Annotated in this window: 51 protein-coding genes, 1 tRNA gene and 1 pseudogene (2 of these 53 only partly in view); 17 read left to right on the top strand and 36 right to left on the bottom strand. The window is 55.4% G+C overall.

The genetic code is table 11. The annotated features are described in order from the left end of the window. The 4 genes from tmcB to DRET_RS05135 all read left to right on the top strand — a co-directional run. Positions 1 to 117, top strand: partial view of an electron transfer complex ferredoxin TmcB gene (gene tmcB / locus DRET_RS05150; protein ID WP_015751467.1) — the end only. It extends 1,239 nt beyond the left edge of the window; only the last 117 of its 1,356 coding nucleotides appear in the window; the start codon falls outside the window, past its left edge; the stop codon is at positions 115 to 117. Between the two features lie 19 nt (positions 118 to 136). Continuing rightward, positions 137 to 517 carry an acidic tetraheme cytochrome c3 TmcA gene (tmcA, locus tag DRET_RS05145; protein ID WP_015751466.1) on the top strand — a complete coding sequence of 127 codons (381 nt, stop codon included), beginning with the start codon at positions 137 to 139 and terminating at the stop codon, positions 515 to 517. Positions 518 to 916: 399 nt separating this feature from the next. Next, positions 917 to 2,278: an NfeD family protein gene (locus DRET_RS05140; RefSeq protein ID WP_015751464.1), complete on the top strand. Its 1,362-nt coding sequence runs from the start codon at positions 917 to 919 to the stop codon at positions 2,276 to 2,278. Continuing rightward, positions 2,271 to 3,095, top strand: coding sequence for a slipin family protein (locus DRET_RS05135; RefSeq protein WP_015751463.1), 825 nt, complete (start codon positions 2,271 to 2,273; stop codon positions 3,093 to 3,095). The genes DRET_RS05140 and DRET_RS05135 overlap by 8 nt, the downstream gene beginning before the upstream one ends. A gap of 118 nt (positions 3,096 to 3,213) precedes the next feature. On the opposite strand, the gene DRET_RS05130 is transcribed toward DRET_RS05135, so the two are convergent. After that, positions 3,214 to 3,861: an HAD family hydrolase gene (locus DRET_RS05130; RefSeq protein ID WP_015751462.1), complete on the bottom strand. Its 648-nt coding sequence runs from the start codon at positions 3,859 to 3,861 to the stop codon at positions 3,214 to 3,216. A 126-nt stretch (positions 3,862 to 3,987) separates the two neighbouring features. Here DRET_RS05130 and DRET_RS05125 point away from each other — a divergent pair, with 126 nt between their 5' ends. Next, positions 3,988 to 5,049, top strand: coding sequence for a lipid A deacylase LpxR family protein (locus tag DRET_RS05125; protein WP_015751461.1), 1,062 nt, complete (start codon positions 3,988 to 3,990; stop codon positions 5,047 to 5,049). A 180-nt stretch (positions 5,050 to 5,229) separates the two neighbouring features. Here DRET_RS05125 and DRET_RS05120 read toward each other — a convergent pair whose 3' ends face one another. After that, positions 5,230 to 6,270, bottom strand: a complete 1,041-nt coding sequence (locus DRET_RS05120) for a cation diffusion facilitator family transporter (protein ID WP_015751460.1) — start codon at positions 6,268 to 6,270, stop codon at positions 5,230 to 5,232. Between the two features lie 453 nt (positions 6,271 to 6,723). On the opposite strand from DRET_RS05120, the gene DRET_RS05115 reads away from it, so the two are divergent. After that, complete coding sequence (locus DRET_RS05115; protein WP_015751459.1) at positions 6,724 to 7,545, top strand: class I SAM-dependent methyltransferase; 822 nt, start codon at positions 6,724 to 6,726, stop codon at positions 7,543 to 7,545. A gap of 232 nt (positions 7,546 to 7,777) precedes the next feature. Here DRET_RS05115 and DRET_RS05110 read toward each other — a convergent pair whose 3' ends face one another. The 3 genes from DRET_RS05110 to DRET_RS05105 form a co-directional block, all read right to left on the bottom strand. Next, a complete protein-coding gene (locus DRET_RS05110; RefSeq protein ID WP_015751458.1) occupies positions 7,778 to 9,685 on the bottom strand; it encodes an HD domain-containing phosphohydrolase in 1,908 nt (635 codons plus the stop codon). A 182-nt stretch (positions 9,686 to 9,867) separates the two neighbouring features. Then, entirely contained in the window at positions 9,868 to 11,841 is a 1,974-nt protein-coding gene (locus DRET_RS13650; RefSeq protein WP_015751457.1) for a PilZ domain-containing protein, read from the bottom strand. Between the two features lie 165 nt (positions 11,842 to 12,006). Then, on the bottom strand, positions 12,007 to 13,599 hold the full coding sequence (locus DRET_RS05105; RefSeq protein ID WP_041281914.1) for a hypothetical protein: 1,593 nt from the start codon (positions 13,597 to 13,599) through the stop codon (positions 12,007 to 12,009). Positions 13,600 to 14,252: 653 nt separating this feature from the next. Between DRET_RS05105 and istA the strand changes: the two genes are divergently transcribed. Next, positions 14,253 to 15,752 carry an IS21 family transposase gene (istA, locus tag DRET_RS05100; protein WP_015751455.1) on the top strand — a complete coding sequence of 500 codons (1,500 nt, stop codon included), beginning with the start codon at positions 14,253 to 14,255 and terminating at the stop codon, positions 15,750 to 15,752. Beyond that, positions 15,749 to 16,507, top strand: coding sequence for an IS21-like element helper ATPase IstB (gene istB / locus DRET_RS05095; protein WP_015751454.1), 759 nt, complete (start codon positions 15,749 to 15,751; stop codon positions 16,505 to 16,507). The genes istA and istB overlap by 4 nt, the downstream gene beginning before the upstream one ends. Before the next feature lie 393 nt (positions 16,508 to 16,900). Here the strand turns inward: istB and panB are convergent, their stop codons facing one another. From panB to DRET_RS05075, 4 genes are read right to left on the bottom strand one after another with little or no spacing between them, the layout of a single operon-like run. Further along, entirely contained in the window at positions 16,901 to 17,752 is an 852-nt protein-coding gene (gene panB, locus DRET_RS05090; protein ID WP_015751453.1) for a 3-methyl-2-oxobutanoate hydroxymethyltransferase, read from the bottom strand. Continuing rightward, on the bottom strand, positions 17,737 to 18,117 hold the full coding sequence (gene panD, locus DRET_RS05085) for an aspartate 1-decarboxylase (RefSeq protein ID WP_015751452.1): 381 nt from the start codon (positions 18,115 to 18,117) through the stop codon (positions 17,737 to 17,739). Before panD ends, panB begins: the two co-directional genes overlap by 16 nt. A gap of 2 nt (positions 18,118 to 18,119) precedes the next feature. After that, a complete protein-coding gene (gene panC, locus DRET_RS05080; protein WP_015751451.1) occupies positions 18,120 to 18,968 on the bottom strand; it encodes a pantoate--beta-alanine ligase in 849 nt (282 codons plus the stop codon). A gap of 3 nt (positions 18,969 to 18,971) precedes the next feature. Continuing rightward, positions 18,972 to 20,882 (bottom strand): ATP-binding cassette domain-containing protein, encoded by a 1,911-nt coding sequence (locus DRET_RS05075; protein ID WP_015751450.1) that lies wholly within the window; start codon positions 20,880 to 20,882, stop codon positions 18,972 to 18,974. A 650-nt stretch (positions 20,883 to 21,532) separates the two neighbouring features. On the opposite strand from DRET_RS05075, the gene DRET_RS05070 reads away from it, so the two are divergent. Continuing rightward, positions 21,533 to 23,710, top strand: a complete 2,178-nt coding sequence (locus DRET_RS05070) for a PEP/pyruvate-binding domain-containing protein (protein WP_015751449.1) — start codon at positions 21,533 to 21,535, stop codon at positions 23,708 to 23,710. 149 nt (positions 23,711 to 23,859) lie between these two features. Here the strand turns inward: DRET_RS05070 and DRET_RS05065 are convergent, their stop codons facing one another. The 4 genes from DRET_RS05065 to mqnC form a co-directional block, all read right to left on the bottom strand. Beyond that, the gene (locus tag DRET_RS05065) at positions 23,860 to 25,569 is read right to left on the bottom strand and encodes a methyl-accepting chemotaxis protein (RefSeq protein ID WP_015751448.1); all 1,710 of its coding nucleotides are present in this window, start codon (positions 25,567 to 25,569) and stop codon (positions 23,860 to 23,862) included. Positions 25,570 to 26,456: 887 nt separating this feature from the next. Beyond that, positions 26,457 to 26,532: transfer RNA gene (locus tag DRET_RS05060), tRNA-Lys, on the bottom strand. A gap of 117 nt (positions 26,533 to 26,649) precedes the next feature. Then, on the bottom strand, positions 26,650 to 27,876 hold the full coding sequence (locus DRET_RS05055) for a M24 family metallopeptidase (protein ID WP_015751447.1): 1,227 nt from the start codon (positions 27,874 to 27,876) through the stop codon (positions 26,650 to 26,652). 72 nt (positions 27,877 to 27,948) lie between these two features. Then, entirely contained in the window at positions 27,949 to 28,998 is a 1,050-nt protein-coding gene (mqnC, locus tag DRET_RS05050) for a cyclic dehypoxanthinyl futalosine synthase (RefSeq protein WP_041281913.1), read from the bottom strand. 493 nt (positions 28,999 to 29,491) lie between these two features. On the opposite strand from mqnC, the gene DRET_RS05045 reads away from it, so the two are divergent. Continuing rightward, the gene (locus DRET_RS05045) at positions 29,492 to 29,962 is read left to right on the top strand and encodes a YkgJ family cysteine cluster protein (protein WP_015751445.1); all 471 of its coding nucleotides are present in this window, start codon (positions 29,492 to 29,494) and stop codon (positions 29,960 to 29,962) included. A 31-nt stretch (positions 29,963 to 29,993) separates the two neighbouring features. Here the strand turns inward: DRET_RS05045 and DRET_RS05040 are convergent, their stop codons facing one another. Next, positions 29,994 to 30,443, bottom strand: coding sequence for a metal-dependent hydrolase (locus DRET_RS05040; RefSeq protein WP_015751444.1), 450 nt, complete (start codon positions 30,441 to 30,443; stop codon positions 29,994 to 29,996). 92 nt (positions 30,444 to 30,535) lie between these two features. On the opposite strand from DRET_RS05040, the gene DRET_RS05035 reads away from it, so the two are divergent. After that, entirely contained in the window at positions 30,536 to 30,919 is a 384-nt protein-coding gene (locus DRET_RS05035) for a helix-turn-helix domain-containing protein (RefSeq protein WP_012813890.1), read from the top strand. Beyond that, positions 30,916 to 31,809 carry an IS3 family transposase gene (locus tag DRET_RS05030; protein ID WP_012813891.1) on the top strand — a complete coding sequence of 298 codons (894 nt, stop codon included), beginning with the start codon at positions 30,916 to 30,918 and terminating at the stop codon, positions 31,807 to 31,809. Before DRET_RS05035 ends, DRET_RS05030 begins: the two co-directional genes overlap by 4 nt. A gap of 168 nt (positions 31,810 to 31,977) precedes the next feature. On the opposite strand, the gene DRET_RS05025 is transcribed toward DRET_RS05030, so the two are convergent. The 5 genes from DRET_RS05025 to coaE form a co-directional block, all read right to left on the bottom strand. Then, positions 31,978 to 33,204, bottom strand: a complete 1,227-nt coding sequence (locus DRET_RS05025) for an ISL3 family transposase (RefSeq protein ID WP_015751006.1) — start codon at positions 33,202 to 33,204, stop codon at positions 31,978 to 31,980. A gap of 309 nt (positions 33,205 to 33,513) precedes the next feature. Next, entirely contained in the window at positions 33,514 to 34,686 is a 1,173-nt protein-coding gene (locus tag DRET_RS05020; protein ID WP_015751443.1) for a SufB/SufD family protein, read from the bottom strand. 19 nt (positions 34,687 to 34,705) lie between these two features. Continuing rightward, entirely contained in the window at positions 34,706 to 35,464 is a 759-nt protein-coding gene (locus DRET_RS05015) for an ABC transporter ATP-binding protein (protein WP_015751442.1), read from the bottom strand. Positions 35,465 to 35,634: 170 nt separating this feature from the next. After that, the gene (locus DRET_RS05010) at positions 35,635 to 36,378 is read right to left on the bottom strand and encodes a rhomboid family intramembrane serine protease (protein WP_015751441.1); all 744 of its coding nucleotides are present in this window, start codon (positions 36,376 to 36,378) and stop codon (positions 35,635 to 35,637) included. 242 nt (positions 36,379 to 36,620) lie between these two features. After that, entirely contained in the window at positions 36,621 to 38,264 is a 1,644-nt protein-coding gene (gene coaE / locus DRET_RS05005) for a dephospho-CoA kinase (protein WP_015751440.1), read from the bottom strand. Between the two features lie 93 nt (positions 38,265 to 38,357). On the opposite strand from coaE, the gene upp reads away from it, so the two are divergent. Then, positions 38,358 to 38,984, top strand: coding sequence for a uracil phosphoribosyltransferase (gene upp / locus DRET_RS05000; protein WP_015751439.1), 627 nt, complete (start codon positions 38,358 to 38,360; stop codon positions 38,982 to 38,984). A gap of 121 nt (positions 38,985 to 39,105) precedes the next feature. Continuing rightward, on the top strand, positions 39,106 to 40,341 hold the full coding sequence (locus DRET_RS04995; protein WP_015751438.1) for a uracil-xanthine permease family protein: 1,236 nt from the start codon (positions 39,106 to 39,108) through the stop codon (positions 40,339 to 40,341). A gap of 219 nt (positions 40,342 to 40,560) precedes the next feature. Here the strand turns inward: DRET_RS04995 and DRET_RS04990 are convergent, their stop codons facing one another. The 16 genes and pseudogenes from DRET_RS04990 to DRET_RS04920 all read right to left on the bottom strand — a co-directional run bounded on the left by DRET_RS04990 (position 40,561) and on the right by DRET_RS04920 (position 54,258). After that, positions 40,561 to 40,758 carry a heavy-metal-associated domain-containing protein gene (locus DRET_RS04990; RefSeq protein ID WP_015751437.1) on the bottom strand — a complete coding sequence of 66 codons (198 nt, stop codon included), beginning with the start codon at positions 40,756 to 40,758 and terminating at the stop codon, positions 40,561 to 40,563. A 108-nt stretch (positions 40,759 to 40,866) separates the two neighbouring features. Further along, on the bottom strand, positions 40,867 to 41,598 hold the full coding sequence (hisA, locus tag DRET_RS04985) for a 1-(5-phosphoribosyl)-5-[(5-phosphoribosylamino)methylideneamino]imidazole-4-carboxamide isomerase (protein WP_015751436.1): 732 nt from the start codon (positions 41,596 to 41,598) through the stop codon (positions 40,867 to 40,869). Then, on the bottom strand, positions 41,595 to 42,230 hold the full coding sequence (locus DRET_RS04980) for a hypothetical protein (protein WP_015751435.1): 636 nt from the start codon (positions 42,228 to 42,230) through the stop codon (positions 41,595 to 41,597). The genes hisA and DRET_RS04980 overlap by 4 nt, the downstream gene beginning before the upstream one ends. Positions 42,231 to 42,241: 11 nt before the next feature. Continuing rightward, positions 42,242 to 42,823, bottom strand: coding sequence for an imidazoleglycerol-phosphate dehydratase HisB (gene hisB / locus DRET_RS04975; protein WP_015751434.1), 582 nt, complete (start codon positions 42,821 to 42,823; stop codon positions 42,242 to 42,244). Next, positions 42,804 to 43,778, bottom strand: coding sequence for a twin-arginine translocase subunit TatC (gene tatC, locus DRET_RS04970; protein WP_015751433.1), 975 nt, complete (start codon positions 43,776 to 43,778; stop codon positions 42,804 to 42,806). Before tatC ends, hisB begins: the two co-directional genes overlap by 20 nt. Next, entirely contained in the window at positions 43,775 to 44,197 is a 423-nt protein-coding gene (gene tatB, locus DRET_RS04965; RefSeq protein WP_015751432.1) for a Sec-independent protein translocase protein TatB, read from the bottom strand. Before tatB ends, tatC begins: the two co-directional genes overlap by 4 nt. A 340-nt stretch (positions 44,198 to 44,537) precedes the next feature. Next, positions 44,538 to 46,085 (bottom strand): glutamine-hydrolyzing GMP synthase, encoded by a 1,548-nt coding sequence (gene guaA, locus DRET_RS04960; protein WP_015751431.1) that lies wholly within the window; start codon positions 46,083 to 46,085, stop codon positions 44,538 to 44,540. Positions 46,086 to 46,184: 99 nt separating this feature from the next. Then, positions 46,185 to 47,642, bottom strand: a complete 1,458-nt coding sequence (gene guaB, locus DRET_RS04955) for an IMP dehydrogenase (RefSeq protein ID WP_015751430.1) — start codon at positions 47,640 to 47,642, stop codon at positions 46,185 to 46,187. A 10-nt stretch (positions 47,643 to 47,652) separates the two neighbouring features. After that, on the bottom strand, positions 47,653 to 48,216 hold the full coding sequence (locus tag DRET_RS04950; RefSeq protein WP_015751429.1) for a tetratricopeptide repeat protein: 564 nt from the start codon (positions 48,214 to 48,216) through the stop codon (positions 47,653 to 47,655). Then, positions 48,206 to 48,358 carry a CcmD family protein gene (locus DRET_RS13335; protein WP_015751428.1) on the bottom strand — a complete coding sequence of 51 codons (153 nt, stop codon included), beginning with the start codon at positions 48,356 to 48,358 and terminating at the stop codon, positions 48,206 to 48,208. Before DRET_RS13335 ends, DRET_RS04950 begins: the two co-directional genes overlap by 11 nt. A 177-nt stretch (positions 48,359 to 48,535) precedes the next feature. Beyond that, positions 48,536 to 49,240, bottom strand: coding sequence for a cytochrome c biogenesis protein (locus DRET_RS04945; RefSeq protein ID WP_015751427.1), 705 nt, complete (start codon positions 49,238 to 49,240; stop codon positions 48,536 to 48,538). A 26-nt stretch (positions 49,241 to 49,266) separates the two neighbouring features. Next, the gene (locus DRET_RS04940) at positions 49,267 to 49,941 is read right to left on the bottom strand and encodes a heme exporter protein CcmB (protein WP_015751426.1); all 675 of its coding nucleotides are present in this window, start codon (positions 49,939 to 49,941) and stop codon (positions 49,267 to 49,269) included. After that, a pseudogene (locus DRET_RS04935) lies at positions 49,934 to 50,524 on the bottom strand (ABC transporter ATP-binding protein); the annotation flags it as partial. The pseudogene DRET_RS04935 and the gene DRET_RS04940, both read right to left, overlap by 8 nt. A 68-nt stretch (positions 50,525 to 50,592) precedes the next feature. Next, positions 50,593 to 52,494, bottom strand: a complete 1,902-nt coding sequence (locus tag DRET_RS04930; protein ID WP_015751424.1) for a heme lyase CcmF/NrfE family subunit — start codon at positions 52,492 to 52,494, stop codon at positions 50,593 to 50,595. Between the two features lie 264 nt (positions 52,495 to 52,758). Then, positions 52,759 to 53,175 carry a cytochrome c maturation protein CcmE gene (locus DRET_RS04925; RefSeq protein ID WP_015751423.1) on the bottom strand — a complete coding sequence of 139 codons (417 nt, stop codon included), beginning with the start codon at positions 53,173 to 53,175 and terminating at the stop codon, positions 52,759 to 52,761. A 33-nt stretch (positions 53,176 to 53,208) separates the two neighbouring features. Then, positions 53,209 to 54,258, bottom strand: a complete 1,050-nt coding sequence (locus tag DRET_RS04920) for a hemolysin family protein (RefSeq protein ID WP_015751422.1) — start codon at positions 54,256 to 54,258, stop codon at positions 53,209 to 53,211. 264 nt (positions 54,259 to 54,522) lie between these two features. On the opposite strand from DRET_RS04920, the gene DRET_RS04915 reads away from it, so the two are divergent. The 3 genes from DRET_RS04915 to DRET_RS04905 all read left to right on the top strand — a co-directional run bounded on the left by DRET_RS04915 (position 54,523) and on the right by DRET_RS04905 (position 57,414). Next, the gene (locus DRET_RS04915; RefSeq protein WP_041281910.1) at positions 54,523 to 55,131 is read left to right on the top strand and encodes a D-glycero-alpha-D-manno-heptose-1,7-bisphosphate 7-phosphatase; all 609 of its coding nucleotides are present in this window, start codon (positions 54,523 to 54,525) and stop codon (positions 55,129 to 55,131) included. 139 nt (positions 55,132 to 55,270) lie between these two features. Next, entirely contained in the window at positions 55,271 to 56,407 is a 1,137-nt protein-coding gene (locus DRET_RS04910) for a glycosyltransferase family 4 protein (protein WP_015751420.1), read from the top strand. A gap of 8 nt (positions 56,408 to 56,415) precedes the next feature. Beyond that, positions 56,416 to 57,414: a glycosyltransferase family 9 protein gene (locus tag DRET_RS04905; RefSeq protein WP_041282310.1), complete on the top strand. Its 999-nt coding sequence runs from the start codon at positions 56,416 to 56,418 to the stop codon at positions 57,412 to 57,414. Between the two features lie 79 nt (positions 57,415 to 57,493). Here DRET_RS04905 and DRET_RS04900 read toward each other — a convergent pair whose 3' ends face one another. Further along, a protein-coding gene (locus DRET_RS04900) for a hypothetical protein (RefSeq protein ID WP_015751418.1) crosses the window boundary here: on the bottom strand, positions 57,494 to 57,671 show its 3' portion. It continues 59 nt past the right edge of the window; 178 of the gene's 237 nt are visible here — the last part of the coding sequence; the start codon falls outside the window, past its right edge — the gene reads right to left on this strand; its stop codon occupies positions 57,494 to 57,496.

Here is a 57,671-nt window from a genome sequence, read left to right as displayed (position 1 = left end):
AACTGCCACGGTGGCCTTGAAGACATCATCCACAAATACCATCTGGGAACGGAACTGAAATTCCTCATCGATATCATCTACGAATGCATGGAAAAACCGAATTCTATCGAGGAATAGCAACACGACGAGGTTTATCATGGTCAAACGAATAGTACCGTTTTGTCTTGCGGCAGTGATGGTGTTTGCGTTTTTGCTGCCCGCTTTTTCCCAAATGGATATGACCGTGCTCTCGGATCCGGCATTTGGCGAAGGCCAACGCCCTCCCGCGGTCTTTGAGCACGACGCCCACAATGAAAAAGCCGAACTCTTTGATTGCGCCGTCTGCCATCACTATTATGAAGACGGTGAAAAAGTCGAAGGGATGGATTCCATTGGCATGCCCTGTTCGGACTGCCACCCTGCAGATCCGGGCTCTGATGAATTGGGTTTGATGGAGGCCTACCACACCCAATGCATCGACTGTCACGAACAGGAAGGCCAGGGGCCCTTGGCCTGCGGCGAGTGTCACGTCAAATAGTCTGACCACGTTTTGGAAATGCACACCACAACGGCCCCGCACCAGGCAGGTGCGGGGCCGTTGTGTTTCTCCCTGTCATACTCGTGCCGGCCGCCGGCCACTTTAAGCGAACTGATCACCAATTCCCTCTTTTCTTGCCTCACGTCTCGTCCTGGCCTATAGTCCATGTGTATCCTGGGTGACCTGAACGTTTGACTCCTCCAGCACGTTGTCTGCTGAAAACGTTATTGCTCCGCAGGCCGTTCGAGCCCCAAAATGACAGCGGCAAAAAATCGATGAGCGCAGTGTTCCCCGTAAAATCGGTTCGCTTCTCGGTGGGGAGTACCGCTACGCACCAGCGCAAATGGTTTGCCGCCTCTGCCATTGGGAGATCCGCAACGGCCTGCTAAAGGACCGACCATGTCTGCTCCATCATGCCACCAGGTCTGGTTCCGCCACGGTAGTGCATGCCTTCTCGGTCTGCTGATCCTGTTCTTGGCAGGCACGGCAGGTCACAGCCAATCCTCTCCGAATCTTCGCGCTCTTTCTGTGCGCCTGGAGGGGGCCATTACCCCGGCCCAGGCCGACCTGCTTGCCGAATCCCTGCAAAAGGCCAGGGAACAAAACTTCGACTTTTTCGTGATCGAGTTGGACACCCCAGGGGGATTGGGAGCGTCCATGCGCGATATGGTCAAAACGATTCTCAACGCCCCACTTCCAGTCTGTATCTGGGTCGGTCCACGAGGAGCACGAGCCGCTTCCGCGGGCGTCTTTCTGGTCGCCTCTGGGCATATCAATGCCATGAGCCCGCAAACGACCATTGGAGCGGCCAGTCCGGTCAGTTTGGGCGGGCAAGATATGAACTCCACCATGGGCCAGAAAATCAAGAACGATTTCCTGAGCCTCATTCGGGGAATCGCCACTTCCCGTGGGCGCAACGCCGAGTGGTATGAAAAGGCCGTGGACGAAGCTGCCACCCTGACGGCCCAGGAGGCCGCGGCACAGGATGTCGTGGACTACCTGGCCGACTCCCCAATTGAGGCCCTCGTCAAAGCCGGGGCAGAAGGCTTTACCTTCGAGGACCGGAGCTATGCGTTCTCCCAACAGCAGATTGCGGTCACGCCGTACACCCTCCCCTTGCGCTACCGGTTTCTTTCCTGGCTTCTGCACCCCCAAATCGCCTATTTTCTGCTTTTGGGCGGTATCGCTGGCCTGTTTTTTGAACTGAGCCATCCTGGTGCGGTTTTTCCGGGCGTATTCGGGGCCATTTGTCTGTTACTGGCCATGTATGCCCTGGCTATTTTGCCCACGAATATCGCTGGAGTGCTCCTTCTTCTGCTGGCCTTTGTCCTTTTTCTCCTGGAGTTGGCGATCACCAGCTTCGGACTTTTGACCGTGGGCGGGCTGATCTGCCTTCTCCTCGGGTCGACACTGCTGTTTCGCAGTGGTTTCGGCTTCGCCCCCCTGGGGTTGGACGTGGTCTTGCCAACGGTGCTTTTAGTGGCGGCCTTTGTCGTAGGTGTGGTGTATCTGGTGACCAAAATTCAGATCCGTCCCCGTCAAAGCGGAGAGCAAGCCATGATCGGCCTACGCGGCAAAGTGGTTACTGCTCAGGGCGACCGGGGCCGAATCAAGGTCCGGGGTGAATTGTGGAATGCCAGCAGCGAAATGGGGCACGCCCTGCATGAAGGACAAAAAGTCGAAGTCGTAGGCGTCAAAGGCCTTGATCTTGTGGTCCGGCCGCTCACCGACCAATCCCCGCTGGAGGTCTCGCATGGGTAATTTTATGGATTTCCTCTACACGTATGTCCCTGTCATCGTGCTTGTGGCCCTGTTTTTGTTCGCTGCGATCAAAATCCTCAATGAATACGAACGGGGCGTCATTTTTCGGCTCGGTCGTATCCTCAAGGCCAAAGGACCGGGACTGATTATCTTGATCCCTGTGGTGGACAAAATGATCAAGGTCTCGTTGCGGATTATTACCCTGGATGTCCCGGCCCAGGACGTCATCACCAAAGACAATGTCAGTGTGAAAATCAATGCGGTCATCTATTTCCGGGTTCTAGAACCGGTTAAGGCCATTCTAGAGGTCGAGGACTATCTCTTTGCCACCTCGCAATTGGCCCAGACCACCTTGCGTTCGGTCTGTGGTGCGGCCGAACTGGATGATATCCTGACCCATCGGGACCAGATCAACGATCAAATCCAGGCGATACTGGACGACCACACCGACCCTTGGGGCATCAAGGTCACCAATGTGGAAGTCAAGTACATTGACCTGCCCCAGGAAATGCAACGGGCCATGGCCCGTCAGGCCGAAGCCGAACGTGACCGGCGCTCCAAGGTCATCAACGCCGAGGGGGAATACCAGGCTGCCAACCGGTTGGCCCAGGCCGCGGAAATCATCCATGGCCATCCCGAAGCGCTTCAACTGCGCTACCTGCAGACCTTGCGAGAAATGACCTACGAAAGTAAGGCCTCAACAATCCTACCCATTCCGGTTGAACTCTTTCCCGGCACCGCCCATACCGCGTGGCCGGCCAGCCAGCACCGCTCCCCTGCACCTCCTTCGTCCCCCGATCCGTCCGAGGAGCAATGATCTGTCCCAAAAAACGGCCGCCACAGAAGGTGTGGCGGCCGTTTTCCCCATGCCCGGCCGGGGACCGGCAAACAGGTATCTTGTTTTTGACGCAGGGACGGTCGCTTTTTACGGCCCGTTAGGAAAAAACGGATTGGACCGCCTGGGGGCAATACCGACGAAAATCCGCGGCAAAGCCCGACAGATCGCGAAACAGGATCGTCTCCAGCCCCACTTCACGGGCAACGCGGATATTGTTCGGGTTGTCGTCGATAAACAAACAGTCCTTCGCTTCGGCCCGAACCGTTTTCAGCGCGAGCTCAAAACATGCCGGCTGACCTTTATGCAAACCGGTGACATACGAATTGTTGACAGAATCAAAAAAAGTATAGAGGCCGTATCTGGCGTCGAGTTCATCCAGCCAATCGGTTTGGTCGCTCAACAACCCAAGATGGACCGGGTCCTCGGCGAGAACGCTCAATAATTGCAGCATTGCCGGACGAGGGACAAAATGGTTGAGAATGGTCTCTCGCAACTGATCATCAGACCAGTCCACCCCGGTCTGCTGCCGCAAGGCACTCCAGTACTCCGATTCTGTTCCCTTCCCCAGGACATACCCTGTCTTGAGGATGGTTTCCACGGCCAGCGGCACAAACCATGCAGGATCAAGGCCGTTTTCCCGAGCGATCACATGAAGTCCTTGATAAAAACCTTCTTCAGCAAGGACTCCACCGAAATCAAAGAATATATACGGTATGCTGCAATCTGATCTCGTGTGCGCAGTCACAGTTTGGGCCTCCTGAGTCACGTATTTTTTCCAACAGTCTGGAATCTGCCGACGTCTTCGCGGACGTTGTGCACTGTCCCCACCATCCGGGCCCGTGGCAAACGGGCTGCAACGTCTGGACTGACAATGACCACTCCTGCAAAACGTCCCTTTGGATTCCTATTGCCCCTCTTTTTGGCTGGCCTAATCGTATTCGCTGTGATTGGCCCGGTATATGCCTCCTCCAATTCGTCACAGGACTGGCAAACTGTGAGTTTCTTTTTTGAAAACGACCTCTTTGCCGACACAGATAAATACTACACCAACGCTGTCCAATTGACATGGGTTTCCCCGGACCTCGAACGCTACCGTGACGATGTCCGCCTGCCGCAATGGACCCTGCCGATCATCCGTTGTGCTCCTTTTGTGAACGTCCCGGACAGCACCCACAATGTGGGCCTTCTTTTGGGGCAGCATATCTACACCCCTTCGGATATTCGCACCACAATAGTCGACCCCGACGAGCGGCCCTATGCCGGCTTTCTCTACAGTGGCTTGGCCCTGCACAGCAAAACGACTTCGCAATTGGACACCCTCGAAGCGGTCGTCGGCATCGTGGGGCCTTCGGCCCTTGGGGAAGAGGCCCAAAACACCGTTCACAGACTCCGCGGACTGCACCTCGCCCGTGGGTGGGACAGCCAACTCCACGATGAACCCGCCCTTCGACTGGCTTGGCAACGCAAACACCGGCTCTGGCAGTGGACAAACCCGAACGGGTTCGGAGCGGACTGCCTCCCTCATATCGGAGCCACTTTGGGCAATGTCAAGACCGCGCTCAATGCAGGCGGGGAGTTCCGGCTTGGATACAGACTCCCACAGGATTTCGGCACGGATACCATTCGCCCGGGCGCCGGGATCAGCGCTCCCCTCCCTACAGGCCCGGCCACGAGGTGGGGCCGGCTTGGTGTTCACCTCTTCGCTGGTGTCAATGCTCAGGTGATCGCCCGGAATATTTTCCTGGATGGCAACACCTGGCGCCATAGCCGTCACGTCGACAAACGTTTCATTGTCGGAGAAATTTCCGCCGGCGTGGCTGTGACCTTCGAACAACTCAAAATAACCTACCGCCATGTCTTTCGGACCCAGGAATTCGAACACCAGGACCGCGGCCATGCCATCGGCTCGATGGCCGTCACCTGGGCCTTTTAATTGCCTGTCACAAATGTCTCAGGGCGAAAAAAATAGGTTCTTTGACGGATCCTGTGGATTTTTGGAGTTTGCCGTCTGAAATTCTATGCCCTGTGACGAAGAGCCAAAAAATACAGGGGCAAGCTCGAAATCCTGGTTGCGTTGCTCAACCTGACGGGTACCCGTTCCGGTGTTGTTCGCTCACTCCGTCTTTTGCTGATCAGGACCCGAGGTGGCACGCGGTGCGTTGTGGTGGCCGTGGCTGGCCATGGCCCGGGTCACGGTAAAGGGGACAAGAGGGTGCTGGCTGTGGGCAGCGGCTCGTTGCCGGCAAGCATCTTTGGCGCACGCCGGGCACCACTGCTCCGTACAGGGATCAGTATGGACAATGATTTCTGCGCCGGCACCGAAGCGCTCCCGCAAAAGGGCCTCGATACGCTCCGCACTCTTGTGGGATTCTTCCAGATTGTAATAGCGGGGCAAAACCATGTGCAGATCGACATGGACCACAGGGCCGTAGCGTCGGGCACGCAACTGGTGCAGTGAGATCCAGTCCGACTGCCGGTTGGCGTTTAATATATCGACAATTTGCTGCAAAAGTGCTGGATCAGCCTCGTCCATGAGCCGCGCTGCGGATTCCCGGAGCAATTTTGATCCCGTCACCAGAATGTTCACGGCGACCAAACAGGCGATCAGGGGATCAAGCCACAACGCCCCTGTCAAATGCACCAGCCCAAGCCCACCAATGACCCCGGCACTGGTGACCACATCGGTCAGCAGATGCTTGCCGTCTGCGACCAGGGCCAGTGAATCTCGCTGACGCCCCACCCGGATCAAAAGCCAAGCCAGCAAAAGATTCACCACCGCCGCGAGCGTGACCAGCCCTACCCCCTGATTGAGATGCTGCAAGGGACGGGGGTCGAAAAACCGCGGCACAGCCTGAAAAAATATGGCCAGGGCGGCCAGAACGATCAGAGCCCCCTCGAATCCGGCGGAAAAATATTCGATTTTCCCGTGACCATAAGGATGGTTCCGGTCAGGGGGACGCCGGCTCAGAAAAACACTGTACAGGGCAAATCCGCTGGCGACGACATTGATTACCGACTCCAGGGCATCGGACAAGATACCGGCTGATCCTGTGACGGAATACGCCGCGAATTTGATGGCCATCAACACGGCCCCGGCGACAAACGAGACGGCCATGGCCTGGAAGCGCTGGGAACGCCATATCGAACCTTGCATCATGAATCCTTTTGACTATAGCACCACGTGCTGCGCACGGTAGGCCAGGAACGAAATGCATGCAAGGCCGAGTCAGCACCGCACGGTGGGCGCGATTCTGGGCATCGTGAAACGAGGGGATACTTGGTGATGCAAAAATCATGGTGCGGCCCAGCCGCGTAGCTTTCTTGGTCTGTACGAAATCTGTATCGTTCTCCCTTTTCAACTCACAGGAAACAAGGGTGAACTTTGTGCCATCTCGTCCTCGCCGGGGACAGGTCCCAGCGCTACTCTTGCTGAGCAGCAGATACAATTTGGTAACGATTGCAACACGATTCGCTCTGAAACCAATTGATCTTTCGCTCCAGCCAACGTATGGGGAGACTATCCAGATCATCGGATTGCCGGGCCCAGCCCCACCTGTTGCACCTTCAGCCGCCGCGGCGGGCGCGCTTGAAGCTCGCCTCCCACCATATGCAACCTTTTTCACTCCCCGAACAATTTTTCTATCTCATGGAACACGAGGCAGAAACGCATCGCCTGGAACAAAAGACCGATTTTGACTCCTTGAGCGCCCAGGCCCATTGGGCCGGTTTGCGCCCGGGGATGCGGGTGCTTGATGTGGGGTGCGGCGCCGGCATCACCACGAAAATGCTTTCCAAGCTTGTCGGCGAGTCCGGATCATGCCTCGGTATTGATGCCTCTCCAGAACGTATCGAACATGCCAGAAACCTCTATAGCGGGCCAGGCATCTCCTTCTTGCAAGCCAATATCTACGCGCCCCTCGACTACTTACCCCCTTTCGATTTCATCTGGGTTCGCTTTTTTCTTGAATACCACCAGCAAGGGGCAGCAACAATTGTCCATCGTTTGAAAAAATGTCTCAGACCCGGCGGAATCCTTTGCCTGATCGATCTTGACAACAACTGCACCGGACATTTCGAAATGCCTGAGCGGTTGTCACAGGCTCTCAACGGCGTCATGCAGCAATTGGTCGACCATAGGGATTTTGACCCGCAAATGGGGAAGAAATTATACACCTATATGTATGATGCCGGCATGCAGGATATCGCGGTCAGTCTTGGGGCTCACCATTTAATCTACGGCCATCTTCAAGAAAAGGAGGCCTATAATTGGAGCCGGAAGATTGAGGTTGCTGCTGCTCGCTCAGGGTATGAATTCCCGGAATATGAGGATGGATTTGAAGGATTTCTTCGTGATTTCAAAGAATTCTTTTTTGATCCGCGGCGTTTTACCTACACACCGTTATTGTGCTGTCGCGGCGTAGCTTTCTGAGCCCCGGAACTCTCAGGAGCGTTTCTAAGAGACCGTTGAAAATCTTCCCAAGGCAGACAGCTGCCATACGTTCACACTTGTACGTACGAATATGTTTGCTTTCAAACGTATTGTCGTCGTCCCTTGAGATATTACAATAACCTGCGGTATACGGATTTTTTCAACAGTCAATCAGATGCAAAGCAAGGGAATACAAAAAGGAGGATGACGGGCGGCAAGTGCTGCAGACCACTCAATCGCAGTCTGCTTGGCGGAGAGTATAGGAACGCAAGGCCTCAACCACCTCAGGGTCGAAATGGATCCCTTTGCCCCTTTCAAGCAATTCGAAGGCATGGGAAAAGCTCAGCGGTTCCCGGTACGGCCTGACAGAGGTCAGGGCTTCAAAAAAATCAGCAACGGCAATAATCCTCGCCTCAAACGGGATGGCCTCACCACTGAGCCCCAGCGGATAGCCGCTCCCATCTATCCGTTCGTGATGGGCCGCAGCAATATCGGGAATTCCCTCAAAAATCCCCTCGAACATGATTTGGCGCAGGATTGACCGCGTTTGCTCGGCGTGGAGTTGGACCACGCCATACTCCTGCTGTGTCAGTGGCCCTGGCTTTTTAAGTATGGCGTCAGGTACACCGATTTTTCCATAATCATGAAGCAGTGCAGCAATATACACGACTTCGTTTGTGGTCTCCGGAAGCCCCAGTTCCTGGCAAATACCTCTAGAATACTGGGCCACTTTCTCGGAATGGCCAGAAGTAGTGGGGTCTCTGGCGTCGATACTCGCGGCAAGGACCCTGATAAGTGATTTGAATTGGAGCTCTTTGGTCGTAAAAAGCTTGTTGTTGTGCAGACTTACGCCCACAAAATGGGCAATGCCCATTAAAAGGGATACATCCCGCTCAACCAGCGCCTTTTTAGTGACTTTATTGTCCACAGCCAGAATGCCCAGGGATTCATTTTCATAAAGAATAGGACAGCAAATAAAGGATTTTGCTCCGATGTGTCTGGCAAATTCCAGGCTACGTTCGGAGAGGGAACTCTCTATAGCTTCTATCTCATTAACTAAAAAAGGTTCTTGTTGGTGAAACGAAACCACAAAGACCCCTTTGGATCTCGACTTGAAAAGGTTGAAATTCGCATTTTTAAGAAATATGTACTCCCGACTTGTATATCCGTATCCTGAGATATATTCTAATCTACTTTTATTCTCATCAGCAAGAAGAATCATCCCCCTGTCATAGTCAAGTCGATCCTCGAGCAGCTCAACCACCTTTTTAACAATATCTTTTTTGTTTGTTTGCTTTGTTACTGCAGCGCCGATTTCATATGTCAAAAGAGAATTGCGGTAATTGACATCAACCTGATCTATAAGTTGATCACCGGTGGTTTTAGCGATATCCATATTTTCCCTGAGTTCAGTATTTTCAGCTTTAAGAACAATAGCCTGAAAAATACTTATAATTAAAGAGGCTGAAAACAGACCATAATACCACTGCTGAGGATAGAAATAGATAAAAGGTACAAATAAAAAAATAGCAGAACTAGCCACCCAGCGCTTCGCTCGAAACAAAGTCGAACTACGAGATCCCTTCCAGGATATAATGTAGCGACACCTCGAATCGCCGCGAAATAAGCATTCAGGGTGCTCAACTCGATGGAGATGATATTTAAAAGCAGAAATAATGGCTTCAAAAAACCCGAGCCGGTTTTCACATTGAAACGGTTTTTCTCGGACACTGGGCCGCGGCGTCACCACGACCTCGACTTTATTGGGCCCCAATTTGCGCGACTCATACACAGCGGATCGTGTAAACAAGGAACTGGCTTGATTAATGATGCTAAAAGCCCTGGCCGGAGTAAAGAGACTTAAAATCCAGTACTTTAAGTGGCCAATGTCACTGACCGATGCAGCATAGCGCCCCGCTTCTCGGGCCAGGTTGGGGTTGTTGGTCCCCTTTTGGACCAGTCCGTAAAAGAGATCAATCTGACGCTGCGAAAACCAATGCCCTGGGTCATTGACCTCATACATCTTCATCCCTGCTGCCGAAACCGCAGACTGGATATCGACGTCAGGATAATGTTTGCGCAGGTATCGAATATAGATATCAATGATCCTGCTGTTATAAAGCACCTGCTCTGAATACATATGAAAATCCGGACATCCTCAGGTAAGACTTACACAAAACATCAAAAAAATCCCAATACGAACAGTGCAGCGGGATATTCAAAAAACTCCGGAACCCAAGCCCACATTATCAATAAATCACTTACCGCCACATTCATGCTTAGACACAAAAAACTGGATAAAGAATTGACGTACAGACAACTTTAAAACGATTTAAATAAACGAGTACAATAGCGAAAATAGTCATCGACATGTTCCAAATTTAATATCCATAGTGCATAATTTTTATCCACTTCTTGACAACTACTTTCAGCTGGGAATATCAATGCAGACAAATCATCGGCATCAGAAAGCTCAGACACAATTTTTATACTTGTCAGAATAGTCTTTGATTCACATTTGCCTGGTTGCAAATTTAAAAAAATAATTGTATTAGATAAATTTGACATGTTCATAAAAGACATTGTTTGCAAAAGAACAACCAAACCCACACTCACATAACCTTTTTTAACAGTATATATTTCTTTTTTTCGTTCAAATCCACTCTTTTCATAACTTTTTTGAACACTGTTTGAATTTTCAAAATTCATCATTCTAAAAAACAAACCACCTGAAATATTTTCATATACATGCATGGCATCATTAAAATCCATACTTGAAGCTTTATACACTCGAATGGATGTGTCAATTTCACGACACAAAAAAGACTTTACAGATGAAATATAACTCATTTCATCAATACTACATACTTTATTTCCCTTTAAATATCGTGCCACTCCACCCAGTACACGAGCAGGAAATTTATTATTTGGCCGAAAAAAACAAAAAACATAGTTAATTTTTGCGGTTTCAATTCGATAGACTTCATTAATATATCGACTTAATTGGCTTAAAGCTTTTATGCCAGCAAATCCATTAGATCTTTTATCTCCTGCATGATGATGAACAAGCCATGCTCGATCAAACAATCTCAGCATTGATATATGGGCTATGATTTCATTCCCATCTTGATATATAAAATTTTTAACTACAGAAGGATTCTCTGTATAGAGATATGAATACAATTCTTTCAATTTTTCTTTTTTCGAGGCAATGATGTTATACTTTTCAGGATAGACAAATCCTGTTTCAAAGAAGAAGTTCCATAACTTTTCCATACTCAAACATGCAGGATCAACATATGCATTAGCATCATGTGCTTGTTGCAATATTTGCATAAGCTCCGTGTGCACAGCAGGGCAAATATTTATAAAGCATGCCCCACATATACATCCTTCGCCATCTACACCATCATTGCAATATAAAAACTGAATATCTAAGGAAATAACTTTTTTAAAACCAAAGACAATCTTGACGTTAGCAATATTTAAACCTGGAAAAATTCCAGTCGTTTTTTGCGGAACTCGAAAAGAAACACCGCCACCGGATATATCTCGGATTTTATAGCTTAATACCGATCCATTAAAAGGATTTTTAAAAATTATATCTGGACTTGGTACCAGTGAAAGTCTCCTGGACCTGAATTTTTTTTCGGGAAATCGGCTATACCCAGAATCATAAAAATGGAGACTGAGCAAAATCCCTTTTTCTGTTTCCTGGGCTTCTTCAACTTCTGTGATCCCAGTATAGTGTACAAAGCCGCTCTTTGATAATGTAACCGTTACCCTTTTATCGGTATTTAGCCACATTTTTAAACGTACTTCTTCCCAGGAAATTAAGCAAAAAAGAGACTGATATCCGATCCATAGCAATTCTGCATTCGTAATTCCATTTTTTGAAATAAGCTGCAGATCCAATTTTTGAGTACATTCCAAAACCTCAGGCGGCCTCAAGCATCTCTCATACCGCTTTGGGACACGAATACAAATTTCTTTTTTTAATACTGATACAATTACTGGCTGAAAGCGAATTAGCTCATGCTCATTAAATATTTCTATAAATTCGATTATGTATCTTCTAAAATCTTCTATTTCTTTTACATTTCCCAAACTGAGACAAAATTCTCCATCAGATCCTAAACTAACTTTACAAAATACTTTTTTTGTTTTTTCTATATAAACATCATATACAACTACTGAGACAGCTCCATCCTCAAAATTACATTGATGTAATTTATTTTTAAGAAATGTATCACCGTTGAGCTTAGTGCTTGCTATTTGACATTCACTTACTTTCATACTAACTTCTGTAAAATACTATTTACACAATTACAACCAGTTTAAATACTTCCTTTTCACCATTTTATAACTGAATTATATTCGCCTACGAACTTAAAAAGCCCATAAATAGTATTATATACATCGCGTTTTTCTTCATCTATCATTTTGTATTATTTATATATATTATACGTTTTCTTTCTTTATAGACGCTGAATATCGATGAACCTCAAAAAGCACCCCTCGTAATGAAAAAGGGGTATATCTTTTCTCAAGAGATGGCGTATCCTCTTCAAAAATCGGATGCAGATAAATAGTCGATTGGCATTGTTTTTCAGCGTAGATCTGCTGCGATTCCTGTTCTAGGATGACTTGGTCTACTTTGGCATACGCGCGCCATGTCTCCATTCCTCCCAACCACGCCAACAATGCGGGAGGTGAGAGTTCGCTCCAGGCTAGCGACCATTGCCGAAACCACTCCTGCATTCGCTCATTGACGAAAAGAAAATTCCCAAACACATCGTAGGCAATAAGGCCCACATCGACCCCTTTGAGTAAAGCGTTTTGCAAGGTTATCCGCTGTGCTGCAGAATCAATGATGGCGGGCAAACCATTTCCTCCGCGCTGTTGATACGTCAGATTCGCTAAGGGTTGAGGGCGCAACCACGGCAGATACTGACGTACAGGAGGATTGGAGGACTGCGCCAAAAACGCCGCGACCTCTCGTGCAGTTGCATTGGCCACCTGCTGAAGCGTGTTGATGGCCAAGGGGCCCGAAGGCAAAACCGTGTACGCCCAAAAGCCCAACAGACGACTCCCATAGAGGAGCGGGATCAGATACTCCCGTTCCCCCGGTGAGAGGTTACGAAAAAAGCCTTCCACCTGGACGCCGCTCCCCTGTTGCAAGGCCGCCTGATACGGCATCCGGGCATAATCCCGCCTCCGCTCCTCTATGTCCCCTGAAGAGCCTTCCATCGACGGGACCTCAAAAAGAACCGATTTCCCGGGCTCTACCTCAAAAAAGACACTTTTCTCGACGCAAACAACATTACGAGTCAGCTTATAAATTTGGGCCCAAGTGCTATCAAACAAGATCTTTTTTTGTGGTTGCATGCCTATTTTTATTGCTAAATCAACTGCAACATCTTTTTCTTTTTTTTGAATCTGATTTTTAATAAATAAAAACACAACAATTATACTTATCCAAGTCAAATAAAATATATGCTCAATATAATTTAAATAGATAAATATATTTTCATATATAAATATGAAAATTAATATTAGAAAAAGGAAAATACTGCTTCTTAAGAATACATTTGTTTTTATTTTATTAGAAAGAGATAGAATTGTTATCAAAAACAAAGCAACTAAAAGTCCACCCTTCCAGTGGAGCACATATGAATTAGAAAAAATATCGCCCAAAACTGTTACATACTCTTTCACAAAGGAATTTCCGTAACCGTTTGCCTGAAATTGGACCTGGGATCGACCGTGGGCCCCTTTGATTTTCTCCACCCTTTGGGGGAAGAAGAACGCTAAAGCATTACCCCTTTCTCCCTGCTCCCGGAGCCAAATATTGTGTTGGATTCTCTGCCCATCGCCTTCGTTTCCTGAGGACTTCTCTGGGTCCGGCTGGGACATTTGAGAGACAAACTCCGAGGGCCCAAATGACACAGGCCGTGCCTCCTGAAATGCTTGTGGCATCCCGAATGCGCTCGAAATTCCAAGACCATGGCAGAGGAAAAGGCACACAAGGAGGCTGCAGTGCTTCCAGGTCATTTATTTTCATCCCTTTCTCTTGGTTCTTTTCTCATATGCCTGGATTGCACAAAACACATCACGAAATCAAGTGCTTATCCCAAATATTTTTAATTCCGTATTATTTTTATTATCTATTATATTTCAATATATTATCGACAACATACTACCATAACACCCTACCTGATTGTACAATCATGGATTTGAAGATCGTCCGCCCTCCATCTCCTTGGCTTGGGACGGCTCTTTTTGGTCCGAAGAGCAGTTTCTGTTGACACAATTTTAGGACAAAGGCTCCACCGCCTCAGCCTTCAAGAGATATCCTCATGTCGTCACAAGGTATAGCTGATACAAAACAGTTGGCTCTTCGTCACAGGGCATGGAATTTCAGACGCAAAAGTTTGCCGTCTCTTCTGTGTGCTTCGAGCGAAAGGCCCACACATTTTCTTGGTCCCGCCAAAAGGGGGAAACCGGACCGCGAACTGAATGCTCCCAGGCGGATTCCGGTGCAATAAGGGCCATCTTCGACACCTGGAGTTCTGTTCCACTTGAGATGATTGTGATAACCCAAAACTGACCAGGTAGCCCGGGGTGTGATCACCGAAATTTGACCACCTCCAGCACCCCCTTCATCTTGGGAAAGCCAACTCAATCCAAGATGGAGGAAAGGAGGTATGCTGAAGGTGGAACAATTTGAATTTATCCGTACCAGCTATCGTGTCTATGGTCTGTCCATATCTGAAATCGCCCGGAAAACCGGGCACTCACGAAACACGATACGCAAGGTCCTACGCAACGAGCACAGCGGCTATGCCGCCAGGAAGCAGCAACCGATGCCGGCATTAGAGGGCTTTGCGGGGGCCATCGATTCTTGGCTTGAGCAGGACAAGCAAAGGCCCCCAAAGCAGCGGCATACCGCGAGGCGGATCTTTCGCCGGCTGGTCCATGAGCACGGTTTCCAAGGCTCAGAGCCGGCAGTACGGCGCTATGTGCGCCAAGCAAAAACTCGAATCGGTCTTGGGGCAAAGGGGGCTTTTGTCCCCGCAGAGCCGGACGCGGGCCTGGAAGCCGAAGTGGACTGGGGCGATTTCAAAGCCTACATCGCCGGAAAACTGACCCCGCTCAAGCTCTTCTGCATGCGCTCCAAGTATTCCAGCACAAGCTTTGTGCGGGCCTATCCAGTCGAGCGGCAGCAGGCCCTTATTGATGCCCACATGCAAGCTTTTGCTTTTTTCGGCGGTGTTTTCCCCACGTTGATCTATGACAACATGACCGCTGCGGTCCAAAAGATTCTCAGAGGCAAAAAGCGCATTGAACAGGACGGCTTTGCCAAATTCAGAGCCCACTATACCTTTGATGCTGTCTTTTGTAATCCTAGGGCAGCGCATGAAAAAGGCGGTGTTGAAGGCCTCGTGGGCTACGCCCGACGTAATTTTCTCACCCCGGTGCCTGATGTTGATTCTCTCCAAGAACTCAATGAGTCACTGTTGAGCCAGTGTCTCCTCTATAAAGAGCAGCATATCGTCTCCGGGCAGGAATATACCGTTGGTCAGCGTTTTGAGCATGAAAAGCACCGGCTCCTGGATCTGCCTGCTCAGCCCTACAGCAACACCATTTCACAGTCGGGCAAAGTAAACCATTATGGCACAGTCATATCGGACAAAAACCACTACTCCGTGCCCTCCCGGTATGCGGGGCTGAAAGTCCACCTGAGCCTCGGCGCGCAAAAGGTCGAGGTATTTTACGATGGACGCCGCATTGCCTGCCATGACCGCGTTTACGGGAACAACAAGTGGGTGCTTGACCCTGATCACTACCTGGATCTGTTGCAAACGCGTCCCAGCGCCTTTAGCTCGGCCAAGCCCATCAAGCAGTGGCGTGCTGAGTGGCCGGCAAGCTTTGAACGGCTCCTCCAGCGCTTACGGCAAGCACAGGGGATAGGCAAAGGCACCAAGGACTTTATCAGTGTGCTCAAGCTCTACCGCGAGCATGCATCCGAGGACGTCGAGCGGGCTGTCCAGCGCGCTCTGGAGGCGGGCGTTAGCAGCGGCGAAGCCGTGAGGCACCTTCTCCGGCCACAAATCCCTGAGCCTGTTAGCGGCCCCGTTCCAGGGTGGAGCAGCTTTGTCCCTGCGGATATCTCAGTGTATGGCGAGCTCGGAGGTGTATCATGAACCCCGCGGTCAGCGTCACCCTCAAGGAGAACCTCCAGAGCCTGAACCTCTCCCAGATGGCCAAGGAATTGGAGTCCTTTCTGCGGCAGGCTCGCGAATCGGGCATGGACTATGCCGAGCTGCTTTTGCAGATGACTGACCATGAAATGCGGATTCGGGCTGACAACCGGCTCAAGCGCCGCCTCAAAGAAGCCAAGTTCCCTTTGATCAAGACCATAGAGGGGTTTGACTTTGAGATCACTGCCGACCTGGACAGGCGGCTGATCCGGGAGCTTTGCAGCGGCGAATATGTCAAAGAGCACAAAAACGTAATCTTCCTGGGCAAAAGCGGTACAGGCAAAACCCATCTGGCCACAGCCCTTGGTGTGGAGGCCTGTCGCCAGGGAGTCCGCACTCGATTTGTCACAGCCTGCGGCCTGGTCAACGAACTCATCGAGGCCCGGCAGGAAAAGGATCTGCAGCGCATCCTCAAGCGCTATGGTCGCTATGGGCTGCTCATCCTCGATGAGCTGGGGTACATACCCTTTTCCCAGGAAGGGGCGGAACTGCTGTTTCAGGTGCTTGCTGAGCGCCATGAACGCGGTTCTGTGATCATCACCAGCAATCTCGGCTTTGGGGACTGGACCCAGGTTTTTGGCGACGCCAACCTGACAGCAGCCCTTCTTGACCGGCTCACCCACAAGGCCCACATCATTGAGTGTTCTTGGCAGAGCTACCGGCTACAGGAGGCGCTGCAAGGCCAGGCAAACAACTAAGACCGGCCGCTTCCCCACCCCCGGGGGTGGGGAAGGCTACCCTGAAACAACCCCAGGGGGGTGGTCAAATTTGCGTTATCACGCCTGGTCAATTTTGGGTTGTCACTACGATGAGAGTCCGGAGGGGGCAAGGATCCCCCTTTGGCGGGATTGAGAAAATACCGGGCCGAAAGTGGGCACACAGAAGAGACGGCAAACTCCAAAAATTCATAGGATCCGTCAAAGAACCAAACAGTTTTTGCCGCTTTGCTGTAGGTGTGAGACTCCCATCATCAAGCCGGAAAGTTTCCGCTCTGTGAATATCGAAGAATCGGCGCCAAAAAAAAAGCCCATTCAGAGCAAAGCGTGCTCAGGATGGGCTTTTTTTGGCTGACATGGAAATCACATAAGTGGCTATCCGCCGGAAACCTCCCCTTCGAAAGCGGTGCGGACATTTTCGTCGAGGGTGTAGCTGTGCTCCGCCTTAGGAAAGGTGCCTGATTTGACCTCCTCTCGATATTCCTGCAACGCTTTGCGGGCCTGTTCCCCCAGATCAACATACTCTTTGACAAATTTGGGCTGAAAGCGGTCAAAAAACCCCAGCATGTCGTGATAGACTAGAACCTGCCCATCACAATCCACGCCCGCGCCGATACCAATGGTGGGAATCGTCAGTTCGCGGCTGATCCGGGCGGCCACTTCCTGGGGCACACACTCTAAAACCACGAAAACCGCCCCTGCGGCCTCAAGGGCTCTGGCCTCTTCAAGCAAAGCAACGGCCCCCTGCACATCACGTCCCTGGACCTTGTACCCGCTGAGTTGGGTCACTGTCTGCGGAGTCAACCCGATATGGCCGCAGACTGGAATCCCCGCCCTGGTCAAGGCTTCTACTTGCGGGAGCACCGAGAGCCCCCCTTCCAGTTTCACGGCATCGCACCCCCCTTCCTTGAACAATCGCCCACCATTGGTCACCGCCACTTCCGGGGTGGGCTGATAGGACAAAAACGGCATGTCGGTAATGACAAAGGCCCGTTTGGTGCCGCGGACCACCGCTTTGGTATGGTGGAGCATTTCGTCCACCGTTACCTGGACAGTAGACTCATAACCGAGAACCACCATACCCAAAGAATCTCCGACCAACAGTATATCCATTCCGGCCGCATCTGCGATCTGGGCCGAGGGATAATCGTAGGCCGTGGCCATGGCCAGCTTTTCCCCGCCGGTCTTCAAGCCCTGGAGAGTATGGACGCTCAACTTGCTACACATGGACCACTTCCCTTTTGAATGCGTACAACACTATTCTCATCACCAAGCAAAACCACATCCGGAGAGTGCCCTGCAGCCTCTTCGGGCGTTAATTGGACGTACGCGGCAATGATGACCTGATCCCCGGGCGAAGCTTTGTGGGCCGCGGCTCCGTTGACTCCGATCTCTCCGGCTTCACCTGGGATGACATACGTAGCGAAACGCTCCCCATTCGTCACGTTATAGACTTCCACGCGCTCGTGTACGTGCAACCCGGCACAGCGCAGCAATTGGCTGCAGATGGAAATGGAGCCTTCATACTCAAGATCCGCCCCGGTTACCGTGCCCCGGTGCAGTTTACATTGCAGATAGGTTCGTAAAGCCATATTCACTCCATTAAGCGGAGGTTATCAATAAGACGGGCCCGACCGAGGCGCATGGCGACAGCCGCCAAAGCCGGACCGTGGATTGTTTTCAGGGGCTGCAAACTTTCCGGATCGACAATTTCCAAATACTCCACCTGTCCGAGCGGAAGATGCCGCTTCCAGAACCGAAGTGCCTCCTGCTTGATGCCAGCGCTCTCGCTTCCTTCCATTTGCAAAGCCTGGCGCATGACCTGCAATCCGGCAAACAAAGCCGGGGCCTGGTCCCGCTGTTCTGGGGTCAGATACGCATTGCGGGAACTCAATGCCAGCCCGTCCTCTTCGCGGACTATGGGTCGGCCCACAATCTGGATAGCAAAATCAAGATCCCGAACCATGCGGCGGAGCACTGCCAGTTGCTGCCAATCTTTCTCGCCGAAGACAGCCAGATCCGGCTCGACTCGGTGAAACAATTTGCAGACCACCGTGGCAACGCCTCGAAAATGGCCTGGACGGTCTGCTCCGCAAAGCCCTGTTCCGACGTTCTCCTCAACCACCCAGGTCGAATGACCAGGGCGATACATTTCCTGTGTATCAGGGATATATAAAAGATCCACATTTGCTTGAACGAGCAAGGAGACGTCACGTTCAATATCCACAGGGTATGTCGCAAGATCCTCCCCAGGACTGAATTGCGTCGGATTGACGAAGATGGAAACCACCACTCGGTCACAATGGGCTCTGGCCCAGTCGATCAAACTCAAATGACCCTGGTGCAAAAACCCCATGGTCGGTACCAGGCCCACGGTTTGGCCTTCACTGCGCCATTGCCGGACAGTTTGTCTGACAGCATGGTGCTCTTCGAAACGGAGCATGGCTTACCCCTTGTGCTCGGAATGAAGCCGGATGGCCTCAAGTTCTTCCCACCGCTGGTACAAAGAGGCGATTTCCTCTTGTAACGGTTCCAATCGCTCCACGGCTTCCTTGATGCGCGCCTCATCCTGCCGGTAAAAATCTTCGGCGGCCATGAAGGAGTGCAATGCGTCCAACTCGCCTTCCTTGGCCTCAATAGCCTCCGGGAGCTTTTCCAGTTCCCGGGCCTCCTTGAACCCCAACTTCCGCGGCCGCTCCCGCTTTGGCTTGGATGACGAAGTGGCGGGGGATTTCTCAGATCGCGGCTCCGGCTCCGCCGCACCGGCCCAGAGCCCCTCCCATCGGGGCACTGCGCCAGCGTGTTCAACCACTTGACCGTCGGCCTCAAACACCAGGGTGGAGGTGACCACATTTTCGATGAATTGCCGGTCGTGACTGACGAGCAAAACAGTGCCCTCGAATTCCACCAGTTTCGATTCCAAAAGTTCCAACGTCTCGCTGTCGAGATCGTTCGTAGGTTCGTCTAAAACCAGGACATTGGCCGGCCGGGCAAACAACGTCGCCAGCAGCAGCCGGTTGCGCTCCCCGCCGGATAAGAGCTTGCACGGTATCTGAGCCCGTTCAGGGGTAAAGAGAAAATCGCGCAGATACGAAACTACATGCATGCGCTTGGCACCGACATCAAGAAAATCATTGCCTTCAGCCACAATGTCTCGGGCCGGGGTTTCCGGCGGCAATGCGTCGCGCATCTGATCCGAATACGCGACCTCCAGGTTGGTTCCCAGTCGCACCTGCCCCTGAGCCGGAGCCAATTCCCCAAAGAGCCCTTTGAGCAACGTCGTTTTCCCACACCCGTTTGGACCAACAATCCCGACCTTGTCCCCCCGCTGGATAACAAGTGAAAAATCCCGGACTACCGGGGCGTCGGTGTAGCCCAGGGTCACTGCTTCGGCCTCAACAACGACCCGGCCGCTCTGGCGCGCCTCCTGAATAGCCAATCGGGCGGTGCCTTCACGCTGCCGCCGTTGCCGACATTCCTGGCGCAACCGTTCCAGGGCCCGCACACGGCCCATATTCCGCTTGCGCCTGGCCTTGAGTCCTTTGCGGAGCCAGGCTTCCTCCTCGGCAAGCCGCTGGTTCTGGCGCCGCCACTGCTCTTCTTCGGCCGCCAGGGCCGCTTCCTTGCGTTCGCAATAGGTCGGATAATCGCATTGCCAGCGCGTCAACATCCCGCGGTCGAGTTCGATGATTCCGTTGGCCACGCGGCGCAGAAAGGCTCGATCGTGGGTGACGAACAAAAGCGTCGGCACATGGCGCAGGATATATTCCTCCAGCCATTGGATGGATTGCATGTCCAGATGGTTCGTCGGCTCGTCCAAAAGCAGGATATCCGGTGTCCCGACCAGTGTCCGGGCCAGAAGAACCCTGCGCTGGACACCGCCCGACAAATGGCGGGAGTGAGCCGAACCGTCCAACTTGAGCCGGGTGAGCATCTCGCGGATGCGCCGGTCCGCGTCCCAGCCGTCATGCCGCTCCACTTCCTGTTGGGCTGCCTCCAGCGCACGGATATCCGGATGCCCTTGCAACTCCGCCAGATCGAGTTGCCGCTGATAGGCGACAAGACTTTCGCCTTGCTCCCCCAGTCCGGAAGCCACCACGGCATAGACCGACTTGTCCATTTCCGAATCCGGCAGTTCCTGGGGCAGATGGGCCACTTCGACACCGGTGTCCCGGTGCACGGTCCCGGCATCCGCAGATCGAATCCCGGCCAGGATGCTCATCAATGTGGATTTGCCCGCTCCATTGCGTCCCAGAAGACAGATCCTGTCGCCAGGGTGGATCTGCAAATCGATTCCATCAAGAAGAGGCGGACCGATGTGGGTCAATCGGAGATCTTGCGCAGTCAATAAGGCCATATTTTCCTTGCGAATACTGTTAAATGGTGAGTAGATACAACGAGTTCGAATTGAGCTGAACGGTGAAAAAACCCCATTTCGCAGCCCGTTCACCAATCCCACGTTAGGGCGATATAATGATCAAGGTCGCCGTTACCCCTTCAAATTTCAGGCTCTTCGTCACAGGGCATGGAATTTCAGACGCAAAAGTTTGCCGTCTCTTCTGTGTGCTTCGAGCGAAAGGCCCGCACATTTTCTTGGTCCCGCCAAAAGGGGGAAACCGGACCGCGAACTGAATGCTCCCAGGCGGATTCCGATGCAACAAGGGCCATCTTCGACACCTGGAGTTCTGTTCCACTTGAGAGTCCGGAGGGGGCAAGGATCCCCCTTTGGCGGGATTGAGAAAATACCGGGCCGAAAGTGGGCACACAGAAGAGACGGCAAACTCCAAAAATCCATAGGATCCGTCAAAGAACCAAATTTCATCGCACAGGGGCGTGTTGGGGATCCGTTTACATCCAAACGTTTTGCCCCAGTCCAGCCAGGTAGAAGAGCTTCACCCGGCTGGCCCAGGTAAGGGCCGCTTGACCATGTACAACTGAGACCAGGGGTCAGGCACCCGGCCACCGGAGTTTGGCACAATTTCCAAATTTTTCCGCAAAGGATTCTTTATGTCGCAGTCGATCCCGGGCGCGTCCTTCGAGACCGACCCAGTTGTCCTGAGCACAGAACTGCCACCGCACCGCCTTGCCGAAGCCGGAGGCAAGGCCCGCGGTCTGCTGACCCTTTTGCACAACTCCATAGCCATCCCGCGAACCGCCTATCTCCCGGTTGGTGCCTACCGCGCTTTTGTGCAGGCGAGCGGACTGGAGCAGATGCTTTTTCGCCTCACCCACGGACTGGACCTGGAGACCCGGCGCTGGGAAGAGATCTGGGACGCTTCCCTGCGAATTCGCAACGCCTTCGAACGCACCGCATTTCCACCTGAGCTTAAGCAGCGCCTGGGGCGGACGATTGAGCACATCTTTGCGGACAAGCCGCTCGCCATCAGGTCCTGTGCACCGGCCGAAGACGGAGCCCATTCGCATGCCGGGTTGCATGAATCGTATATCAATATCCGGGGCGAAACGGAGGTATTGGTGGCGTTACGGCGGGTCTGGGCATCGTTATGGTCTGACCGGGCGCTCATGTATCGCCGCGAATTGGGGTTGGATCCCGCCCATGCCGGAATGGGAGTCCTGATGCAGGAAATCGTTCCCAGCGACAAGTCCGGAATCATTTTCACGCAAGGTCCACTTGACGAAACCCAGACCATTGTCGAGGCCGCTCCGGGATTGCCGGGGGGAATCGTTGACAACGCCGTGGACACAGAGCGTTTCGTGGTCGACCGGCGCACCGGACGTGTGGAGGAACACACCGCCTCGCAAGCGACGCATAAACTTGTCCTCGGGGAACAGGGAACGGTTTTGGTCCCGCTTTCTGCTCCCGTCAAGGATATTTTGAATTCTGAAGAACTCCAGCAGGTGCTGGAAATGGGTCGACGGGCCGAGGGACTGTTCGGAACAGCCCAGGACATGGAGTGGGCCTTCGCCAAAAAACGTCTTTTTGCCCTGCAGTCCCGCCCGATAACCAGTCACGTTGAACCGAAAACAGATGCCCTGTGGCAGGCCACGGACAAGCGGCCATGGTATCTGAGTTTGACCCGCAGTTTTGCAAACTTGCAAGCCCTGCGCGAGCGCATCGAACACACCATCCTGCCAGAGATGAGTGCCGAAAGCGAAACACTGCTCCAACGCGACCTGCCCGCACTATCCTGCGACGAACTGGACCGGGAAGTTCGCCACCGAAGGGCACGCCTTGATCATTGGCAAACGGTCTACTGGCAGGACCTCATTCCCTTTGCCCACGGTATCCGTTTGTTCGGCGTCCTCTACAACGACACGGTCCACCCGGAAGATCCGTTTGAATTCACTCAACTCCTGGCAGGAGAAGATCTCCTCGCCCTGGAGCGCAATGCTCTTTTAGACCATCTGGCTGAGATGGTGGCCGAAGACGATGACCTGCGCCACGACCTGGAGGATCATATCCTCCCGTCCACCGGTCCATTCGCCCAGCAGCTTGAAACATTTATTTCCCGCTTCGGAGACTTGGCCTGCAGCACGACCTGGTGCCAGGAGGGCCCCTGGGGAGTACTGCGGATAGTCCTCGATCTGGCCTCCTCACCCCACAGGCACGCAACAAAGCGACACCAGCAAAGCGCCAACCTAGAAGAACAATTCTTCCAGGCCATTTCAAGGGAGCGCCGGAAGTGGGCCGCTGAAGTGCTCGACCTGGCGCGCGCGAGTTATCGATTCCGGGACGACGACAATCTCTATCTCGGCAAGATTCAGGCTCGGTATTACGAAGTCCTGGATGAAGCAAGAAAACGCCGCGATTTTGAGCTCTGTGCCTGGCCGCAGGACATTGAAGACCTGCTTCAGGACCCCAGTGCCCATCGCGCTGGCCCGGCCACAGTGGCACGTTCCACTACGGAAACACTTTCAGGGACCCCAGCCTCGGCCGGCATTGCCAGAGGGCCGGTACGGGTCATTCACTCCCCGGAGGATTTATATAGTGTACAATCCGGGGATGTGCTCGTCTGTGACGCCCTTGATCCGAACATGACCTTTATCGTACCGCTGGTGGCCGCAATTATCGAGCGCCGCGGCGGCATGCTCGTGCACAGTGCGATTATCGCCCGGGAATACGGCATCCCCTGCATTACCGGCGTCGTTGCCGCTACCTCCCGTATTCCGGATGGGACGGCGGTTGCTGTGGACGGGTTCAAGGGCACTGTGACCTTCCTCTGACCTTTCCGGGAACTCCCGAAGCTCTTTTCACGCGCAGGGATAGTCAAGCCACCTTCGGCTAGAGCAAAGACAAAGACCCCACAGTCACCAGCGAAGCCGGTAGCTGTGGGGTCTGTAATACCGGTCTTGGAACCGGAGCAATGGATTTCCTAGAAATCGTTGAACGAATCGTCGTCGAGGGGGATCACCTCATCGGGGCGGATATCCTGTTGGGACTGCTGCCGCTTGGCTGCAGTGGCGCGGCTTTGCTGCCGCGAGGGGTGTTGGCCAACGGCCTGGCGCTGCCGCGGTTGGGAACTCCCGGTGCGGGAGCGGCTGCGTTGTTGGGTCTGGGAACCGCTGCTTTTTGGTTGGGCACCGTTTCCGCCTAACGCTCCGTCGCCGCCGCGCAACAGGGCCACCAATTCGAGCACCGCATTTTGCAATTCCTGAGCCTGCGCAGACAATTCCTCAGAAGCGCTGGCGGTTTCCTCAGAGTCCGAAGCGTTTTTCTGGACCACCTTGTCCATTTCGGCCACCGCCGTATTGATCTGTTCGATCCCTTGGGATTGTTCTTTGCTCGCCGCAGCGATCTCGGCAACCAGAATGCCGACCTGATCCGCGCTCTTCTGGATCTCCTCAAGGCTGCTGGAAACCTCGTCAGCAACCTGAACGCCGTGATTGGCGTTGGATTGGGCGTCTTCAATCAGTGAAGCGGTGTTTTTGGCCGCCTCAGCCGAACGCTGCGCCAGACTGCGGACTTCCTCAGCCACAACTGCAAAACCTTTGCCAGCCTCTCCGGCGCGAGCGGCTTCCACGGCAGCATTCAAGGCCAACAGGTTGGTCTGGAAGGCGATGTCGTCGATGGTCTTCATAATCTTGGACGTTTCTTCCGAGGACTGCTTGATGGCATTGATGGCCGTGCCCATGCGGCTCATGGACTCGACCCCGGTGTCCACGGCCGTCTTCGTCTGCTGCATGGTCTGTTCGGCCTGGCTGGCGTTGCTGGAGTTCTGCTGGGTCTGCGAGGACATCTCTTCAAGCGAAGAAGAAGTCTCTTCCAGGCTGGAGGCTTGCTCGTTCGCCCCTTCAGCCAAAGACTGGCTCGAAGAAGAAACTTCATCCGAGGACGCGGTCATCATCTCCGAACTGTTGTTCAAAACATCGATGGTCTGCCTCAAGGGCCGAACGATACTGCGGGTGATGAGGTACAAAACCCCGATAATGACCAAGAAGATGGCTGCCGAGGCGCCGTAACGGAGAATATTCCATTTGGAAATCGACGCGGACATGGTCGCATTGAGATTGTTCTTTGCCGCGGCGATGTTGTCCAGATACACCCCGGTCCCAATCCACATGTCGGTACCGGGAATCATTTCCGCATAGGCCAGCTTGGGTTGATCACCGGCCCCGGGCTTGGGAAAGACATACTCCACAAACCCGCCCCCGGCTTGGGCCTGTTCGTTGAGTTCCCGAACAAAATAGACCCCGTTTTTGTCCTTGGCTTGCCCCAGATCCTCTCCCTGAAGCTCTTTTTTCGTCGGCAGGGCGACATTTGTCGTATTTTTGTAGACAAAATAGTAGCCAGATTTGTCCTTCTCAAAACGGATCTTGTCGACCCCCTCCCGAATCATCTGAATCCGTTCTGTTGTATCAGAAACACCCTCCAGTTGCTCACCCAGCGCCAAGGCAATGCTGTGGGTTCCAACTTTCAGTTTTTGCTTCTGACCTTTGAACATCTCTTCGGCTGTCGTCTCCAGTGCAATGGACTTGGTTTTGTTCAAGGCCAGAGAGGAAAAAATCGTGGTCGCGGCAAAAAGCACGACCACCAGAGCAAAGATGACCCACATCTTCTTATTGATGGAAAGCGAAAAACGCATACCCGGACTCCATACAGATACATTAGAGTTTTACAACACCACGACCGAATGTTTCCCGAACCCCATTTCCTTCTACCCCATAGTCATTCCTGGAACGCATTCGGCAATGCCCAAAAAAATTTTTCCCGCCCAACCCCACAGAAGGTGCCTGATGCGAAGTACACGACACTCAGCCACAGGGGAGGGCGGCAAATAACTGTTTTCTTAAAATTGATCCTTCTGCGCGACGGCCATTGACCTGGAACCAGAAGAAGACCCCCAAGGTGGTCGGCCCGCCGCAGGGAAAAATCCAAGGTATCATGCTCTAACGCACTGAAATAGCATAGATACCTTCATACTCTCACTGACTGCTGGCACACAGCACCATACAGTCTGCACAATGAAATCAAGGATCGACAGAAAAAAAACTCAATATGGCAAGGGAGTTGAGAACATTCGGGACTGAACACCCTGCCGTCTGCAGGTAGGGGACATTTTGAACAGACCCTGCCCATCTGCTGCCGGACGGAGCAATGCTGTACATCATATCGGTTGCATGAAATATTTCTTTAACAGCTTTGTACTCATTCTTTGCACAGAAAGGACTTACACGGGGAGTAAACCGGATCAATTGCTGAATCACTCGAGATAGAGAAAAGGGAATCGATGGATCCTTGCCTTGGCAACGATATGTCATACAACTCGTTACCCCAAAACAAGAAAAGAGCTCCGGCAAGTCCGCAGAGAGTTTTTCGAAACAACGACAGAGCGCCATCTCTTGACCGCTTCCCCATCGTGTTAGGGGAGCCGGGCAAACACACCACACCCATCGCCCCGCATCCGGTGCCTGCGGAGCACACAACGCAAAAAGGGGCTATGACCTGTAGGTCATAACCCCTTATAATCATTGGTGGGCCACCAGGGACTCGAACCCCGAACCAACGGATTAAGAGTCCGCTGCTCTGCCAATTGAGCTAGTGGCCCAGACATGGTTCGCCGCGCCGTCCCGCGCAACGAGGGAAGTATTTATATACCACACGGAACAAAGTCAAGGAAAAAATCACTCTTTTTTCTTGGGCTCGACACGAGTCAAAAATCAGCTCAGCGGCCAACACAACAGATGTCCCATCTGGAGCCGGTCAAGGAGCGCCCCCCTTCACTGGTCACCACAAAACTGTTTTCAACCCCCACCATCCCGAGACCATCCAGGCCGATCTTCGGTTCCAGGGCCAGGACCATATTCGTCTCCAAAGGTCGATCGAATCTGGAAGCGATCACCGGCGGTTCATCAATGGCCAGACCGATCCCGTGGCCCAGGAAAGGCACCTTGTTCGCCCCAAGGCCCATGAAACCTTCTTCCCATCCCTCTTCGCGTGCCCAATTCCAGACCTCACGAAAAAGGGCGCTGGGCACAGCGCCGGGACATAATCGAGCAGCGAGCCATTTCTGAACGGCTATGCAAAAGACGTGGGCCTTGTGGGCCTGCTCCGTGACCGAATTTTCCGGCCCCGCCCAATACACTTGGGTTCTGTCGGTGTGGTAGCCTTCGAGACAAAACCCCACATCAATCACCAGCGGACTGCCGTGTTGCCAGGTCTGGCCCGCATACCCCATGTGCGGTATCGCGGGATGGGCGCCGCGCAACCCGACCGGTCCATTGAAAACCGACGGGTAATTGGCGGAGTCGCCAGCCGCGACATGCCCGAGAAAGATTTCCTCCCCGGGATTTTGCATGCGCATCATCCCTTGGTGCCCCCGCTCGAACATCGCCTGCCACAGCGCAACTGCGATGTCGCGCTCGCTCATCCCAGGGTGCAAAATCCCCGGAAGGTCATTGAGCAACACCGCTTCGTGACGGCTCCCAGCCAGCGCCATTTTCCGCAATTCCCACTCCGACTTGACGGCCTTGGCCTGATGCAAGATCTGGTCGCCATCCACAAACCGGTGGTCCGGAAGGCGGCTAGCGAACATCTCCCCCAAGGTCCAGGTCAGACCGCTTTTTTCAACAGCAAGAATTTCGGACAACGGGGTCCCGAAGTGCTGCAACTGCCCTGGGATGTCCCGAAAAGACCCGAACCGTCCCAGGCGGAGCCCCGGCGCTTCCAAAGCGGCTCGATCTGCCCCCTTACGGGCCAGAAAAACGGGGTCGCCCTCAGCTGGCAGCCAAAAAACGCCGTTTCCCCAATGGCCGCTTAAATAATAGATATTCGGGCGCGAAAAAACCAGCATCCCCCCGCATTCGGGGTGCTGTTCGCGAAGCAATGCCTGGCACCGTTGCCACCGCCAGGCCAACTCAGTATCAGGAATGCACTCCAAGGCAGCATACATACAGGATGTCTCCACTTGTTTCTCGCATCCATCCCGGGACGGCACCATCCCCTGGGGCAGGACACACTCCGTCTACCTTTCAGCGGGGATGTCCTCGGTTAACAGGGTGTAATCCATGCGCCGCCGGCGCGGGACAAACCCGGCTCGTTCAACAATATTCCGGATCGTTGTTTCCGGCAGACGAAAATGGACCCCAGCCGCAGCAACCACATTTTCTTCAATCATGGTCGATCCAAAATCATTGGCGCCCCAAAACAGGGCCAATTGCCCTATAAGCGGTCCCTGCGTGACCCATGAGGCCTGGATATTGGGAATATTATCCAGGTACAAACGGGCCAGGGCCAGGAATTTGAGATACTCGTGAGAGGAGGTCTCGGTGCGGTGGATCTGGGTATTGCGGGGCTGGAAGGTCCACGGGATAAACGCGGTGAAACCATGGGTCCGGTCCTGCAGCGCCCGAAGCGCTTCCAGATGTTCCAACCGCTCGTCAAACCGCTCCCCCTGTCCGAACATCATGGTTGCGGTGGTCTGCAGTCCCTGATTGTGCGCCTCTTCCATAACCGCCAGCCATTGCGCCGCCGAACACTTATTGGGGGAAACCTCGTTGCGCATGCGGTCGGTCAGGATCTCCGCGCCGCCCCCGGGAATGGAATCAAGCCCGGCCTGCTTGAGTTCAGCGACAATCTCAGTTAGAGAGCGGCCTTCATTTTCGGCCAGGAACCAGATTTCCGGCGGAGAAAAGCCGTGGACTGCCACCTGGGGAAAGCGTTGCTTCAGAAACCCCAGCATGTCTTGGTAAAAGGCCAGCGGCAAGTCGGGGTGCATGCCCCCCTGCAACAGAATCTGGTAGCCGCCGACATCCACGGTCTCTTGGACTTTCTGCTCGAGTTGCGCGAGACTGAGGACAAATCCCTGGCTATGGCCAGGGGGGCGAAAAAAGGCACAGAACTTACACCCAGACACACATATATTGGTGTAGTTGATATTTCTGTCGACGATATACGTCACAGTCGGGTCTGGATGGAGGGCCCAACGGCGGTCATGGGCCATACGCCCCAGTTCAAAAAGATCGTGCGAATCCCACAGGCGTTGCGCCGCCTCGGGCGTCATTCGTTCAGACATGGCATTTCCAATGGTTCGTAAGTCACGTGCGGTTATGGCATGCGGCGGGGAGGCCCGCACATTGGCCGATTGGTCCGCCCCTGACGACACTACCGGGAGGTCCCGGCCGCTTCGTGTCCTTTGGCTAGCGACTCCCCGAGATGGGGTCAATCGTTTTCCGAGGCTCTCGCATCGGTACCCAACTCACGCCCTTTGCCCAGGCCGGGAGAACAATTCCAGCCCCGGGGGCATGGACTACCCAGCCCCTAAACTGACACGGGGCTGGGATTGGGAAACCGGCCTGGAAGTTGCCTTGAGCGCACCAAGAGCCCCTTGCTTCCAGAATACACTTCAAACGGCAATGTTGGGCTTTGTCTAGGGATTCCCGCCTACGCTCTTTTTCCAGGCCGGGAGAACAATTCCAGCCCCGGGGGGCATGGACACCCAGCCCCCTTAATGGACACGAGATTATAAACTCGTGTTGGTACACTCAGAAAGACAAGCGAGCCTCTATATGTCCCACTTGGTTGAAGCATTTGTTTGTCAGATGTGCGGCAGCTGCTGCCACGGCGAAGGCGGTATCGTGGTCGATGGCGACGACCTGGTTCGCCTCGCCGCCCATCTTGGAATCGCACCGGCACGATGTGCCGAACTCTATACCCGGGCCAAAGGGGAAAAACGCGTTTTGACCTCTTCAGCCGAAGGCGCCTGCGTCTTTTTTCGCGAAGGCCAGGGGTGTTCTGTCCATGTGGCCAAACCCTCTATTTGCCGAGCGTGGCCGTTTTTCCGGGGCAATCTGCTCGATCCCCTGAGTTGGGAACTCGCTCAAGAAGCGTGCCCGGGCATTAACGCCGAGGCCGGCCATGCCGAATTCGTCCGCCAGGGCTGGACGTATCTCCAGCAAAACGGCCTGCTCAAGCCCCGGCGGGACGACACCGCTAACGCCCTGGTCATCGCGGCTCAAGACCTCCCCTATTCGCTCTGATGGCGCGCAAGTGGTTGCCGTATGCAGGGCCCTACCAGCGACGATCGAGGAGCAGGTGCGTCAGGTAGCCAAGGACCGCAGCACCGTAATAGGGCAACACCGCTGGCACCTGCTTGTCCCAGACAAGACTGGGAACGACAAGAAGGGGCAATGGCACGGCCAGCATCGCCCACCAGGTGTGGGTCCACCCCCGGTGATGATCGATCGCCGGGAGCATGGCGCACAACCCCAACAGGGCCGCAAGCTTGGCGTACCCGCGAACAAGGAGAGCTACGTCCACAACCACCAGCAGACCGTAATACAGCCGGCGTCCTTTGGAATCCGTGTCCACGTCAGGAAACAGGGCCGCCACCACTGCCACAGCAATCAGCACAACGGCCATCTGCGGTGCCGGCACATACCATCCCTTTTCGATACCCAGGGCCAGGGCGCCGCTGGCTGCCACTCCTGCCGCAATCACGTGTGTCTTATATCCCGGCACCGCACACCCATCTTCCTGGTCCGGGTTACAGTTTTGTTGGACACTGATTTGGGACAATGGCACCACCGCCTCAAACCCAAGGAGATGTCCTTATGTCGCAACGGTCTGATCAGGAAACCGGTAGCTGCCCGGGGGCCGCGGCCCCCGGGCAGCAGCAAAAAAACCAAAAGCCTCAGCGTATCTCCGCCAAAATGAAGACCAGGGTCGTACAACGGGTAATGCGAGGTGAAAGCCTGGAGCTTTTGGCCCGAGAATTCGGCACCTCTGTCGCCAAGGTCTCGCAGTGGCGAGATGAATTTATCCAGGCTGGCGAAGAGGCTATGAAAAAAGATCGCGGTTCGGATGAAAAAGACCGCAAAATCGCAAACTTGGAGCAGAAGCTGGGTGAAACCACCATGGACTACGAGCTTCTGCAGGACAAGGTCAGGCGCCTGGAGCAAAAGCGCCCTTTGGCCCGGAGGAAGTCGAAGAAATGAGCCAGGCCGTTTCGGCTTCCACGGGAAAGGCCTACACCATGCGCCGAGTCTGCAGGGTATGGAGAATACCCCGCTCTACTGTCTATCATAGGTTGCAGCAAAGCAAGCAGTGCTCATCACGTCCCCGCGGCCCCAAGGCTTTTTATTCCGATGCTGAGCTAGTTGCCCATATTAAGGATCTTCTCGAACAATCCCCTTTTCACGGGGAGGGGTATCGAAAAATCTGGGCCCGCCTCCGGTTGCAGGATATACGCACCTCCCCGCGCCGTGTGTTGAGGGTGATGCGAGAAAATAACCTGCTGGTTTTCCAAAATACCAGCATACATCCTGGACCCAAGGCGCACGATGGAACGATTACCCAAGAAAGCAGTCATGTTATGTGGGGAACAGACATGACCAAGGCGTACACCATCCGTGATGGGTGGGTGTCTGTTTTCGGTGCTGTAGACCATTTCTCAGCAGCTTGCATGGGCCTGCATGCAGCAAAGCCAGGGACTCGTTTCGAAGCGGTTGAGCCAGTGCGTCAGGGCGTTCGTGAGGCCTTTGGCGCTATCGAACAACACATGGCGCAGGGAATTACGATGCGGCATGATTGTGGGTCGCAATACCTCTCCAAGGTCTTCCAGGATGAGTTGCGATTTCTTGGGTTCACCATATCCCCGGCGTTCGTACGTTCACCGCAATGCAATGGTTGCATTGAACGCTTTTTCCGGACCCTCAAGGAAAATCTGCTTTGGGTGCGGTCCTTTCAGGATATAGAGGAACTCAGCCAAGCGCTTCAGGAGTTCAAAGAGCAGTACAACACGCAATGGCTTATTGGCAGGCACGGCTACCAGACGCCCTACCAGGTATTAGCAAGCCACAGGCCTCAACAAGGTTTAGCAGCCTGATTTTTGTGTTTATGTGTGTCCAAAATCTGTTGACCGGTACATTCCATGCAGATCAATTGAAATGTGTCAAACACCGCGTTGCGCAATCAACGGCAGATGTCTAAAAATGAGGGTCTTGTTTTGCCCTTGGGGTTTTTGAACAACCAGCAGTATAAAGAAATTGGTTCCTCACACAAATCTGTGCATAATTTGGGGTTCAGGTAGCCCGCCCATGCAATGGTACAGATTCCGGATGTAGTTCTTGGCCGACCTGAACCCGTATGCTCTGTGACTAATGACTTTAGCCTTATTGTTGAGGCCTTCCACCGAGCCATTGCTGATGGGCATGTCGAAATAACTGAGAATATTTTCTTCTTTGCGGCGCAGCATCCAAGCAAAATTTCGCATTGGCTTCAGCCTGGAATGCGTCGCCCACCAGAACCACTTGTCGAGGAAATCTTTGGCTGAAGTCCTGCACTCATACGACCAGAACTGGCGAAATGATTCCTTGAGTAAATACGCCCTGTTGATTTTGAGATTGAGTTTTTCCAGTGCACTCAACCGAGATGCCTGCTTGTCAGTCAGGTTCCACGGGTTCTTGAGCCAGATATATCGGGTGTCTTTAACCAGATCCTTGTGCTTTTGGCCCTTCTCCCGGATCTCGTCTCTACGGACCTGGTCAACGGCTTCATTGAGATGCCGGACAATGTGGAATTTGTCGAAGACCATCGTCGCTTTCGGGGCCTTGTCTTGAATGACCTGGGTATACGGCTCCCACATGTCGCAACAGACCCCTTCAAGCTTATCGATCTTGCTAGGGCCAAGCGAGGTGAAGAAGTTGGTAATTGTTGCCTTTGTCCGTTTTTCCCCGCTCCATACGAGTCTGGAGGTATTCAGGTCGTAGACATTGGTTAGGTATACTTGGCCCTTTTCTCGGGAGATTTCGTCAATCCCAATGTGCGTCAGATTCGAGAGATCTTGATGGGCCAGACCATACTCGACAATCTGGTCAACAGCAGCGGCCACGGTACCCCAGGAGCAACCAAAAAGCTGTGCTACATGTTTCCAGGGCAGTAACCGGGCCCACGAAGCCAGGAAGTGGGCAAAAGCCGTTGTGAACCGATGTTTGCCAGTGCTCCAGGGGAAATACTCCACCTTGACGCCGCAATGTCCGCACCGAACTCTGCGGGGGCTGTACCGGAGCCATACAGGGATCCCCCAAAGAGGGACATGGCGAAAATAGCGACTTGTAAGGGTATCCCGATACTTGGCAGCGCTACCGCAGCGGCTGCAAAAGAGCAGATGACGCCGGTCTGGGGCTATATCTACGGTGATCCCGCTCGTATCACCCTGAACCCGACCGACACGAAATCCTTGAATATCCAGCGTCAATTTGGTTAACTGGGACACGAGCATGAGTTCCTCCTGGGTGATAGGTTTGTGTGGTAACTACCTAACTACCCGAGAGGGCTCATGCTTTTCAAGTTTTTGGCCTCAAGTCAGGCACAGATTTGTGTGAGGAACCAAGAAATTTTGGTTCTTTGACGGATCCTGTGGATTTTTGGAGTTTGCCGTCTGAAATTCCGTGCCCTGTGACGAAGAGCCGAAATTTTCAAGAATCAGCTCAGCATCCAATGAGGAACAGGGACTGTCCTCCCGAAGAGAACAGCCCCTGTCAATCCAAACATATCCAGCGGCTTCAAGCCGCCTGTCCAGGACCGGACGTTAAAACATTTCTTCACCGCTTTCCTCGATCGTCTTTTCGATCATCTGTTGCAGCTCATCCGGCAGTCCGGAGACGTCCATGTTCAAAAAGCCCCGGACAATGGTCGATGTGGCCTCGTCTTCATCAAGGCCGCGGGCCATGAGGTATTCGATCTCCTCCTGGGCGATCTTGCCGACCGCAGCTTCGTGGGAGAGTTCCACGCCAGTGACCGACCCTTCGAGTTCCGGGATAGCGTGAATGACACCGTCTTCGAGAATCAGCCCCTTGCATTCCAAATGGCCACGGGCCGGAACGGCATTGCCGACGATGTGCCCCGGAGCAACAATCGTCCCGCCGGTGGTAATGGTCCGGGAAATGATCTCCCCGCGGGTATGCGGAGCATTGAGAACGATCCGGCTGCCGCTGTTGATATACGACCCCGGAGGCGCCACAAGAACCGAGTTGAAGGTCGCTACACCGTTTTCCCCATTAAGGTAAACTGTCGGATAGGACTGCACGGAATAGACAGGCTTCATGAGTACATAATTATTCATGAATACCCCGTCTTCCTCGACAATGCCCACCGTACGCGGCCGCACCTTCACCTGTTCGCCCCAGTTATGGACCATGGTAAAGGTCAGTTTCCCGCCTTTCTTGACATAGAACTCGGAGACGCCCAGGTGCAATGCATTCTGCACCCCGTGGGAAACAGCGCATCCGGTGATGATATGCAGTTCGGAGTCCTCTTCAACGACGATAATGTTGTGGACATTCTGCCCGACATTCTCACCTTTGATAAACAGACAGGACTGCACCGGATCAAGGATTTTAGCCCCTTTCTCGGTCCGGATAAAATAACCGCCGTGCAATTTCTCAGCCACGGCCTGCGTGTATTCGTCCTTGTTCTTGTCCACGGCCTGAAAATAGTAGTCGGGCAAGCCGTCGTATTTTTCAAGGGCCTGCTTGATATCCAGGACCTCCACGCCGGGTTGGCACGAGGAGCAGTGGACCTGGGATTGGTTGACATGGAGATAGGTGCCGCTACGCCCTTCCTCTGAAACATCGACACCAGACATCAACAGCTGCTGCTTGTCCTCATCGCTCATATGCCGAAGATCGGTGATTCCCCCGGTATCCGGTCCCTCAAACGTATATGTATTGATATCGACTTGTTCTCTGTCGTCTCGGCGCATGGGACATTCCCCCTCGAGTTTAGTTCAGGCAGCGCACGCATTCCTGATAGCCGTACTGGCTGACATGATCCAGAATATCCCGGGGCCGGGCTTCGCAGCATAAGACGCCGTCGTACATGACCTTGCCGCGATCGGCATTGATGTAATCCAGAATATAGCCCGTGTGAGTGATAATCAGCCCGGAGGTCTGGCGCTGGGCCTTGAGCTCCTTCATGCTCATGTCCGAGCGCGGCTGGAGATCACCCTGCAACAGGTCCCGGACCGTCTTCCCGATCAATTTCATGTTTTCCAGGTCCACACCGGATTCCGGTTCATCAAACAAAAGCAGCTTGGGCTCCTGGGACATGAGCTGCAACAGCTCAGAGCGCTTGATTTCCCCGCCGGAAAAGCCAGCATTGATGTCCCGGTCCAGAAATTGCTCAAAATTGACCTTGCGCGCCAGATCCTCGACATCGCGCTCACGCCCTTGAGCGCACAATTCAACCAGTTGGCGCGTCTTCAGGCCATGGATGGTCGGAGGGCGCTGGAACGACATGCCGATTCCCAACTTGGCCCGCTCATGGACCGGCCAGCTGGTGATATCTTCACCACGGAACAGGATTTTGCCCTTGGTAACCTTGTATCCGGCAAACCCCATCAAGGTCATCAGCAGGGTCGTTTTCCCCGACCCGTTCGGCCCAAACAAAATAAACGTCTCCCCGTCGGCGATTTCCAAATCGACGCCCTTGAGCACCTCTTTGTCCCCAACGGAAACGTGCAGATTCACCAGTCGCAACATAGGATTTCCCCTTTCTCGCTAGAGCAATATGGGAACGCGGTGGTTCCACTTCCACGCCGGTGACCAGCGCGATTTCCATCAATTTTTTATGGTAAGGCAGACAATATGGAAAGTCTAGAGCACTGCAGGTGCTGTAGTGCGGGCGGAGCCTTGTCCGGCAACGTTTGCAACTAATCGAAACGGAACGAATCGCCACCGCCCCGTCCGCCCCTGCTCCGGGAATGGCAATAATAACACCGTGACGGAACCCGGAACAAGGGGATCAGCAACATCCCGACCACAAACCCGCCGGCATGGGCCCACCAGGCGACGCCAGCGCCTGAGCCGCCCTCCATGCCGGAAAAAACGCCGGAGAGCAACTGCATAAAAAACCACACCCCCAAAAATACCAACGCTGGCAGATCAATAAAATAAGGGATGAAAAAGATGGGAATAAGCGTCAGCACCCGGGCGTGGGGATACAATAACAAATAGGCCCCCATAACCCCGGCAATGGCTCCGGAAGCCCCAACCACAGGCACAGACGAATCGGTATAAAAAAACAGATGCGCTCCCAGGGCCCCCAGTCCGCACAGCAGGTAGAAGACGATAAATCGGCCGGGCCCCATGACATCTTCGACATTGTCGGCAAAAACCCACAGAATCCACATATTGATCAGGAAATGAAACCAGCCGCTGTGTAAAAACATATGGGTAAAAAACGGCAGGATCCCTCCGGCCGGATATCCCATCCACTGGGCCCATTCCGGATGGAAATAGCGCGCCGGAACGACCCCCAGGACATGGAAAACCCGGACCAGATCGGATTGGCTCAGCCCCATTTCAAACAGAAAAAACAGGAGGTTGACCCCGATGATGCACCAAACCGCAATCGGACGGTGCAAACGTGGAACATAATCGCGAAGTGGGAACATGAATGTGTCGTCTTTGGCTGAAGTGCCGGAAGCAAGCCCCGGTCAAGGGAGGCGATAGACCTCGTAAGCGCTGAGTTGGCTGAATCCGTTCGCGGATCGGTCACAGTTCCAGGGAGGACAAAAAACGGTCAAAATCACAATGCCCCCGGGCAATTTCGCTTCATATCAAGGGGCACAGGGAATTGTAGGGACGAATATGACCTTTGTGCCGCCTCGCCGCCACAGGGAATTTTCGCCGGCTCTCACGGGTCGAGAACGGCCCTGCTGTGCCGGTAGACTTGCAAGTCCTGCCACAAAGACCGTATCTGCCGCAAGCGGCGTCTGCGGAGCAATTCCATAAGCATCTCCGCCCGCCGGGCCAACATATGCCTGTCCTCATCATTGGGCACTATAAACTGACAGCGGGACAGTTTGGCCCTCGGCGTCCACTGCCAGGACTCCAACCCGGAAAGCATGCTCTCGGACCAGCCACGCGACGCCTGGAGACGGGCACGACGAACCCGGCGGGAACAATGCACCCCCACGACCACATCAAATTCCCTGGCTGCGGACCACCCAGCCTCAAAAAGCAATGGCGCTTCCGCTACAGCCAATCGGAAATTTCCGGTCTGCGTCCAGAACGCCTCCAGCCGGTGTCGGACCAGGGGATGGATCAGCTCTTCGACCTCGCGGTGCAGTCCCGGCCGGGATTGCATCCGGGCCAGCAAGGCTTTTTTATCCACTCCGCCGCTGTCGTCCAGGATTTCGTCGCCGAAGCGGCGCGCCAACAAGTCCGCCCCGTCGCCTCCCGGAGCATAGAGCGCCCGCACTTCCTGATCCGCGCTCCAGGTCAACACACCACGGTCGCTCAGTTCGCTGAGCAAGGCTGATTTGCCGCAGCCAGGCATCCCGGTCAGACCAACCCGCTGGACACGCCTGCCGCATCCGAGAACAAGCCGCCACATCGCCTTGGGCATGGCCTGCTCGCAACACACCATTCGCCCGCTCCGGGGATGGGGAAATGCCAGGCGCCACGCGTGGAGCATATGGTGTTTGGCCAAACGGGCCAAAAGGGGACGGCTGCGCTGAAATGCGGCCTGGGCCTGGGGACCATAGAGCGCATCTCCGACCAGAGGAAAACCCAGATACGCCATATGGACCCGGATCTGATGGGTTCGCCCGGTCAAAATGCGCACTCGAAGCAGGCTGACCCTGCCATCCGGACTGGTCCAGACCCTTTTGAAGCGTGTCAGGGCCTCCTTGCCCCCGCGAGGAACGACGGCCATACGGATCTTGCTTTGCGGGTCCCGACCCAGGGGATGATCCACCGTGCCTTCGGCCTCAGGGCGTCCATGGACAAGCGTCAGATACTCCTTGTCCACCTCCCGTCTGGCAAAACTCCGCGTCAGTGCCAGCCGGGCGGATTCATTGAGGGCCACGGTGAGCAGGCCTGAAGTATCCTTGTCCAAACGGTGGACCACGCCGGGACGCTCCCCGTCAAAGCGGGCGAGTTCCGGATACAACGCTGCCAGATGGTGAACCAGGGTTCCGGATTCACACCCGGTGCCGGGATGGACCGTGACTCCGGCCGCCTTGTTCACGACCACCACATCCGGATCGCTGTAGACCACCTCGACCGGGCCGACTTCGGGCTTGATCCCGCTCTGCAGAGACGGGGCCAGCAGGACCACTTTTTGACCATTGAGGACTTTGGTTTTGCCCTGCAGGCACAGTGCCCCTGCGACTCGCACCCGTTCCTGCCGAATCCACTGGCTGATCCGAGAGCGGGAGACGCCCAGATCGGCAAGACGGTCACTCAAAAACTTATCCAACCGTTTTCCGGCCTCGCCTGCCTCAACGACAAAGGCGTGCTCTTCTTGAACATCGTTTGGGACCCTGTGACGCAAACTTGACCCCTATAGTCCTACCCGATATGAAGGAGAAATTTTTTGTGCTTCGGGAGAAATTTCCAAAGTTTTCTATCCGTAAAGGAGCGAGCCGTGTCCGTATATGTGGTCCAACATCCCCTGGTCAAACACAAACTGGGGTTGATGCGGCAGAACAACATCAGCACCAAGGATTTTCGGGATCTGGCCTCCGAAGTCGCCCGACTGTTGACCTACGAGGCCACCCAGGATCTCGAAACCGAAACCAAAACCATCCAGGGCTGGGCCGGGCCTGTGGATATTGAGTGCATCAAAGGGAAAAAGATCACCCTCGTTCCCATCCTTCGCGCCGGGCTGGGCATGCTCGACGGGGTCCTGGACCTCATTCCCGGAGTCAAGGTCAGTGTTGTTGGGCTCTACCGCAACGAGGAAACGTTGGAACCGGTGAGCTATTACGTCAAACTGGCCAGCAACATCCATGAACGCATGGCCCTTATTCTGGACCCCATGCTGGCCACAGGCGGCAGTTTGAGCGCGACCATCGATTATCTCAAACAAGCCGGCTGCACTCAGATCCGTGGTCTTTTCCTCGTGGCCGCCCCGGAAGGCATCGAGCGCATCCAGCGAGAGCATCCCGATGTGGACATCTACGTCGCCGGTGTGGACGAGCGACTCGATGAAAACGGCTACATCCTGCCCGGTCTCGGGGACGCAGGAGACAAGATCTTCGGCACCAAATAAGACACGCTCAAGCGTGTCTTTTTTCGTATCGCTGCGAAGGGATCACCTGCTGGTGGCCCGGCCCCGCAGCCGAGGAACTGCGATTCGCCAACCCTTTACACTACGAGGAGACCTCCGGCCTATGTCCTCAGATACCGCTTACCACTTCCGCTTCAAAGACGGCCTCGTCGGGGCCCAGATGTTGTTCGTGGCCTTCGGCGCTCTGGTTCTCGTTCCCTTACTGACCGGACTGGATCCCAATGTTGCCTTGTTCACCGCCGGGGTGGGAACGCTTATTTTCCAGTTCGTGACCAAGCGCATGGTCCCGGTCTTCCTGGCATCCTCGTTCGCGTTTATCGCCCCGATCATTTACGGCGTCGAGACCTGGGGCATTCCCTCGACCCTGTGCGGCTTGGCCGCAGCCGGGGTTGTCTACATGCTGCTGAGCCTGATCATCAAACTCAAAGGACCAGCCGCGGTCCAGCGCCTGCTGCCCTCCATTGTCACCGGTCCGGTGATCATGGTCATCGGACTTATCCTGGCTCCGGTGGCGGTCAACATGGCCATGGGCAGAACCGGAGACGGCGGCGATGTGCTTGTAGCCAAAGATATCGCGGTCATCATCTCCATGGCCTCATTGCTGACCACCGTCCTTGTCTCTCTGTTGGGCAAGGGGTTTTTCCGCCTTATCCCTATTTTATGCGGGATCATCGTTGGCTATATCCTATCGTTGACCATGGGGATTGTCGACTTCACTCCTGTCCTGGACGCCCCGTGGCTCGCTGTGCCCAATTTCACCATGCCTGAATGGAATCTCCAGGCGATCTTGTACATTATTCCCGTGGCCATCGCCCCAGCCATCGAACACTTCGGCGACGTGCTGGCCATCAGTTCAGTGACCAAGAAAAATTACCTTGACGATCCGGGTATCCACAGGACCATGCTTGGAGACGGCCTGGCGACCTCCCTCGCCTCGTTCCTCGGCGGTCCGCCGAACACCACCTATTCGGAGGTCACCGGAGCTGTGGCCCTGCTCAAGGTCTTCAACCCGGCCATCATGACCTGGGCGGCCTGCATCGCCATTGCCTTGGCCTTTGTGGGCAAAATCGGGGCCTTCTTGTTGACCATTCCGGTTCCGGTCATGGGCGGGATCATGATCCTGCTGTTCGGGACCATCATGGTCGTCGGGGTCAATTCCCTGGTCCGCTCCCAGGTCGACCTCATGGAGCCGCGCAATATGTGCATCGTGGCCCTGATCGTTGTCCTTGGTATCGGGGGCATGACCTTTCAGACCGGAGAATTCACGTTGAAAGGGATTGGTCTGGCCGGTCTGGTTGGCGTGATACTGAATCTGGTCCTGCCCAATCCGCGGCAATAACCCGCCGCTGCCCCGGATTCCGATGCATAGGTGATCCGGGGCAAGCCCTGGGAAAGACACAAAAAGCGAAAGAGAGGCCGCCTCTCTTTCGCTTTTTGTGTCACTGCGCAAGCCGCGAAGAATCGGTCGCGCACGGTATGTTTGCAGGCAACAAACGCGTCACCACGGGGATCAAGAAGCGCAACGCCTCCAAATCACAACGGATACTCCACGCCGGGACTACTCCATCTCGTATCCCGCGTCCTGGACCGCCTGCCGGATCTGGGGCTCGGGAATCTCGCCGCTTTGCTCAAACTCGACGCGCCCGGTGGACAAATCCACCTGCACGTTGGCAATGCCGTCAATGGATTCCAGGGCGTTGGTCACCGCCTGGACACAATGCTGACAGGACATTCCTTTCACTGTCACTTCCGGCATACTCCCTCCCTTGGCTGCACATTCGTGAAGAACTTTTCCAACACCCCTCGTTGCCCGTCGAAAAATCGTGTCTCTCGCCGCCTCCACAACGAAGTGGGGACCACCGCGTTAAGGTTGGCACCGAAGCCATTCCAGGGCCGCCGGAAAATCAAGCGATCCCGAATAGATCGCTTTTCCGGTAATAACGCCTGCCAGCCCCTTCTCCCGAAGCGGGTGCAGGGATTGCAAATCTTCCAAGGTAGCCACCCCGCCAGCCACGATGACCGGCAAACCGGTCGAATCGAGCAGTTCCTCCAGGGCTCGCAGATTCACACCGCTTTGCATGCCGTCGCGCGCGATATCAGTATAGACCACAAAGGCCACACCCTGAGGCTCCAGTTCCGGGACCACCTCAGCGACGCGGCGTCCGCTGTTTTCGACCCACCCTTTGGTTTTCAACCAACCGTCCTCGGCGTCCAGAGAAACGCCGATGCGTCCTGGATGGGCCCTGCACAGCGCGCGGAATGTCTCGGGTTGTTCCAGGGCCATGGTCCCGATGATCAAGCGGGCCACCCCGGCTTCAAGATATTTCTCTGCGGTGGCGGCATCCCGGATGCCGCCACCGAGTTGGACCGGGATGGTCACCTGATCGCAAATAGAGCGGATCAGGTCGTAGTTCCGGGGCATTCCGCTAAAGGCGCCGTCCAGGTCGACCACATGCAACCAGGAGGCCCCCTGCGTTTCCCAGTGACGGGAAACGGCCAGAGGATCAGGCGAAAACACGGTCACCGCGTCGGCTTTTCCTTGTTTGAGCCGAACGCATTGTCCGTCTTGAATATCCACAGCAGGAAACAGAATCATATTCCGAGCGCCTCCAGGCCCTGTCGCATGCCTTCGCGGGCCAACTCCTCGGCCCGAAGCCATTTTCCCTGGCGGTGCAGAAACCGCGGCAACGAAAACAGATTTTCGGACAGCGACTGTTGTTGTTCGTCATAGCGGTACCGTTTGCTGATCACCGCCTGCTCAACATCGATGAGGTACATCTCCATAACCACCTTGGCTGGCGCATCGCTTCCCCATTGGCCACCATGGCGCTCCTGCCAGGAAAAAATCTGGGGCACGAGCAGATAGTCCGCCGGCAGGCACCGCCCCACCTGGACCCAAAACTCAAGGGCCGACAGGCGAGTCCGGTCCGTCTCGGCAACCACTACCTCCCGACACTGGGAGGTAAGATGGGGGCCGAGCACCCGGCCCGGGAAGCGGTCATTGGTCATCTCCAGCAAGGAGGTGTTCAACTCGGAGACCATTTCCGGGGAGACTGGCTGCTCCTCAGCCTGGGAATACCCAGCGAGAAACTCCCAATTTTCCTGAGGCTGCGTGAATCCGGCCACGGCCAACCGGGAGGATTCAGGCACCGGGACGGAATCGGGAGCGCGCAGAGCGCATCCGGTCATCACAACGACACTGAGCAAGAGCAAGACGATTGCGCGCATGGCGGTCCTCCTTAATCCAGGGAGCCTTTTGTACTTCGGACACCCTGGCCCTGGAGCGAAACTCCCTGGGCCAGGGCGACACCAGTGCCTTTACAGGCCGACTCCAGCAGATGGTGTCCGTTTTGTCCATACAAAAAGCGGATATGCAGATTGAGTTGCGCCTTAAAGGCAAAGGACTTGAAGAACTCGCGCCAGACATCGCTTTCCTCGCCGCCGATCATCGGCGGGAGAAGGTCGTCCTGATAGACAAGATAGGGACGGCCGGAGACATCGACGACTACATCCGTCAGGGCCTCATCCATGGGCACGCGGGCCGTGCCGAGGCGGTGGATCCGGGTGGGGTCGCTGACGGCGTCACGGAAGGCCTGCCCCAGGCAGAGTCCGATATCCTCCAGGGTGTGGTGCGCGTCGACATGCAGGTCGCCCCGGCATTGCAGATCCAGATCCCAACCGCTCCAGAAAGCGATCAAGGTCAGCATGTGGTCAGCAAGGCCCCATCCTGTGCGGATCTTGATGTCACCGTTTCCATCCAGATTGAGATCGAGTTGGATGAACGTCTCCCGGGTCTCCCGCTCAATAGTCGTCCGGCGCATACCCGTCCTCCTTGCGCTCAGTGGTCGCGTCCTCATCCCCGTCGTCATCGTCCTGCTCGTCCGAAGAGGCGGCATCCTCCCGGAGCAATTCCTCTTCATGGGCCTCGGACGAGGCTTCGGGATCGCTGGCAGCTGTTTCATCAGCCTCTTCAGCCTTCGCGTTTGCCCCAGCCTCTTCCGCATCTTCTTTTTCCGGCCGTTTCTTGCCGAAAACAGCCGCGACCCAGATACTGAGTTCATAGAGCAACGCCAAAGGGCCGGCCATGAAGCTCTGGGTAACCATGTCCGGTGGCGTCAACAAGGCAGAAAGAATGAAAGCTATTAAAATAGCATATTTGCGTTTTTTCCGGAGCCAGGCGGCGTTCACCAGTCCCAGTCGGGCAAGGAAAAAGATGACCAGCGGCAGTTCAAAAACGACCCCAAAGGCGATCAGCAGCCGCATGGCAAACGAGAAGGCCTCGCGCATGGTCAACATGGGCCGAATGAGGTCCTCGGCAAAACCCATGAAAAATTTATAGCCCCAGGGGAAAACGATGGAGTAGCCGAAAATGGCTCCGGTGCAGAAAAAGGCCGCTGAGAAAAAGGCGATAGGGATGAGCCACTTGCGCTCATGCTTGTACAGACCGGGGGCGACAAAGGACCAGAACTGGTAAAAGATGAACGGGCTGGTCAAAAAGAGCCCAGCCACAAAGGCGACCTTGATATAGGTAAAAAAGGCTTCGTGGGGGGCGGTGTAGATCAGCGTACTCCCTTCGGGCAGGGCCTTGTACAAGGGGAGCATCAGATAATCAAAAAGCTTTTGGGCGAACGCATAGCAGGCGACCATGCCCACCAACGCAGCCACAACCGAACGGACAATACTTTTGCGCAAGTCGTTGAGGTGATCGATCAGCCCCATGCGGCCTTCATCGGCCGTCTCCTGCTGGGTGGCGGTTTCCGCCGCTGATTCGCTCATGCCTTGGGCTCCTTGTCCTCGCCGGATCCAGATTGGGGTGTCTCAGCCGAGACCGTCCGGTCCTGTCCGTTTGCTTCGCGCTGAACGGTTTTTTCCGTGGAGGCCACCGCTTCGTCCACTTCTGAAGGGGAGTCTGAGGCCGCTGTCTTTTCCTGGTCACTGGCTTCCTGCTGTTCGGCACGCTTGGATTGTTCGTTCTTATCGCCGAACAATTCTTTCTGCGCGTCGGAACGCTTCTGCTCGCTGTCAGAACGGTCGGCTTCCATATCAATGGTATGCTTCAAATCCGAACTCATGCGGCGAAACTCAGCCATCCCTTTTCCCAAGGTCCTGGCCAGTTCCGGGAGCTTACTCGGCCCAATGACCACAAGGGCCACGGCAAGAATGATCAATACTTCGGTGGTTCCGATGCCGAACATGGTTTTCCCCTTTGCTCACGGCAAACGCCCGAACACCGCGATCGTGCCGGGCTGGCGTTGGTATGAGGCCCAGCGGCCTCGTGGACAAAAACCGCGCGCCGGAGAAGCAGATCTTCCCCCGGCGCAGCTAAGCGCATGGCCCGTCCGGCTCTGCAGGTGCCGGACTTCCTGAATCCAGAGTCCCTTCTGGAATTCAGTCCCCCGGGTGAAGGGAATACACGGGGAGGCCATTTGTGGCCATCGCCCGGGGCACTGCAGGACAATCGAGCCCCGGAACCACGCCACGCGCCATTTTCAAACCGTAGTCCAATTCCGGGGTCGGTTCACAGAGCCAGTCGCCCTATTCCCACTCGATGGTTCCAGGAGGCTTGGAGGACACGTCGTAGACGACCCGGTTCACTCCTTTGACCTCATTGATGATCCGATTCGAAATCCGACCCAACAAGTCGGGTGGCAGCCTGGTCCAATCTGCCGTCATGGCATCGACACTATCGACCACCCGCAGGGCGATAACGTGTTCATAGGTCCGCTCATCACCCATGACCCCAACGGTCTTCAAGGGCAGCAACACCGCAAATCCCTGCCAGACTTTGTAATACCAACCTGAGGCCATGAGTTCATTATGGACGATTTTATCCGCCTTACGCAAGATCTCCAAGCGTTCCGGGGTGATTTCCCCGATCACTCGAATCGCGAGCCCCGGTCCGGGAAAGGGGTGGCGCCAGACCAGGAAATCCGGCAATCCCAATTCCACAGCCACCTTACGAACTTCATCCTTGAAGAGTTCGCGCAACGGCTCGACCAGGTCCATTTGCATCCGTTCCGGCAATCCGCCAACGTTGTGATGACTTTTGATAACCGCAGAGGGGCCCTTGAAGGACACGGACTCGATGACATCCGGATACAGCGTCCCTTGAGCCAGATACTGGACGTCCTTGATCTCCTTGGCTTCTTCCTCGAAAACCTCAATGAAGGTATGGCCGATGATCTTCCGTTTTTCTTCCGGGTCTTCAACACCGTGGAGCCGGGACAAAAACCGGTCCTGGGCCTGAACATACTTGAGATTGAGATCGAAATGCCGTCGCAAATACTGTACGACCTCTTCGCCCTCGTCCTGACGCAACAGCCCGTTGTCTACAAAAATGCAGTGCAATTGCTTCCCAATAGCCTTGTGCAGCAAAACCGCCACTACCGTGGAGTCGATCCCGCCGCTCAGGCCGCAAACCACCTTGCCGTCACCGATAAGCGTTGGCAGGGAGTCGCGCATAGTCTCCACAAACGAGGCCATGGTCCAGTCCGGGGTCAGTTCGGCGACATCGAAGAGGAAATTGCGCAGGATCTGGTCACCGTCTTCAGTGTGCACCACTTCCGGGTGGAACTGCAGCCCATAGATCCGGCGATCGGCACTGCCCATGGCCGCCACATCGACTTGCGGCGTCCGTGCCAGGACCGTAAACCCCTCCGGCGGGGCCATGACCTTGTCCCCGTGGGACATCCAGACCTTGACCGGGTCCTGGAAATGCATCCCGCTCCACAACGGGGACTTCTCGATGACTTCGACCTCAGCCCGACCGTATTCCCGATCCTGGGCCGGGACGACGTCGCCGCCCAAAAGTGTGGCCAGAAGCTGCATGCCGTAACAGATTCCCAAAATGGGAATGTCCCACTCCAAAATAGCCGGATCCACGGCCGGGGCGTCCGGATCGGTGACACTGGATGGCCCCCCGGAAAGGATCAGGGCGCTGGGCTTCATGGCCTGCAACTCGTCGATCGGAGTGGTGCAGGGATGGATCTCGGAGTACACGCCGGCTTCCCGGACCCGCCTGGCGATCAGTTGGGTGTATTGGGACCCGAAATCAAGAATCAGGACTCTATTTTCTAAATGCATGCCGACCTCATCAGCGGTAAAAAATACTTTCAATACGGGACCGTCCCGTCTGTCCACGGCCTTGTGCTATACGACCACCGAAAGATACGCGCAGGGTGATCAGGGCGACTCGATGCGGTAGTTGGGCGCCTCTTTGGTGATAACCACATCGTGGACATGGCTTTCCCGCAGTCCGGCCGGGGAGATCTGGACGAACTGGGCCTCTTCCTTGAGTTCTTTGACCGTGCCGCACCCGACATAGCCCATGCCAGAGCGCATGCCGCCCATAAGCTGATAGACGGTTTCTGTGGCCGAGCCTTTGAAGGGCACTCGGCCGACAATGCCTTCCGGAACGAGCTTTTTGGAGTCGTCCTGGAAATAGCGGTCCGAACTCCCGTCCTTCATGGCATCAATGGATCCCATACCGCGGTAGATTTTGTACTTCCGACCCTGGTAGAGGATGGTCTCCCCCGGGCTTTCTTCTGTCCCGGCCAGCATGGAGCCCATCATGACCGAATCGGCTCCGGCGGCCAGGGCCTTGATGACATCGCCGGAAAATTTCACACCACCGTCGGCGATCAAACATTTGCCGTGCTCATTGCAGGCCTTGGAGACTTCCATGATCGCCGAGATCTGGGGCACTCCAACACCGGCCACCACGCGGGTGGTACAAATCGAGCCCGGCCCGATGCCGACTTTGACCGCGTCGGCTCCAGCCTCGAGCAGGGCCGAAGCTCCGGTATAGGTGGCCACGTTGCCGGCTATAAGCTGGCAGTCCGGATGGCTGCGCCGCAACGTCCTGACCGCCTCGATAATATTCTTGCTGTGGCCGTGAGCCGAATCCACGACAAGGACATCAACGCCCGCCGCCAGAAGGGCTGCCGCGCGCTCATCCCGGTCGCCCCCAGCGCCCAGGGCGGCGCCGACCCGCAGACGACCGAGTTCATCTTTGCAGGAATCGGGATATTTCTTGACCTTTTCGATGTCCTTGATGGTGATCAGGCCCCGCAGATTATTGTCTTCATCCACGACGAGCAGCTTTTCAATCCGGCTGGCGTGCAGGTGCTTCTTGGCCTCTTCCATGGTCGTGCCCACAGGCACGGTGACCAGATTCTTGCTGGTCATGACGTCGGCGACCGTGGTCTGCAGATCCTTGACGAAACGGACGTCACGGTTGGTCACGATCCCGACCAGATGGCCCTCGGTGACCACTGGCAAACCTGAAATGCGATATTCCGACATGATATCCAGGGCCTGAGCGATGGTATAGTCCGGTTCCACGGTGACCGGGGAAACGATCATGCCGCTTTCGGATTTTTTGACTTTCTCCACCTCCAGCCGCTGCTGATCAATGGTCATATTCTTGTGGATGATGCCGATTCCCCCGGCCCGGGCCATGGAGATGGCCATCCGGGATTCGGTCACGGTGTCCATGGCCGCGCTCAAAAGCGGCACATTCAAGCGGATCTGTGGTGTGAGTTGGGTCCCGACATCAACCGTGTCCGGCAGGACGTCGGAATAGCGGGGAAGCAGCAACACATCATCAAACGTCAGCCCGGTTCCGGTAATCTTGTCCATTATGACTCCCTTATTGCTCTCTTTCCTGCGCCAATTCAGCCTTAGCCTGCTCTCGCAATTCCGCCGGCGCCTCGGAGGCGTTCGCAACGGTTTGAAAATGGGAACGGGCCTTGTCCGGTTGTTGCAGAAAATGTTTATACACGATGGCCAAATTGTAATGCGTGCGGTAGGACTGCGGGTCCTCTTCCAGCGCCTTGCGCAGGTAGGTCACGGCTGTCTCGAATTGCTGCATTCGAAATGAAGCCATGGCCATCCCCTGAAGAGCGCGCATGTTCGCGGGTTCCTGATCCAGGACCCGCTGCCAGAAGGTAGCCGCACGATCCCAGGCTTCCATTCGGGAAAACGCGATAGCCAGACGCGACAAGGCGTTCACGTCGCCAGGGTTCTCCTGCAACTGCCCCATCAGGGCAGAAATCTGCTCCATGGAACCGCCGCCCGATTGCGGTTGGTTGGTTTGCACCACCAGGCTGGGATGCATGGTCCGATAAACGACAGAACCCGCGAAAAGGATCACCAGCCCGGCGCCCAACGCAGCCAGAACACATTTATTCAACGCCGGGAGGTTAGCTGTCATAGCTGTCCTCATTTTCAACTCGCTCCAGTTGATGCAAGCGCATATCAATACGGCGCTGCTGCAGGCTCAGAAAGCCCAGGTACAGACTCACGCCGGCCCAAATCGCCACATTGGCCGCCAAAACATATTCTATCGCTGCCATGGATACCCCATTTTTTGGCTTGATGACTGTGGAAAAAATCTGAACTCACAGCCCGTTCAAACTTCCAAAAGAACTCGCCCTGAAATTCAAGGTCGCGGCGCACTTCTTCCTACGTAATAGATTAAAAATACTGCAGATTTTTTTATTAAGAGATATTCAACGGTCAGCAAAGAGGCCTCAACGGCTCAAGTTCGCCACCAGACTCTCCAAACGCTGTTTGCTCACATACTGCTTCCAGCGCACCGAAAGCAACAACCCGAACAAGGCCCCCCAGGCACAGAGACAGACCAGCACAGTCGTCCACATTTCCGGCTCCAGGCCACCCGACTGACTGCCCAGCACCGAAGGGTGGATCGAACGCCACAACCGTGCAGAGAGAAAGACCAGCGGCACATCCAGGAAGGCCACCACACCAAGTACAGCACACAAAAAGCGCCTTTTCTCAGGAGCGAGTCCGGACCCGCGGAGCACGAGATACGCCGCGTACACGAACCACATGACCAGGGTCGTCGACAAACGGGGGTCCCAGGTCCACCAGGTATTCCAGGCCGGTTTGGCCCAGAGCATGCCAGTAACCAACGCCAGACCGCTCCAGAGGACGCCGATCTCGGCTGCAGCCCCGGCCAGACCGTCCATAAGTGGACTCTTCTTCCACAACACCCCGATACTGCCGATAAAAACCAGAAAAAAACTGATCAGGGCCCACCAGGCCAGGGGCAAATGGAAATAGAAAATCTTCTGCACCAGCCCCATCGTTTGTTCCACCGGGGCATAATACCAGATAAAATATTGGCTGATCCCCAAGGCCACTGCCGTGGCTACGGCCACGGCCCAGACTGCTGTCGGGGAGAGCCCCCCGGGGATCTGCTTCGCCTTCTCCACATTATCCTCCAGTACTCATCACTGCGCTAATGGCCGGCGTACACGAACGGAAACAACAACAGCGCCGCACCGGTAAACAGGGCGTCAAAGGCCCCGACAACGCCCATCCAGCTTCCCCAGTCGAGTTGCATCGCGGTCCCGGCGACCAGGCCGCCGCCCAGCCGAATCCCGGCCAGAAGCAAGGGGACCAGCAAGGGAAAAACGATAATGGACAACAGGGAATCCCGCCCGGCCTGTCCCTGTCCCAGCGCGCCCAGCAAGGCCCCCAGGACGACCAGGCCCCAGTCCACAGCCACGAGCAGGCCCAATCCGGGCAGGACCTGCTCCACAGGAGCTGCGCCTAAAAAAACGATCACCGCAGGATACAGGATGCTCTGAACGACAAGCAGTAGCACGCCGCCGCCGAGCGCCTTGGCCAACCAGACCGCCTGCGGGGAAAGCGGACTCAACAATAACCCCGTACGGGCGTTGTTGTCCTCTTCGAGACTGAACAGGGTGTTGAAGATCAGAATCAAGCTGAAGGCTGAGGCGAGCCAAAATATCGCCGCCACCCATTGAGGCGGAACCGGAGTGCCGCTTTGTCGGGCCAAGCTGAAAACAAAGACGAGCAGCAACCCCAAAAGCGCTGCTTGGGCCACGCCTTGCCCGCTTCCACTGACAAGACGGACGTCCTTGCCGATCAACGCGAATAAGCTAGCCACAAAGCACTCCTTGGGCCTCCCGATACGCCGCGGCCGAGGCATGCTGCTCGCCATGTTTGTCGGAAAGCGCCACCACCGCATCGGCTTTGGGCAAATCACGTTCCGGATCGTGGCTGACCCAGAAGACACAAGCCCCACGAGACCGCATCCGGCCAATCTCCTGGCCCAAAAGGCCTTGCGAGGAGGCGTCCAGGCCGGTACTCGGCTCGTCCAGAAAAAGCAGCCGGGGCTGTAACAGCAGCAACCGCCCCAGACTCAGACGCTGGGCCATGCCCCGGGAAAAATGGCCGGCCTCTTCGTAGGCCACGGCCTGAAGTCCCACTCGCGTCAAGACCTCCAGGACCTGCTCTCGGTCGACGTCGCGCCCGTAGAGCCGGCCCCAGAAAAGGAGATTTTGCACCGCGCTCAGACGGGGATAGATAAAGGTTTCGTGCCCCATATAGCCAATCTCGCCAGGCTCGACCCGGCGGTGGACCGTTCCTTGCGTCGGGGACAATAACCCGCTGAGAACCTTGAGAAGTGTCGATTTCCCAGCCCCGTTCGGGCCGAGAACAAGGTGCACTTCGCCGGCAGCGGCCGTGAGGAAGAGTTTACGAAAGACCGCCTTATGGCCGTAAAATTGGCTTATGCTACGTGCCTCGATAAGGGTGGTCAATGGCGCCCCCCCGGCTTGGCCACACGCCGCAGACACAGCCAGGGCAAAAGGCACATCAGGGTCCCGCCGATCCACAGCCAATTGACCAGCGGATTCACACTGACCTTGAGGCTGATGATCTCGTCCTCAGTAAATCCGAGCAGCGTGGCGTAGAGTTCGTCGCCAAGGCCAGGCAGCACCGCTGCTTCGGCGAAGGGTTGTTGGAAATTGCGGTACATCCGGCGCTCGGGCACCAGACGGCCGATGGTCTCGCCCTTTTCATTACGCACTTCCAGCACGGCCTTGAATGCGGAAACGGCCGGGGTCATATCCTGATCAAAACCGGTATACTCGACTTCATAGCCATCCACTTGCAAGACCTCGCCCTTGTCCAGGACCGCTTCCGTGGTGGCCTTGTATGGCCCGGAAAAGGCGATCCCGACAAAGACCAACGCCAGACCGAAATGGACCCCGTAAGCCCCCCAACTTACCCGTTGCCGTCTGGACGCCGGAGCGACCACAAAAATCAGGACCGTGCTCACGCAGGTAGCAATTCCCCCGGCGGCCGCCAAAAGAGGCCAGAGATCACGGACCCCGACGAACCACAATCCGCCAAGCGCAAGGACAAAGGCCGCGATCGAGGCCCCGAGGGCTTTGGGGTACCGCGTTCCCCCTTTCCAGGTCAGCCAGGGGCAAAAGACAAGGAAAAGGACGATAAACGTAAACAGCGGCAGGCAGACCCGGTTGTAAAACCCAGCATCCAGGCCGACCGGGTTCTCAGTCCACAAACGGCTGATCACCGGCCACATGGTCCCCATCATGACCACCACCCCCAGCGCGAGCAGCAGCCAAGCCACCAGAAGCATGACTCCCTGTTTGCTGGTGATCCCACTCAGAGGACGGTCTTCGGAACTCCGGTCCACAAAGGCGATCAGGGTCACCAACGCCAGTGAGACCAGGATCAGGAGAAACAAAGGCTGCCCCACCCCGCCACTGCCGAAGGCGTGCAGGGAATCAATGACCCCGCTACGCACGAGATAGGTACCGAAAAAACAGAGCACCAGGGTCAGGCCGATCAGAAAGACATTACTGCGCCCCAGGGCCTTGCGCCGTCGTCCAATAAGGGAGGTGTGCAAAAAGGCGCTGGCGCTGAGCCAAGGGATCAGAGAAGCGTTCTCCACTGGGTCCCAGGCCCAATACCCGCCCCAGCCGAGTTCCATATATGACCACCACGAACCGAGAATGATCCCAGCGGTGAGGAAAATCCAGGAGACCAGCACCCAGTTTCGAGAGACGTCCATCCAGGACACCGGTTCGCGAGTCAATTTGGCGGCCAGGGCCAGACAGGCCGGTATGGTGAACCCGGCATATCCGAGAAACAGCAGCGGCGGGTGGAAAATCATGCCCGGGTGCTGCAAAAGCGGATTGAGCCCATTGCCCTGATCCAGAGCGGGCTCCAAGCGGAGAAACGGATTGCTCGGTCCGGTCAGGACGTAAAGAAAAAACGCCTGGACTGCCAGAAAAAAGGCCCAGGCGTATTGACGGGTCAGGGGGGAGACACGTTGATAGGATGGGCTCAACCGCCATACAACTCCCAAGGCAGCCAGGCACACGCCCCAGAAAAGAAACGAACCTTCCTGGCCAGCCCAGAACGCGGTCAGGGCATAAAACTGCGGCAAAAAGGAATCAGTATAGTCAGCGACATACGAAAAGGAGAAATCCCCGGTCCCCAGGGCCCACAATAAAATGGCCGAGGCCAGGAGCATGAGGCCGGTGATCAGCCATTGCCCCTTTTCGATCCAGGGTAAGGGAGCGGTCGTCGACCGCCAGGCGGCAGCGCAAGCACTCACGCCCAGACCGGCGGACAGGAAAAGGGCCAGCAACAGAGCGAAAAAAGCCAGAAAATGTGGTGTCAACACGTATACACGTCCTTATGGTCTTAAAGAAACCCGGGCACGCACCCTCCCGGAGCAGCGGTTCAGAACAGAAAATCCCGCCTGAGCGGGATTCGCGTTGCAGGCAGACCAAGCGCCTCGCTGGCCGTCAAAGACTCCAAATCTCTCAGACCGTCCAAAAATCCCAAGAGACGGCGACAAAAAGTGCAAGACCGTAGCGTATCGTGAATACGGAAGAGGTTGAACTTGTTGCCGCAACGCAGCCTTTGGGAGATTTTCAACGGCCTGCTAGCCTTGCTCCTCTTTCTTGTACTTGGAAGGACATTTGGTCATCAGGTTATGAGCCCCGAAAACCCCTTCCGGCCGGGCCAGACTGCCCTCAACAATGACTTCGACACCTGGTTTAAATGTGTCGGGAACCACTCCCGAGTATTCTACCCAGATGACTTTGTCCTTGTTTTCCTTGTCCTGCAGGGCAAAGCGAACGCCCATGGCGTCCTCATTGCGTTCAATGCCTTGGGCGGCCACAGTGCCGAACAGGCGGGCCTGGCCCAATTCCTGGGTCTCCATGGCCAGCGCTTCAGAAACATTCAAAAAATAAACACTATTGGAACTCAGACCGGAAACCAGCAGATACCCCAGTCCCCCGGCCAAAAGCAAGAAGGCAAATACATACACCCATTTGGAACCGCTTTGAACGGACATAGGCTCTCCTTTACAGTGGGTTGGAGCGTCTCGTCAGGAATGCGATTTCCGCCGCTCCTGCACCAACTTCTCCCGGCGCTGCCGGGCCAGTTCCCGCATGTCCACAACTTGGTCGGTTTCGTCAACTATTTCGTTGCCAAGAATTTCTTCGAGAACGTCTTCCAGGGTCACCACCCCGGCAAGTCCGCCGTATTCGTCAAGGACCACCGCCAAGTGCATCCGTGACTCCAGAAACTGGACCAAAAGCCGGTCCAGGGTCAGGCTTTCCAGGACAAAGTGGGCAGAGCGCATCAGATCGCTGAGATGCCGTGTGTCCTGGTCGTCGGCCAGTGCTTCGAGCAATTCACGGCGATAGACGATGCCGATGACTTCTTCGGGATCATCGCCTTCATAGACTGGGATCCGACTGTGGGGCCAGACCAATTTGGCTTCCCGGGCCTCGGCCACGGTCAAATGCGCCGGCAGGGAAAAAATGACCATCCGTGGGGTCATAATATCTTTGACCCGTTTGCTGTCCAGGGTCAGGATATTCTTGATGGACATCTCTTCGTAGGGCTTGAGCACTCCAGCCTGGCGCGAGAGGCTGACCATGGCCCGGACATCCTCTTCCGAGGCCTCCGGACCGAGCTTGCGCTTACCCAAAAAACGGACCAGATAGCTGGAGACGTTCACAATGGGCCGCATGACAAAGACCAGGAGGTGTAAGGGGCGCGCCACCCACAAAGAGAGCCCCCGGGTATACACGACGCCCAGGGTCTTGGGAATGATCTCCGATAGCAGGAGGATGGCCAGGGTGAAGAAAACGGAGAAGGCGAACAGGGATTCTTGGCCGAACACCTGCGCCGCCGCTGCACCGGCCACAGAGGCCCCCGCAGTATGGGCCACGGTGTTCAGGGTCAGGATGGCGGTGATCGGCTCGTCTACATCGACTCGGAGCCGGTAGAGGAGTTCCCCTTTGCGCTCCCCCGACCTCCGGAGCTTTTCGATATGACTCCACGGGACTGAATAGAGCACAGCCTCGGCGACCGAACAGAGGAAGGAGATGCCGATGGCCAGCCCAACCGCGAGAACGAGTTGCAACATTGCTTGGTTCGAGCCCTTTGTCTTGACAAATCCAATCGAGAGGAAAATTTCTCCCTCGGGAAGAAAAATATAGCAGAAGGGTTTTCCCCCTGCAATAGGATGGGATTGGGCCCCGAGGCCAGAAGGCAAAAAAACTGGATCCGTGGGGACGCTTCACCATGTTGGAGCGGGTGCCAGATGGGGACAAAATTCTGCTTGACCTTTGCCCTAAAGGAGAGCATTGAAGACGACCCTATCGACGCGCTCAGTGTCAGGGAGGACCCAATGCACCCTTTCTATCACGACATTTTGCTCGATCGGGACGGCACGGTCATTGAAGACCGGCATTATCTCCACGACCCCGATCAGATCCGCTTTCTCCCCGGGGCGCTTCCCGGCCTGCAGGCCCTTGTCCGAGCGGGGTGCCGGTTGTTCGTGGTCACCAACCAATCAGGTATTGGACGCGGCTATTTCTCCCGCGACGACTACGACAACGTAGAGCGCCGCCTTGATCATTTACTCGCCCGGCACGGTGTTGTCCTCAGCGCCAGTGTCTACTGTCCCCACTCTCCTTCAGATACGTGTTCCTGCCGCAAACCGGCCCCCGGGCTGGTGCAGACACTCATTGAGCACCACGGCCTCCAGCCGCGGCGCAGTATCGTTATTGGGGACAAAAAAAGCGACATTCGGCTCGCTGAGACTGCCGGCCTCGGCGGTGGAATTCTTGTGGCTACCGGCAAGGGTCGTCACGAGGCCGAGCACCTGGGGTGCCCGCCCCTGGGGGAAGAGGCGTACCTGGAATGTGCGCAGTCACCGGCCGGAGCCCCGGTTCTGTTCGCCCGGGACCTCGAGGCCGCGGCCGAATGGATTCTCAAAGCGCCTCCCGCAGCGTAACGCAAACAGGAAATCGGCTGGCCCTCAGGCGCTGCCTTTTGGCTGATGATTGACTTTTTACGCTGATCAGTTACCGGAATTCAGGATATCGACACGGCCGAGAGCCGTGCAAACCCATTGTTGAAGAATCAGGTGCCATATGCGTATCGGATTTGACGCCAAACGGGCGTTTTGCAACACCACCGGACTGGGCAATTACAGCCGGGGCGTGATCAAGAATATGTGCACATACCACCCTGAGCACACCTATTTTCTGTACACGCCGCCGCCCCAGACCAATCTGTGCACCAAAACCATAACCAAGAAGTGCGTCCGCGTCCGGAAGCCCAAAAAAGGGCTCAGCCAGAAAGTCACCCCCTTGTGGCGCTCCTTCGGGCTGGGCAATGATCTGGCTCAGGACCGGATCGATATATACCACGGCTTGTCCAACGAACTGCCGTTTCGGAACAAGAAAAACGGGTTGAAGACGGTGGTCACCATCCACGACCTCATCTTCATGCGTTACCCGCACTATTACAATTACCTCGACCGCCAAGTGTACAAGGCGAAATGCAAATACGCCTGTCAGCACGCGGACAAAGTCATCGCGGTCAGCCAGCAGACGAAAGAAGACATCGTCACCTATTTCAATGTCCCCTCGGACAAGGTCGAGGTCGTCTACCAAAGCTGCGGGGAAGTCTTCTACAATCAGTTTGAACGGCCCAAGCGGCAAAAGATCCTGCAGGAACTCGCTCTGCCCGACGACTTCATGCTCTTTGTCGGGTCGATCACCGAGCGCAAAAACCTGATGCGCATCGCCGAGGCCCTGGCCATTCTCCGAGAACGGGAGAAGCATTTCCCGCCGCTGGTCGTAGTAGGGAAAGGCAAGGAATATAAGGAAAAAGTCCTCTCCTTTCTCAAAGAGCACAAGCTCGGGGAAAAGGTCATTTGGCGCACGAATCTCCACATGCGCGACCTGGCCTGCCTGTTTCAGCAGGCGAAGCTCTTTCTCTACCCCTCCCAGTTCGAGGGATTCGGCATTCCGATTATCGAGGCCCTGTTCAGTAAGACCCCGGTCATCACCTCCAACGGTTCCTGCTTTCCGGAAGCCGGGGGACCGGATTCCTGGTATGTTGATCCCGACAGTCCCGACGAACTGGCCACAGCCATGCAGACCATCCTCTCCGACAAGGAACTGCAGAAACGAATGGCCGAACGGGGATTTGATTACGTCCAACGCTTCCACAAACAACAGGTCACCGAGGACCTGATGCAGCTCTATCTCTCCTTGCGATGAACACAACCATGCCGGTTCCCGACCTGCCGCTTGTCGTCCGGCTCAGTTCCCTGGGCGATGTGGTCCTGACGACAGGACCTATCGCCCATTGGGCTGTGTGCCTGGGCAAGCCCTTCGTGGTCGTGACCAAGCAGGCCTTTGCACCGATATTCAAGGACCACCCCGGTGTGGCTCGCATCGTGCCCGTGACAACGGCGGACTTGACCCTCGCGGGCTGGCTGCGGCTCTGCCACCGGTTGCGACTGGCTCACCCGCGCAGTCCCCTGATTGATCTGCACGGGACAGTTCGCACCCGGCTATTGAGCGCCGGATGGCGGGGAGACCTCAAACGCTCCCCCAAATACACATTTTCCCGCCGCTTGCTGCAGTACCGCCTCGGCGCCGCGAGCAACTACCGCCGTTTGACCCGGCTGACCATCCCCCAACGCTACGCCCAGGCCCTGCACGACCATCCGCCTGCGCCGGAACTCCTGCGTCCGCAAATCCACTTGACCGACGCAGAACTCATGGCCGCCGACCGGCTTGTGCCCCACGCAGGCCGGGCCCCTGTGGTCGCTTTGCACCCCTACGCCACCCATCCCGACAAGGCTTGGCCCGCGACGCATTGGTACCAGTTGACCCGGCTTCTTGATCAGCAAGGGATCCAGTGGCGTGTACTCGGACGCGCTGAGCGTCCCCTTTTTCCCGGTGACAGCCGGGATCTGACCAATCAGACCGATCTGCGCACCAGCGCGGCGCTTATCTCCCGGTGCACGGCCCTGGTCAGCGGCGATTCCGGCCCGATGCACCTGGGAACTGCCGTCGGGACTCCGGTAGTCGGTCTTTTCGGCCCCACGACCCGGCATTGGGGGTTCGCCCCCTCCGGCTTCAGAGATCAGATCCTGGAAATTCCCCTGTCTTGCCGCCCCTGCTCCCTGCACGGCCAACGTCCCTGTCCCCACGACAGGAAATGCCTGCGCGACATCTCTGCCCACCGGGTCGCAGAGGCCTTGGCCGCGCTGCTCTGACCGCATCGCAGCCCCTAAAGCCGCCTTCCTCACACCTTTTGAATAATGCCAAAGTGCCTGTTTCTCGTGTCACCAGGCCTCAGGCTTCCATTCCCAACTGGGCGGCAATCATGCTCGCATCCCGGTTCCGCGCGCTCACACCGAGCTCCTTCGATTCCCCCACGCAGCGCAGGATGCCCTCGATAATCTCCACCCGACCGGCGGCCAGGACGCGGGCGTAGGGAATCTGCTCCCGCATCTCCTCATGCCGGATTTTT

This window comes from Desulfohalobium retbaense DSM 5692, from assembly GCF_000024325.1.
Classification (GTDB): Bacteria; Desulfobacterota; Desulfovibrionia; order Desulfovibrionales; family Desulfohalobiaceae; genus Desulfohalobium; species Desulfohalobium retbaense.
This window is presented reverse-complemented; position numbering and strand designations above follow the sequence as displayed.

Excerpts from the sequence above, each read along its gene's own strand:
- tmcA (WP_015751466.1), top strand. The coding sequence starts at position 137 with ATGGTCAAACGAATAGTACCGTTTTGTCTTGCGGCAGTGATGGTGTTT.
- DRET_RS05140 (WP_015751464.1), top strand. The coding sequence starts at position 917 with ATGTCTGCTCCATCATGCCACCAGGTCTGGTTCCGCCACGGTAGTGCA.
- DRET_RS05135 (WP_015751463.1), top strand. The coding sequence starts at position 2,271 with ATGGGTAATTTTATGGATTTCCTCTACACGTATGTCCCTGTCATCGTG.
- DRET_RS05125 (WP_015751461.1), top strand. The coding sequence starts at position 3,988 with ATGACCACTCCTGCAAAACGTCCCTTTGGATTCCTATTGCCCCTCTTT.
- DRET_RS05120 (WP_015751460.1), bottom strand. The coding sequence starts at position 6,270 with ATGCAAGGTTCGATATGGCGTTCCCAGCGCTTCCAGGCCATGGCCGTC.
- DRET_RS05115 (WP_015751459.1), top strand. The coding sequence starts at position 6,724 with ATGCAACCTTTTTCACTCCCCGAACAATTTTTCTATCTCATGGAACAC.
- DRET_RS05110 (WP_015751458.1), bottom strand. The coding sequence starts at position 9,685 with ATGTATTCAGAGCAGGTGCTTTATAACAGCAGGATCATTGATATCTAT.
- DRET_RS13650 (WP_015751457.1), bottom strand. The coding sequence starts at position 11,841 with ATGAAAGTAAGTGAATGTCAAATAGCAAGCACTAAGCTCAACGGTGAT.
- DRET_RS05105 (WP_041281914.1), bottom strand. The coding sequence starts at position 13,599 with ATGACCTGGAAGCACTGCAGCCTCCTTGTGTGCCTTTTCCTCTGCCAT.
- istA (WP_015751455.1), top strand. The coding sequence starts at position 14,253 with ATGCTGAAGGTGGAACAATTTGAATTTATCCGTACCAGCTATCGTGTC.
- istB (WP_015751454.1), top strand. The coding sequence starts at position 15,749 with ATGAACCCCGCGGTCAGCGTCACCCTCAAGGAGAACCTCCAGAGCCTG.
- panB (WP_015751453.1), bottom strand. The coding sequence starts at position 17,752 with ATGTGTAGCAAGTTGAGCGTCCATACTCTCCAGGGCTTGAAGACCGGC.
- panD (WP_015751452.1), bottom strand. The coding sequence starts at position 18,117 with ATGGCTTTACGAACCTATCTGCAATGTAAACTGCACCGGGGCACGGTA.
- panC (WP_015751451.1), bottom strand. The coding sequence starts at position 18,968 with ATGCTCCGTTTCGAAGAGCACCATGCTGTCAGACAAACTGTCCGGCAA.
- DRET_RS05075 (WP_015751450.1), bottom strand. The coding sequence starts at position 20,882 with ATGGCCTTATTGACTGCGCAAGATCTCCGATTGACCCACATCGGTCCG.
- DRET_RS05070 (WP_015751449.1), top strand. The coding sequence starts at position 21,533 with ATGTCGCAGTCGATCCCGGGCGCGTCCTTCGAGACCGACCCAGTTGTC.
- DRET_RS05065 (WP_015751448.1), bottom strand. The coding sequence starts at position 25,569 with ATGCGTTTTTCGCTTTCCATCAATAAGAAGATGTGGGTCATCTTTGCT.
- DRET_RS05055 (WP_015751447.1), bottom strand. The coding sequence starts at position 27,876 with ATGTATGCTGCCTTGGAGTGCATTCCTGATACTGAGTTGGCCTGGCGG.
- mqnC (WP_041281913.1), bottom strand. The coding sequence starts at position 28,998 with ATGTCTGAACGAATGACGCCCGAGGCGGCGCAACGCCTGTGGGATTCG.
- DRET_RS05045 (WP_015751445.1), top strand. The coding sequence starts at position 29,492 with ATGTCCCACTTGGTTGAAGCATTTGTTTGTCAGATGTGCGGCAGCTGC.
- DRET_RS05035 (WP_012813890.1), top strand. The coding sequence starts at position 30,536 with ATGTCGCAACGGTCTGATCAGGAAACCGGTAGCTGCCCGGGGGCCGCG.
- DRET_RS05030 (WP_012813891.1), top strand. The coding sequence starts at position 30,916 with ATGAGCCAGGCCGTTTCGGCTTCCACGGGAAAGGCCTACACCATGCGC.
- DRET_RS05025 (WP_015751006.1), bottom strand. The coding sequence starts at position 33,204 with ATGCTCGTGTCCCAGTTAACCAAATTGACGCTGGATATTCAAGGATTT.
- DRET_RS05020 (WP_015751443.1), bottom strand. The coding sequence starts at position 34,686 with ATGCGCCGAGACGACAGAGAACAAGTCGATATCAATACATATACGTTT.
- DRET_RS05015 (WP_015751442.1), bottom strand. The coding sequence starts at position 35,464 with ATGTTGCGACTGGTGAATCTGCACGTTTCCGTTGGGGACAAAGAGGTG.
- DRET_RS05010 (WP_015751441.1), bottom strand. The coding sequence starts at position 36,378 with ATGTTCCCACTTCGCGATTATGTTCCACGTTTGCACCGTCCGATTGCG.
- DRET_RS04995 (WP_015751438.1), top strand. The coding sequence starts at position 39,106 with ATGTCCTCAGATACCGCTTACCACTTCCGCTTCAAAGACGGCCTCGTC.
- DRET_RS04990 (WP_015751437.1), bottom strand. The coding sequence starts at position 40,758 with ATGCCGGAAGTGACAGTGAAAGGAATGTCCTGTCAGCATTGTGTCCAG.
- hisA (WP_015751436.1), bottom strand. The coding sequence starts at position 41,598 with ATGATTCTGTTTCCTGCTGTGGATATTCAAGACGGACAATGCGTTCGG.
- DRET_RS04980 (WP_015751435.1), bottom strand. The coding sequence starts at position 42,230 with ATGCGCGCAATCGTCTTGCTCTTGCTCAGTGTCGTTGTGATGACCGGA.
- hisB (WP_015751434.1), bottom strand. The coding sequence starts at position 42,823 with ATGCGCCGGACGACTATTGAGCGGGAGACCCGGGAGACGTTCATCCAA.
- tatC (WP_015751433.1), bottom strand. The coding sequence starts at position 43,778 with ATGAGCGAATCAGCGGCGGAAACCGCCACCCAGCAGGAGACGGCCGAT.
- tatB (WP_015751432.1), bottom strand. The coding sequence starts at position 44,197 with ATGTTCGGCATCGGAACCACCGAAGTATTGATCATTCTTGCCGTGGCC.
- guaA (WP_015751431.1), bottom strand. The coding sequence starts at position 46,085 with ATGCATTTAGAAAATAGAGTCCTGATTCTTGATTTCGGGTCCCAATAC.
- guaB (WP_015751430.1), bottom strand. The coding sequence starts at position 47,642 with ATGGACAAGATTACCGGAACCGGGCTGACGTTTGATGATGTGTTGCTG.
- DRET_RS04950 (WP_015751429.1), bottom strand. The coding sequence starts at position 48,216 with ATGACAGCTAACCTCCCGGCGTTGAATAAATGTGTTCTGGCTGCGTTG.
- DRET_RS13335 (WP_015751428.1), bottom strand. The coding sequence starts at position 48,358 with ATGGCAGCGATAGAATATGTTTTGGCGGCCAATGTGGCGATTTGGGCC.
- DRET_RS04925 (WP_015751423.1), bottom strand. The coding sequence starts at position 53,175 with ATGTCCGTTCAAAGCGGTTCCAAATGGGTGTATGTATTTGCCTTCTTG.
- DRET_RS04920 (WP_015751422.1), bottom strand. The coding sequence starts at position 54,258 with ATGTTGCAACTCGTTCTCGCGGTTGGGCTGGCCATCGGCATCTCCTTC.
- DRET_RS04915 (WP_041281910.1), top strand. The coding sequence starts at position 54,523 with ATGCACCCTTTCTATCACGACATTTTGCTCGATCGGGACGGCACGGTC.
- DRET_RS04910 (WP_015751420.1), top strand. The coding sequence starts at position 55,271 with ATGCGTATCGGATTTGACGCCAAACGGGCGTTTTGCAACACCACCGGA.
- DRET_RS04905 (WP_041282310.1), top strand. The coding sequence starts at position 56,416 with ATGCCGGTTCCCGACCTGCCGCTTGTCGTCCGGCTCAGTTCCCTGGGC.